Genomic DNA, 57,671 nt, shown 5'->3' with positions numbered 1-57,671 from the left:
TCTTCGTGCGGTAGATAGCAAATGGATGGATCACATCGATGCGATGGATCAGCTGCGCCAAGGTATTCATCTTCGAGCTTACGGCGGGACGGATCCGCTGCGTGAGTATCAATTCGAAGGCTTCGAGATGTTCCAAGAGATGATCGACAATATCCGCGAAGAAGTCGCGATGTACATCATGAAGGCTCACGTACAAAGCAACCTGGAGCGTCAAGCGGTAGCCGAAGGTCAAGCGGTGGATACGAAGAATGAAGCAGGCGGGAAGAAACCGCTCGTGCGCGGCGATGAGCAGCGCATTGGACGCAATGACCCATGCCCATGCGGCAGCGGGAAGAAATTCAAGCAGTGCCACGGACAAGGCAGCTAAAGCTGCTAGCTTGCTACCATGATCTGTATAAACTAGGCACGAGAGAATAAATGAGGTGTAAGACATGCTGGAACCAGAAGTAAAACAGGATTTAAGAGAGACAGCAAAGCGACTAACCGAATTACGGGGGTCTCTTTGACTTAGATCATAAGCTCGAAGCGATCGGGGATTTTGAGGAAAAAATGGGGGCGCCGGACTTCTGGGACGATAACGATCGTGCCCAGAAGACCATCGCGGATCTCAACGCCATCAAAAGTGTCGTCGATCAATTCCAAGGCTTCTCGAACGAGTTCGACGACCTGCAGGTCATGGTCGAGCTCGAGGAAGAGGAGAGCGATGCCGGCCTAGCGAAAGACATTGAAGCAGGCATCGATGCTTTGAAGAAGAAGCTCGAATCTTTCGAGCTAGGCTTGCTTCTCAATCAGCCGTATGACCGGCTGAATGCGATCCTGGAGCTGCATCCCGGTGCGGGCGGCACTGAGTCGCAGGACTGGGCGGAGATGCTGCTGCGCATGTACCGCCGCTGGGCGGAGAAGCGGGGCTACAAAGTCGAGGTGCTCGACTATTTGCCCGGCGACGAAGCTGGCGTGAAGAGTGTCACGCTGCAGATCACAGGCTTCAACGCCTACGGCTATTTGAAGGCGGAGAAAGGCGTGCATCGGCTCGTCCGGATCTCGCCGTTCGACGCCTCCGGTCGTCGTCACACCTCGTTTGCGTCGTGTGACGTCATGCCGGAGATCGAAGACGACACAGACGTAGGAGAGATCCGCTCCGAGGATCTCAAAATCGACACGTACCGCGCAAGCGGCGCCGGCGGTCAACACATTAACACCACGGATTCGGCTGTGCGAATTACGCACATACCGACAGGTGTCGTGGTGAGCTGTCAGCAAGAACGCTCGCAGATTAAGAACCGCGAGAAAGCGATGAAGATGCTTAGGTCTAAGCTCTACGAGCGGAAGATCGAAGAGCAGCTGAAGCATCTCGCAGAGATTCGCGGCGAGCAGTCTGACATTGCCTGGGGCAGTCAGATTCGTTCTTATGTGTTTCATCCCTATAGCATGGTCAAAGATCACAGGACTTCAGCGGAAACTGGTAATATTGGCGCAGTCATGGACGGAGATCTCAATATGTTCATCGATGCATACCTTCGTCATCAGATTCGGAAGCCTGAGTAGAACGTGCACAGGAGCTGTGTATTGGAAGAGCTTGGTGCACTGAACACTAAATACAAAACGCATACATGGAGCAATAGACGTTTATCCTACATCTGAAAGGTGTAGGATTTTTTCAAGTTTAATGTCAATCAGAGTTTGGGTAAAGAATTAGTAGGGATGGAACAACAAGGAGGAAGAAACATGACACTTACTACGGAGCAGCGCATTACACTGCACGGCTTTAACAACCTTACGAAATCATTGAGCTTCAATATGTACGATATCTGTTACACCAGAACCAAAGATGAGCGCGAAGCCTACATAGAATATATTGACGAACAGTACAATGCTGCCCGGCTAACCAAAATTCTCAAAGCGGTAGCGGATATCATCGGTGCTCATGTGCTCAATGTGGCTAAGCAGGATTATGATCCGCAAGGGGCAAGCGTAACGATGTTGGTTTCAGAAGGCCCTGTGGAGGGTGCTCCTGAAACTTCATTTGAGGAATCCCCTGGGCCCCTGCCGGAGACGGTACTTATGCACCTGAATACCAGCCATATCACGGTTCATACCTATCCGGAATACCACCCAGATGAAGGGATCAGCACGTTTAGGGCGGACATTGATGTATCCACATGCGGGGAAATTTCGCCGCTAAAGGCACTGAATTACTTAATCCATTCCTTCGATACGGATATTATGACGATGGATTATCGGGTTCGAGGCTTCACACGGGATATAAACGGGCATAAGCTGTTTATTGATCATGATATTAGTTCGATTCAGAACTACATTCCTGAGGAAATCAAAAACATGTACGACATGATCGATGTGAACGTGTATCAGGAGAATATTTTTCATACAAAATGTAAGCTGAAGAAATTTGATTTAAACAATTATTTGTTCGGTTATACGAAAGACAAGTTGAGCGAAGCGGAGCAGAAGGACATAACAGAAAGTGTAAAGTGGGAAATGGACGAAATATTTTACGGTAAAAATATGAGTGCACCCCTGTTGTAGTTGTGGGCCTGATTAGATGGTACCGAGAGGAGGGCCGTTCGTGCCCAGAAATGAACCGCGAATACGGATAGGAAGTCCAGCACATACCGTATTTGAGTATATATTGATGTTGATCGGCTCGCTGATTATGGCGGCTAGTTTTAACTGTTTTTTGAACCCCAATCAAATTGCGACAGGTGGGGTTTCAGGTATTTCTACGATTGTTCAGCATTTGACGGGCTTAAACCCAGCGATTACGCAGTGGGCACTGAACATACCGATTTTCTTGTTAGCCCTATGGTTACTAGGCGGGCAATTCGGGGTTAAGGCGGCAGTCGGGTCGGTCATATTTCCACTATGCGTACTTGTAACAAGCCATTTAGGGGTGCCTACGCATAATCCCTTGCTAGCATCTGTCTATGGGGGCATTGGTGTTGGACTTGGACTCGGTATTGTCTTTCGAGGGCGAGGATCCACAGGCGGACTTGGGTTGGCCGCGCAAATGCTGCATAAATACACGGGCTTAAGTTTAGGCTTTTCGGTAGCGATTTTTGATGGTTTGGTCATTCTAAGCTCTGCGCTTGTTTTCACACCGGAGAATGCCCTGTACGGGTTAATTGGGTTATTTGTCACTACGAAAACGATCGATATCGTTCAACTCGGCTTCAACTATGCCAAAGTGGCCTTCATTATTTCTGATCATACAGAAGCCATACGTAAGGCGATTTTATACGATTTGGACCGCGGACTTACGGAACTTAATGGGTCCGGGGGATTTACAGGCGAATCGCGAACGGTCTTAATGGTCGTTGTGAAACAAAATGAAGTAAGTCGATTGAAAACATTAGTCCAGTCGGTGGATCCGCAGGCTTTTGTCATTTTGAGCGAAACGAATGAGGTACTAGGGGAAGGTTTCAAACGACATGCATAGCGAGAAGCTTTGTGATAGATTGGCGCACTTATAGTGCGTCTTTTTGTGTATAACTTTGTTGAGGAATGAGTGGCTTGTGGATAAAGTGTGTATAATTTGTGGATAACCATACTACTTACCCACACTTCTTGAATAATTTGAATTAATCACATACAGGATTTGCCTGTATGCCGTATAATTTGGGATAATTGATTTGTTAAATAAATAGGAATCGATAAGAAAAAAATGTTTTTATGCACATGTTGCGTTTAAACGATGCATATTATGTATACTTCTTGTCGGAAGGCAGGAACCCAAAGAATAAAAGGTTTGTCGATTTTAATGTAAAAAATCCTTGAAATGCCTTGCGTATGCACAATTCTATTGTCAAAATCCGCATAAAAAAATTCATTGAATTATTATGTATACGACTGTATAATAATACATATATTTTCGGAACATCGGGAGGGAAATTCGAATGAGTCAAGGAGTTAGAGCGGCTATTATTGGAGCCACAGGTTATGGTGGTGCGGAGTTGATTCGTCTGTTGCAGGCGCATCCTTTGGTACAGATCACTTCGGTCATCTCGACTTCTAATGCAGGAGCGCCGCTTGCGGAGCATTTTCCACACTTGCAGGAAGTGGTTGTGGATATTCTAGATGTGCTTGATGTTGATTTGATTGCGGGCAAAGCGGACATTGTGTTCTTGGCGACACCAGCTGGTGTGAGTGCAGAACTTTCACCAAAGCTTCTGGCAGCTGGCCTGAAGGTCATTGATATTTCTGGGGATTTAAGATTGAAATCTAGTGCCGACTATGAAAAATGGTATAAAAAGCCGGCAGCTTCCGAGGAAACATTGGAGCAATCGATTTATGGTTTGTCTGAGGTGTTCGGGGATGAAGTGAAGGGCAGTGATTTAATCGCTAACCCAGGCTGCTATCCGACAGCGACGCTGCTTGGTCTCATTCCTGCAGTCAAAGCGGGTTGGATCGATCCATCTACGATTATTATTGATGCCAAATCCGGCGTGTCCGGCGCGGGGCGCGGAGTTAATCTGGGCGTGCACTACGCGGAAGTGAATGAGAATTTAACAGCTTATAAAGTGAATAAGCATCAGCATATTCCGGAAATCGAGCAAGCGCTCAGCCGTGTTGCAGGTAAACCGGTTGTTACGACGTTTACGACACATCTTGTGCCTATGACTCGCGGAATTATGTCTACCATGTATGCAACTATACAAGGTGAACACACCGCCGAGGATTTTATCGAATTGTACCGCCAGTATTATGAAGGCCGGAGGTTTGTGCGGATTCGTCAAAATGGTAAGCTCCCTTCTACGAAGGAAGTGTTCGGATCGAACTACTGCGATATCGGTTTTGCGGTGGATGAGCGCACGGGGCGTGTGACTATCGTTTCTGTCATCGACAATGTGGTTAAAGGCGCTGCAGGTCAGGCTATTCAGAATTTGAATTTGATGCAAGGCTGGGACGAAACGACAGGGCTGTTGTTCGCACCGGTGTATCCATAACGAGAAGATGAGGACAGGTGAAGGACGAACATGCTAGATCTAGTAAGCTTTACTGTCGTGCCAGAGGGCACAGTAACGACGCCGAAAGGCTTTCGTGCAGGTGGTCTGCACTGTGGATTAAAGAAGACGGAGCGCTATGATCTAGGCGCAATCGTCTGTGATGTACCGGCGACAGCGGCAGGCGTTTACACGCTGAATGCATTCCAAGCGGCACCGCTGCGCGTGACGCAGGAGAGCATCGCCCAAGGCGGCAAGCTGCAGGCGATGATCGTCAACAGCGGTAACGCGAATGCGTGTACCGGCCAGCAAGGCGAGGACGACGCATACGCGATGCGCGCTGCTAGTGCGAAAGCGCTAGGCGTGGCGGAGCACCACGTCGGCGTGACGAGCACGGGCGTCATCGGCGAGTTACTGCCGATGGGGAAAGTACTCAGCGGCATCGAGCAGCTGCCTGCTAAAGTGAAGGCAGAAGGTGGAAACGACTTCTGCCAAGCGATCCTGACCACGGATCTCACGCAGAAGATGACGTGCGTCCGTGTTGTCGTTGGCGGCAAGGAGGTTCACATTGCCGGGGCAGCGAAGGGTTCGGGGATGATTCACCCGAACATGGCAACGATGCTCGGTTTCATGACAACCGACGCGCCGATTGATAGCGAATACCTGCAGCTGCTGCTGAGCAGGATCACGGATACCACGTTCAACATGATTACTGTTGACGGGGATACTAGCACCAACGACATGGTCGTGGCGATGGCAAGCGGGCTGGCCGGCGGCGAAGCTTTGAATCCGGAGCATCCGGATTGGGAAGCATTCGCGGCAGGGTTCCAGTACGTTGGCGAGTACCTCGCCAAGGCGATTGCGCGCGACGGCGAGGGCGCAACGAAGCTGATCGAGACGACAGTAGTCGGTGCGGAGAGCGACGATGCGGCACGTAAGATCGTGAAGTCGATCATTGGCTCTAGCTTGGTCAAATCCGCTGTTTATGGCGCGGATGCGAACTGGGGTCGGATCATTGCAGCTGTAGGTTACTCAGGACAGCCGGTGAACGTGAACACCGTCGATATTCGCTTGGGCGATATCGCAGTTCTTGAGCAGTCGCGTCCGGTGAAGTTCGACGAGGAAGCGGCGCTTGCTTATTTGAAAACAGACACGATTCAAATTCATGTGAATTTACATATGGGCGCTGGCAAAGCAACGGGCTGGGGCTGCGATTTAACATATGATTATGTGCGGATCAATGCGGCTTATCGAACTTAGGTATTAGTTAAGTTTTTGCACTTAGGATCGCACATAAGGAAGCAAAGGGGAACGAAAGCTCGTGAAGAACAATTGCTTTGTGATGAAATGCGGCGGCAGCACGCTGGCGGCATTACCGTTTAGTTTCTTTGAAGATATGCGTCAGCTTCAGGATGAGGGCATTGTAACGGTCATCGTTCACGGCGGCGGTCCTGCCATTTCGGAAACGCTCGGGAAGCTCGGGATTGAGTCCGGTTTCGTGAACGGTCTGCGGGTAACGAATGAAGCAGTATTGGACGTCGTTGAGATGGTGCTTTCCGGTCAGATTAACAAAGAGATCGTCCGCCGAATTCAGTTAACAGGCGCAATGGCGCTTGGATTGTCTGGTGTGGATGGACATTTAATTGAAGCGAAGCCAGTGGCGAATAGCCACGAGGTTGGCCTTGTTGGTGATGTCACGAAAGTGAACGCTGAGCTGATTCAAGGTATCGTAAACATGGGTTACATCCCGGTGATCGCTCCCGTTGGGCTTGGCGCCGATGGCGGCCAGCGTTATAACATTAATGCCGATACAGCAGCAGGGGCTGTTGCTTCTCACCTTGGTGTAGAGCAGATGGTTGTGGTGACAGACGTTCCCGGCATTATGAAAACAGTCGATGGCAAGAAGCAGGTGCTTCCCGTTGTCAGCGTGGCAGAGATTGAAGAAATGATCGCGAACGGTGATATCTACGGGGGCATGATTCCGAAGGTTCGAGCAGCGATTGCTTGCATTCAAGGCAGGGTCCAAGAAGTTGTCATCGTGAACGGCTCTGAGCCGAATGTGCTGAGCAAAGTGCTGAAGGGCACGGGGATTGGCACGAGGATTGTGCGTTAACAAGCACACTAAGTAACCGAAAAGAAATGATATGAGGAATACATCCACCAAGTTGGGTTGTAGATAACAATGTTTTTCATTGCATTGGCTAAAATATTGCAAATACCGCAATAACGATGTTTTTCATCCTAATGGTGCAACTACAAGACTCCGGAGCGAGTTTAACGATGTATTTCATTCTTAAATAAGGCCGTAATGTAGGTTTACCTGTAAATTGACTCACTTAACGATGATTTTCATCGCTGTAACTAAGGATTAATGTCAGGCTGCCTCCATAGCGATGAAAAACATCGTTACCACTCAATAATCAAAGGTTTTTGAACGGAGGTATCTGTGATGCAGCGGATTACTTTTATGTTTAAACAATTCCGAAGAGAGCCCTTATGGTTTAAAATACTTATTTCGACAACCTTGCTTATTGCACTTATTTTTAGCAATTCCTACTTTTCGAGTGATCCAGCTTACCAAGGCTTCTCCAAATTAGCGGCAGCCATCTTTTTCATCGCATACGGGATGAAGATGGGAAGGAATCGAGTAACGGCTATCATTTTATTTGCAGCTGCAGCAATATGTCTTTATCTAGCTTGGCATAAGTTCGAGCTCATGGGTTGAACCACAAACTTTAAGGAGGGAATGTACATGACTGAAACAGGAAAAAGCTCGCTATTTCCAACCTACGCAAGATATCCAATCACACTAGTAAAGGGTGAGGGCAGCCGTCTGTGGGATGATACAGGCAAGGAATACATCGACTTGATGAGCGGGATCGCGGTGACGAACCTCGGGCACGCGCCTCAAGCGGTGAAGGAAAAGTTGATTGAACAGCTCGATCAAGTATGGCATGTGAGCAATCTTTTCCATATTCCGAATCAGGAGAAACTGGCTACACTACTTACAGATAACAGCTGTGCAGACGCGGTATTCTTCTGTTCAACTGGTGCGGAAGCGAATGAGGCTGCAATTAAGCTGGCACGTCGCTATAACCAGAAGGTTTTGAACAATGGTCGGTACGAGATTATCACGTTCAACATGTCGTTCCACGGACGCACGCTGGCGACATTGACGGCTACAGGGCAGGATAAAGTGAAGGAAGGCTTCCATCCGCTTCCTGGAGGCTTCGTCTATGCGCCTTATAACGATTTTGAGGCTGTTCGCAATCTCGTAAATGAGCACACATGTGCCATCATGCTGGAGATGGTGCAAGGGGAAGGCGGCGTACTGCCGGCTGATCCAGAGTTTGTGAAACAAATTGCAGAGCTTTGCAAGCAAGAAAATCTGCTTCTGATCGTGGATGAAATCCAGACGGGTGTGGGACGTACGGGTAAGCTTTTTGCCTATGAGCATTATGGGGTGGAGCCGGATATTTTCACGTTGGCCAAAGGCCTTGGTGGAGGGTTTCCGATCGGCGCTATGTTAGGCAAAGCGTTCTTGGCTGAAGCATTCAGCGCTGGAAGCCACGGGTCAACTTTTGGTGGAACGCCGATAGCTACGGCTGCAGGATATGCGGCTGTTGACACGATTATCTCAAATAAATTGCCTGAACGTGCTGCGGAATTAGGCGCATATACGGTGAAGAAGCTGGAGAGCAAGCTTGCAGGCAATCCGCTTATCAGCAATATTCGCGGCATTGGTCTCTTAATTGGGATTGAATGCACACAGCCAGCAGGTGAAATCATTAGCGAAATTCATAAGCAAGGTGTACTCGTGATTCCGGCAGGGCCAAACGTTATTCGTCTGGTGCCCGCTTTGACCATACCGCAAGAAGATTTAGATCAAGCCCTAGATGTGGTGTGCAGTGTCCTCTCCCAGAAGGCATCAACCATCAGCAGCGTCTAGTAAAAGTTCCGTTTAGAGAGGTTGGATAACATGAATATGGCTGTTAAGGAAGAACTGGCTGCCCAGTTAAAGGGCAAGGATTTTCTTGCTTTAGTTGATTATACATCAGAAGAAATTGAATACTTGATTCACTATGCGATTGAGCTTAAACGTAAACAAAAAGCAAGAGAGCCGCATGCTGTGTTGGCTGGTAAGACGCTGGGAATGATTTTTGAGAAATCCTCGACGCGCACGCGTGTTTCCTTTGAAGTAGGAATGTACCAACTTGGAGGTCAGGCTCTTTTCCTTAGCAAAAATGATCTGCAGCTTGGACGCGGCGAAACCGTTTGGGATACTGCACAAACACTGTCCCGTTATCTGGATGGCATCATGATTCGTACGTATGAACACCGCAAAGTGATTGACCTTGCTCGTGGATCAACGGTACCAGTTATCAATGGATTGACGGACTATGCTCATCCTTGTCAGGTTATGGCTGATTATCAGACGGTTTTGGAGAAAAAAGGCCGTTTGAAAGGTCTCAAAGTCGCCTACATCGGAGACGGCAACAATATGGTGCATTCCCTCATGATGGGTGCAAGTAAATTAGGGATGAACTTCGCGATTGCCTCGCCGGAAGGCTACGATCCCGACAAGGAAGTCATTCAGATTTCTAAAGAGAACGCAGCGCAAACTGGAGGCAGTGTCCTCCTAACTCGCGATCCACGCGAAGCGATTGAAAATGCGGACATCGTCTACACGGACGTTTGGGCAAGCATGGGCTTTGAGGCGGAGCAGCAGGAGCGGGAGATTGCTTTCAAAAACTTCCAAATCAATGAGGCGCTTGTAAAGCATGCTAAGCAAGATTACTTGTTCATGCACTGCTTGCCTGCACATCGCGGGGAAGAAGTGAGCGAGGGTGTTATTGACGGCCCGAATTCCATTATTTTTGACCAAGCAGAGAATCGTCTTCATGCGCAAAAGGCTATTATGGCCGCGACAATGATATAATAATTCGTAGCAGACATAGAAACGGAGAGATTAGTAGACATGGCTAAGGAAAAAATCGTTCTCGCCTATTCCGGCGGATTGGATACATCAGTTATTTTGAAATGGCTCAAGGAGACTTACGACGCCGAAATTATTGCTTTTACAGCGGATATCGGGCAAAAGGATGAGCTGGACGGTCTGGAGGAAAAAGCGCTCCAAACCGGCGCATCCAAGATCTACATCGACGACCTGCGCGAAGAGTTCGCGAAGGATTTCATCAACCCGATGTTCCAAGCGGGTGCTCTTTATGAAGGGCAATACCTGTTAGGCACTTCGATTGCTCGTCCTTTGATCGCGAAGCGCATGGTCGAAATCGCTCGCGCTGAAGGCGCAACAGCGATTGCTCACGGCGCTACCGGTAAAGGGAATGACCAAGTGCGCTTCGAGCTGACAGCAGCGGCGTTGGCGCCTGAGCTGTCCGTTATCGCGCCTTGGCGTCTTGAGCAGTTCCGCGAGGAGTTCCCGGGTCGCGCAGAGATGATCGCTTATGCCGAGAAACACGGCATTCCGGTTACTGCATCGGCGGCGAAGCCGTATTCGACGGATCGCAACCTGCTGCATATCTCTTTCGAGAGCGGCATGCTGGAAGATCCTTGGTTTGATGCTGCATCCGACGAGAACAAAGGCATGTACGTCTTGAGCGTAGCTCCAGAAGATGCGCCTGATCAAGCGGAGTACATCGAGCTTGAGTTCGACAAAGGTGACTGTGTAGCCATCAATGGCAACAAGTTGTCTCCTCTTCAAGTTATGGAAACCTTGAATGAAATCGGCGGCAAGCACGGTATTGGCCGTGTGGACATGGTAGAGAACCGCTTCGTCGGCATGAAGAGCCGCGGCGTGTACGAGACTCCGGGCGGTACGATCCTTTTCACCGCTCACCGCAAAATGGAATCCCTCACGATGGACCGCGATGTTATGCACCTTCGTGATTCCCTTATTACCAAATATGCGACACTTGTTTACAACGGCTTCTGGTTTGCACCTGAGCGTTTGGCGATTCAAGCGCTTGTGGGAGAAAGTCAAAAGAACGTAACAGGTACTGTACGCTTGAGATTGTACAAAGGCAACGTAATTGGCGCTGGTGTGAAAAGTCCAGTATCCTTGTACAATCCGGAAATTGCTACAATGGAAGCAGATCCGACGAAAGCATATGACCAAGGCGATGCAACTGGATTCATCCGCTTGAACGCGCTTCGTCTGAAAGTATCCTCCGGCGTAGAACAAAAAGCAAAGAAGTAATTATATAGCAGCACGGTCCGCTGGCTTTCCCTTGTGGAAAGCCTTTGGGTTGTCCATAAGCTTGTCTATTGTAAGGACTGTTCAGCAGAGAGACTTTGAGCGCTGCTCAAAGATCCCTATATTAGGTGTTAATACGAAAGGAGCCATGCACGGTGTCTAAGCTTTGGGGTGGACGATTTACGAAGAAAACCGACCAATTGGTCGAAGAATATACCGCGTCAATTACATTTGATAAAGAGTTGGCCGAGGAAGATATTGAAGGCAGCTTGGCGCATGTGACGATGCTTGGCAAGTGCGGCATTCTTCCTGCGGATGATGTCGAGAAAATCAAGGATGGCTTGCTGGCTGTGCAAGGCATGATTCGCCGCGGCGAGCTGGAGTACACGATTCAGAATGAAGATATTCATATGAATATCGAGAAAACCTTAATCGACTTGATCGGTCCTGTCGGGGGCAAGCTTCATACGGGCCGCAGCCGTAACGATCAAGTGGCTACGGACATGCATCTCTACCTGCGCAAGCGGGTGGTTGAGTTCGTAGGCCTGCTGATCAAGCTGCAAGAGGCTTTGCTTGAGAAAGCGAAGGATAATCTCGATACGATTATCCCAGGGTATACGCATCTGCAGCGTGCGCAGCCGATTCTGTTCGCGCATCACATGATGGCCTACGTCAGCATGTTCCAGCGTGACCTTGAGCGCTTGCAGGACAGCTACAAGCGCGTAGACATGCTGCCGCTCGGCGCTGGCGCGCTCGCCGGCACGACGTTCCCGATCGACCGCCATTTCGTGGCGGAGCAGCTCGGGTTCGGACGCGTGTACGAGAACTCCCTGGATGCGGTCAGCGACCGCGATTTCATCCTGGAGTTCCTCTCTAACGCGTCTATGATCATGATGCACCTTTCTCGCTTCAGCGAGGAAATGGTGCTTTGGTCCTCGACCGAGTTCGCGTTCATTGAACTCGATGATGCTTTCTGCACCGGCAGCTCCATTATGCCGCAGAAGAAGAACCCGGACGTAGCTGAGCTTGTCCGCGGCAAAACAGGCCGCGTCTACGGCAACTTGTTCGGTCTAATGACCGTGCTCAAGTCACTGCCGCTGGCTTATAACAAGGACATGCAGGAAGACAAAGAAGGCATGTTCGATACGGTTCGTACCCTGCAGGGCGCTCTTCAATTATTCGCTCCTATGGTCGCTACGATGAAAGTAAACTCGGATCGCATGAGACAAGCTGTGAACCAAGATTTCTCGAACGCAACGGATATCGCCGATTACCTTGTGAACAAAGGGCTGCCTTTCCGTCAGGCGCACGAAGTGATTGGCAAAACAGTGCTATACTGCATCCAAAACAAAAAATACCTACTCGATATGAGCATCGAAGAGTTCAAAACGTTCTCTTCCCTTTTCGAGTCCGATATTTATCAGGTCCTACAGCCAGAGCAAGTAGTTAACGCGCGTAATGTCTACGGCGGAACAGCCAGTAACCAAGTGACTGAGGCGATCGCTCGTGCCGAGCAAGTGCTTGTGCAGTCGAACGAGTGGTTGCAAGAATTTTTAGAAAAAAGCAAGTAAACGAATAGATAAAAAGCCTTCAAAACCATCGAATCTGATGGTCTTGAAGGCTTTTTGTCATCTACCGTTAACCGAGATATACCCCGTATCTGTTCGCACACTTATTTTTTTGCTGCCATCGCCGATGGTGCCTTTTGCCGAATGATGATCGGACCTTTGTACAATCAAGCCAGGAACTTCTAAATTGACACTGCCTACGTCGGAATTGAGATCGAAGCTTGCGCCTTTTGGAGTAGGATCGAGCTGAAGACGAATCGAGCCTGTATCGGCTTGAAGCGATACGGAATCTCCGATATCATGCAGCTTAGCTGTAATACTGCCTGTATCTGTTTTCATCTTTACATCGCCTTGCCCATCCTCTACATTGATACGACCCGTATCTGTTTGAAGGTTTAGCTGCTTCCCTTCGTAACGATCAATGGAAATGCCGCCTGTGTCGGTGGTGACTGTAAGCTTATCGGCTTTTACCTCTTTGAAGTTGATGCCCCCAGTATCCGAGGAAACCGTGATAGCTTTGTACATTTTTTCTGGAAGTGTGACTTCTGTTCGTAATCGGAAACCGTGATTATTGATCAGTGCTTTCAGATCTGACAAATTGAAGCCGAAATTAATTTGCGGTTTCTTCTGCGTACATACGTCTACTCGCCATACATTGCTTCCTTCTGTCGCCGCCTCAATGGTGCAGCTTTTAGCAGTAAGCTCTCCAACCGTTCCTACGAGATGTACTTTAATTTCATCTGAATTACTTGGGATAAAAGTTACTCCGGAGATGTCATTTTGAATGACTAATGTATCAATATTGGCTGCCGGAATCTTTTTTTCGATATCAATATTCGTGACACCTGCGCTCCAATCCACCTCTTTGAAAGAAACAGCTGCTCCAATAAGGCCAACCCCAAGGCAGGCAAAGCCGAGCAGTAAGAAAAATTTGACTCCACGTTTCATGGCTTAAGCCCCCTTAATTAGTTTGGCATTGAATCGGATGTACAACCAGCTTAGTTTGAAGAATTGTTTGAACAACCATGAGCTGAGCGTCGTTAAAATGATACCCAATCCGAAGCAAGCAAGCATGGCGAAACCTATGAAACGCATATCGCTGCCGACGGTTCCCATATAACTTCCGAGAATACCAACAATTGGTGAGATGATAAGCGCAAAGCCCGCTGCAAATAGGGCAATTAACGCGGCGAGAACACCGAACCATGGACCAACAACGAAAAGGAGATTAAAAAATCCGAGCATAATACTTACGATTATAGCCTTAATACTCGACTCCTGTTTAACCGGATAAGGGTATGGATTGGGGTTCACATAAGGATTCGTGCCCTGTGGAGGCGTATATGGTGGAAAGCCCTTCGTCTCAGGAGCTTGCTTAGGCGCCGCAGTCGGTTCAGGTCTAGGATAAGATTTCTCTGCCCGTTCGCCAGACGTGCTTTTGGAAGGCTCCTGCTCCGTACTAGGTGTCTCCTTCTGAGCATCCCAGTTAGGAACTCGCGGATAGCCGAGAGATTGGGCTACATCATCCTCTTGTTTGCCGTTTTCAATTGCTTTCTGAAACAATTCTTCATAAACAGACAATATATTTTGGCGCTCCTTCTCGGGAAGTCCGCGCAGTCGATAGTTTAATTCTTTGAAATAATCGATTTTGCTCATCGCCTAGCCTCCTTGTGTGCTATTTCATATTCCTATCATAATAGAAAAAAGTCATAATGACCTAGTAACTACAGTCACATGACCTTTCCTATTCGCAAAAGAGGCAGAAGCCTCTCTATATTACCGGTTAACCGGTCCTTTCACGCCGTCTTCAAGGATGGGCTGCTCTGGCGTTGAGGGATTCATTTCTTCCGACTGGATGTCACTCCGGTTGGCGGCGATGATAGTAGGCACTGGAGAATACTGATCCTTCGAGATTAATTCTTTACTGACGACCGTACCATTTTCTCTTTTGGTTCGATACGTTTCTACCTTGTAGCCGACCTTGCCGGTGCTGATAGGGCGTGTAATGCCAGGTTTCAGGCTGGAATTTTGCAAGTATTTAACCGGTGGTTGAATTGTTTCTACAATGTTGGAATCGATGTCATAGGTAATGGAAGGCGACATGTGACCGAAAAGCTTCACGGTGACGGCTTGTTCTGTTGTTATGGTTCGTATCAATAAATAGGCATCTGTGTTGTTGCGGAATTTGAAGTTAATATAACCGCTGGCGAAAGTTGCATCTTGGCCGAGTGTAACATAACTAACAGGGAGTGAATGATTGCGCCGCTCAACAATGTCTAGACCACCCCGCAAGACAGCGTTGTATAGCGTTGTAGAGACTTGGCAAATGCCGCCTCCAATGCCTGGCACGAGCTGGCCGTTTAGGATGACTGGTGCCTCCTTATAGCCGAATTTGGCCTCGGTTTGTTCAATTATCTTGCTATAGTCGAAGGTCTCTCCGGGAGCCATTAGATAATCCTGAATAGAGGCGGCTGTTGAGCGTATATTGTGAATTCTCCCTTCACCCGATGGGGGGAATGAGGTCGTAAATTCCGAAATTTTGCGATCGATACCCTGACGCTTCAATGTTTCCGTCGTTACTGCGGGGCCCTGCTCGTATAAAGGCAAGGAGAGTGTGATTGGGGCGGCATTGTGAATATAGGCAATGGAGGGAGCAATTTCTTTCAAGTGTTCAAGCAAATGGGCTGTATCGATTCTTAACACTTTACGTTCGGGCTCGAAAACGAGTAAATCTTCATTGGTTACGATTCGTTTTGCGGCAACCGGCTGAAGGCTATAGAGGTCTTTCCAAGTTTCTTTGAGTACGGTGTTTAGCTGCGCTTGGTTGACAGTGACCTCAAGCGGTATATCTGCATGACGGAGAGTCCAGCGAGCTTTTATACGTTCTATCGGAGAGCCTCCGAATAGCTGGCCAAGTGAACGAACTAGTTTTTCCGTTTGATATTGAACACCCAATTGTCCAAGTGCCAGTTTTTTATTGGGAATGTTCGTACGGGAGGATTGCAATTGAACGGGATAGGATGAGAGCAGCTGTAGGCGCTTTTCGTATTCTTGTTGAAATTTATCATAGGGCATTCCTCCAACCCGCCACCCAGCAACTGTAAAATCTGCAGGAAATGTAGGTCGAGATCCATAGTAATACAGAGCAATGCTAAACGCACTTAGTATGCCTATAAAGATAGACGCATAGAAGATAACTTTTCTAATTTGGCTTGGCATGCACAGCGGCTCCTTTGCGCTCAGATACAAGCGGTTCAGGCACAAGGATGCCTGTACTACTATATGTATCGTTAGCTAGGGGGTTTTAGTACTTGCTAGAGGATTAATCAGCAGCCCAGAAGAACAAACCATCGGACACTGAAATCGGTTATCAATCCGCCCTTATTGACATGCTAGAGGTCGTCAGGTAACCAAACAATTGGTGCTTCCAACGGAATTGCTCATTCGGTCTAGTGTAGCCGACACCTAAAATTAAACAAAATTAATGCATGACCGTCCTATGTGGGGCGGTTTTTGCGTATATTATAGTTTTCCTGTTCGACATTACTAGCGTTGGATTTCTCATATTCTCTAAGAAAATGATATAATGACGGTATTCAACAGGATTCTCAAAGCTATTTTAGAAGGAATTTCAGCTTTTGTGTCGAATGGTTAAAAGCTATCTTTACAAGCAGAGAGACTTTGAGCTGGGCTCAAAGATCACCAAAACGGAGAGACTTTGAGCTGGGCTCAAAGATCCCAAAGCAGAGAGACTTTGAGCAAGCTCAAAGATCCCAAAGCAGAGAGACTTTGAGCAAGCTCAAAGATCCCAAAGCAGAGAGACTTTGAGCAAGCTCAAAGATCCCTATATTAGGATGTGATATTGTGATCGAAATGCAGGACGTATGGAAAACATACTCCAACGGCACTCATGCATTGCGAGGGATTAATGTGAAAGTGGACAGCAACGAGTTTGTCTATGTTGTTGGACCTTCCGGCGCAGGTAAATCTACATTTATGAAGTTGATGTATAGAGAAGAGAGGCCGACCAAGGGTCAAATCTTCGTGAACGGTTTTAATTTGGAAAAGCTCAAACAGCGTAAGATTCCTTATGTTCGCCGTAATATTGGTGTTATTTTCCAAGATTATCGACTGCTTCCTAAGCTTAATATTTTTGAAAATGTGGCTTTCGCTATGGAAGTTATCGAGGCACCTAAGAAGCAGATTAAGAAACGCACAATGGAAGTGCTCGAACTTGTTAAGTTGAAGGATAAAGCGAATTCGCTGCCCTCACAGCTTTCTGGAGGCGAGCAGCAGCGGGTAGCGATTGCCCGGGCAATAATTAACAACCCAGCTGTCATTATCGCCGACGAACCGACAGGAAATCTCGACCCTGAGACATCCTGGGGAATCATGAAATTGATGGAGGAAATTAACTTCCGGGGAACCACCATAGTCATGGCTACGCATAACAAGGAAATCGTCAATACGATGCGTAAACGAGTCATTGCGATTGAGCACGGACTCATTGCTCGTGACCAGGTACGGGGGGAATACGGTTATGAAGATTAGTACAATTTCTCGTCATTTGCGAGAAGGTACGAAGAATGTCGTTCGGAATGGTTGGATGACGTTCGCGTCGATCAGTTCGATTGCCATTTCGTTATTTATTTTAGGTGTTTTCGTCCTTATTACACTTAATGTGAATGATATTGCAGGTCAGATTGAGAAACAGGTTGAGATTAATGTGTATCTGGAGGTTAACACTTCGCAGGATCAGATTAAGGCACTCGAATCTCAAATCCAAGCTATTCATGAGGTAAAAACCATTAAGTTTGTTTCGAAAGAAGAGGGCCTTGTTTATTTAAGGCAAAAGCTTGGTGAGAGCGGTAAAGCTTTGTTAGATGGATTCGAAGGGGAAAATAACCCGCTAAATGATGCATTCACAATCGAAGTCGATGACCCGCGAAATGTGGCAGTCGTTGCTGATCAAATCAGCGCGCTTAACATCGGCAAAGATCCAAAGCCTATTTATAAAGTTAATTATGGCAAAGGTACGGTCGAAGCCCTATTTAAGGTGACACAAATTGTTCGTTGGATCGGTATTGGTATTGTTATTCTACTTTCATTTACCGCCGTATTCCTGATCGCGAATACGATCAAAATTACGATTTTGGCCAGACGCAAGGAAATATCAATTATGAAACTGGTGGGTGCGACGAATTCCTTTATTCGTTGGCCGTTCTTTATAGAAGGTGCTCTACTCGGATTCATTGGCTCTGTGATCCCTACAGCTATTATTCTAGGCGGGTACTGGAAGCTGCTTAACACAAGTTCACTGAACTTGAATTTGCTTATGGTGGAATTAACACCTTTCGGGAAGATTGCTCCTACGATGACGGCTTTATTGTTAGGCATTGGTATGGTAATAGGGATCTGGGGGTCCCTAATCTCGGTCCGCAAATTCCTCAGGGTTTAAAAGGTGGCTAAATAAGCCCACTTTGATAACGAAGTTGATCTTGAAGCTTAATCGGCGTCGAATCTTGAATGAAAAAGGGGCAGTGCGGTACTCATGTAGCTTGCTACATCCTCCTGCCCTCATTTTCATCCAACCTTATCGGTTCTGAAAGCCGACTTTAAAAGCTTTTATTTTTATTTTTTCATTTTCAAAGATTCATAGATTAATAAGATAAGAGACTAAGAGATTCGAAAGAATAAATGATTTATGCAGTGCCAGGTTTTGATGATAGGGAGGCTACGTGCTTGAAGAAGAAGATTCTACCTGTGGTGTTGACTCTTGGGATTGCGGCTTCATTGGCGGTTCCATATGCGGGATATGCCGCTTCAACAACGGAAAAGATCGATCAGCAGTTGACTCAGCTCAAGAAGATGAAGGCGCAAGCGCAGCAGAAGGCGAATGACGCGCAGAATCAAATAACGAAGGTCCAGACGGAGAAGGACCAGGCGACCAAGGATATGAAAACGCTTGTTAATCAGGTGAATGAGGCTAGTATGAAGCTCACGAAGCTGAATGAGGAGATCGATCAGGTATCGGACACATTAGCAGATAATGCTAAACAATTGGATGAAGCGGAAGCGCGTGTGGAGAGCCGTGATCTCATGCTGAAATCCCGAGTGCGTTTGATGTATATGAACGGCTTTGTTTCGTACATGGATGTGGTACTTAGCGCGACTAGTTTTTCTGATTTCTTGAACCGTATTGAAGCTTTGAAATCTATTGTCAATCAAGATAAAGAGATACTAGAGTCGAATAAGAAAGATAAAGAGACGGTTGCCCAGAAGAAAGTAGATACGGAGCAGCAGCTTGAGAAGGTTAAGGCACTTTACGCTGACGCAGATGACCTTAGGGATGATCTGAAAGCGAAGGAGAAGGCCAAGGAAGTTAAGATTGCTTCCCTTACGAAGCAAGAGAAGGTACTTGAGGATATTTCAGAAGAAAGTGATAAACAGATTACGCAATTAGCGAAGCAAGAAGCTGACCTACAGGCGAAGAAGCGGGCTGCTAGTAATGCGAAGTCGCCTTTCACTTATTCCGGTGGGAAACTGGGTTACCCATTGGCCGTTCAAGCGCCACTTACATCTGATTTTACGAATAGAATCAACCCAGTTACAGGCAGAGCAGAGAGCCATAAAGGGATTGATTTGGGAGCTCCCAAAGGAACGGACATCCTCGCGGCAGAGAACGGCTCTGTCATCTATGCATCTTGGATGAACGGCTACGGGAATTGCGTCATCGTGGATCATGGGAATGGGTTATGGACGGTATATGGACATATTATGAATGACGGGATCTACGTCAAAGTTGGCGATTTAGTTAAACGCGGACAGAAAATTGCCGGTGTTGGCTCGACAGGTCAATCCACAGGGAACCATTTGCACTTTGAGGTTAGGAAGAATGAAGTTCCAACCGATCCTAAACCGTTCTTACGATAAGGGGACTTGGTTATAAAACGGGAATAGCTTGTCATATACTACAAACAGGCGAACCCAGATGGGTTTTAGGAAAAAGGTGGTGAAACGCGCTTTGCAATTCAAAGGACGCACGGTCATAGTATTTGTTTTGTTAGCCATGTTTGCAAGCAGTATCGTGACACTGACGATTGTGGATTCATCCTTTTCTTGGGGGCGGAAAGAGCAGCCAGCGGGCAGTACAGCCGCATCCACTGCCACTTCATCCGGGCTATCGAGTAAGGATTTGAGCAAAATCTCTACAACGTTTCAATTGATCGAGAGCAAGTATTTGAAGCAGCCGGATCATGATAAGTTGGTCAATGGTGCAATCAATGGCATGCTGGAATCTCTGGAAGATCCGTTTACTGTGTATATGGATCAGAAGGAAGCGAAGCAGTTCGATGAGAGTATTACGTCTTCTTTTCAAGGCATTGGGGCAGAGGTTTCGATTGAGGAAGGTAAATTCGTTATCGTGTCTCCAATCAAGGGATCTCCTGCTGAGAAAGCGGGTATTCAATCCAAAGACGTGATTGTCTCTGTTAACGGAGAGAAATTGGACGGGCTTACACTCAACCAAGCGGTCATGAAAATCCGCGGCCCTAAAGGGACGCAAGCGAAGCTGGATTTACTTCGTCAAGGTGCCGGTGATCCAGTGCAGGTTATCGTGGTCAGGGATAATATTGACGTTGAAACGGTTTATGGCGAAATGCTGCAGGACCAAATTGGGAAGATTGAGATTCGCCAATTCTCCTCGAATACAGCCGTCCGTTTCGCTGAAGAGCTGAAAAGCCTTGAAGCCAAAGGGATGAAAGGGCTTGTTATCGACGTACGTAATGATCCAGGCGGTCTGTTGAACGTAGTTGTGGACATCGTGAATCCTTTTGTCAAAAGCGGCAAGCCGATCGTCCAGGTCGAGAATCGGGATGGGAAGCGGGAGCCGACACCATCAACGGGTTCAGGCAAGAACTATCCGGTCACTGTACTTGTGAACAAGGGCAGTGCGAGTGCTTCAGAGATATTGGCAGGAGCGTTCCAAGAAGCGGTTGGCAGTAAGATTATTGGCGAAACTTCCTACGGGAAAGGAACCGTTCAGGTTACTTTTGAGAAGGAAATGGGCGACGGCAGCAATATTAAAATGACCGTATACAAATGGTTAACGCCTAATGGCAACTGGATTCACAAAACGGGGATCCAACCGGATATCCCAGTTGAGCAGCCAGGTTATTTCAAAGCAGCTCCGCTGTCTAAGAAAAGCGTGCTTAAACAGGATACGACAAGCGATGATGTGAAGAATCTACAGCTCATGTTATCAGGTCTGGGTTTTAACCCGGAGCGCACGGACGGTTATTTCAATGATAAGACAGTTACAGCTGTTAAAGCATTCCAACGGACAAATGGTTTACCGATGACAGGCGAGGTAGACACGGAAACAGCGACTAAAATCGAAAAATCAATTTTGGCGCAAATCCGTGAGCCGAAGAATGATTTGCAGCTGAAAGCAGCAATTGGGCAAATCCAAAAGCAAATCGGGAAATAATAAGGATCAGATATTGGAAATTCGTCGGGATGGGCAGGAAATAAGCGCTCGTAGTCGAATTAGTGTAGGAAGGTTGCTACGGCAGCCTTCCTATTTCTTTTTCATCAAGGAGCCCAGATTCGTATGGATGTGTTGATTCAACTCTTGGACAGACTGCTGCATGCTGTGGGGCAGTTGTTTGCGAATCCTTTTTACTATATAGGAATTCTATTTATTGTGCTGCACTATCGGAAGCAGATTCAGATGGAACGTAAGCTTTTTCACACGCGCTTGCATTCTTTATTGAGTGAGACGTGGCGCACTGTACTATGGGGATGGCTAGGCGGTCTCAGTGCCTCCATACTTATGCTCTTCGTAGGTGTTAATATTGAAGCGAATACGGTAATTCTCTTATGGGTCCTTTCGATTATTCTAGTGATGATGCGCGTTAGATTCTTGTGTCTGGCTTATGCGGTAGGTATTTTGGGAATCGCGCAAGTGATTCTTTCGTGGATACCGAATGCAGCCAGTCTTCAGGAGGCGGTACCGATTCTGGACATTGTAGTTGGCGCGGATATTCCTTCCTTGCTGGTCATTGTCGCCGTACTTCATCTTCTAGAAGGGACGCTCGTCGGCTTTCAAGGGGCACGTATGGCAACACCGTTGTTCCTCGAAGGAAGACGAGGGCAGATTATCGGCGGGCAACAACTGCAAGGCTTCTGGCCTGTCCCTTTGTTCTTGCTCGTTCCTATGTCAGGGGGAAGTATACAAGCTCTTCCATGGGAAACACTGTTTGGTTCGAACCTCGCGTCAGGATGGACACTTCTTGCCTTTCCGGCAATGATCGGCTTTACGGAGCTAACGATATCGAAGCTCCCTCGTAAGCAAGCTCGTTTCAGCGCAAGCTTACTCTACTTATATGGCATCACCCTGTTAGTTATAGCTATAGCCGCCCATTTCTGGTCGCCGATTCTGCTTGTAGGAGCCGTATTAAGCATTACTTTACATGAAGGATTGATTCGGTATAACCACTGGGTTGAAGATAAGCTGGTGCCGTTCTACGTGCACTCACAGCGAGGTCTTATGGTGTTGTCGGTAGTGCCAAACAGTCCTGCCCACGAGTTAGGTATTCAAACTGGCGAACTCATTCATAAGGTGAACGGTCACAAAATCAAGACTAAAACCGATCTGCACGTTGCCATGGGGCTGAATTCCGCCTTTTGCAGGCTGGAAGTGCTGAATGAGCAAGATGAGGTACGCTTCTTACAGCGAGCGATTTACTCTGGCGATCATCATCAATTAGGTATTATTTTAGCTCCGGATCAGGATGCATTGTACTTCCTAGAGCAAAAACCTCTGCACCTGTTTTCCTATTTGCGAAGTAAACTAACCGGCTTGTTATCCAATGATTCGACGAAATCCATGTGATTAAAAAAAGACCCTATCCTCTCGTTTGAAAGAGGAAGGGTCTTTGCTTATTTAACCGTTGTTGTTGGAGAAAGCCCATCACGCAGTACGATAATTTCAACGCGGCGATTTTTGCTGCGGTTCTCATCGCTGGTGTTGGCTACTTTTGGCATCGTATCGGCATATGCGGTAGCAATAAATTTGTTGTTATCCAGCTTGGCTGTATCGCTAAAATAGCGAAGAACCGAAAGGGAACGGGCGAAGGATAAGCCCCAGTTATCTTTGAAAGGAGAACCTGTAGCCAGCGGTAAGTTGTCGGTATGACCTTCAATGCTAATCTTGCTGTTCAACGTAGGGATAAGTGAAGCAAGCTTCTGCAGAATAGGAAAGGAGGCCGCTTTCAGATCCGCTTTTCCTAGGTCGAATAGGAATAAGTCGTTAAGGGTGATAGCCACACCGCGTTCTGTATCACTGGCAGACACTTGTGCCTCCAGATTCTGATCCTTAATATAAGCTTGGACTTGTTTTAAAAGATCCTGAAGTTCCTTTTCGCGCTTCTCTTTTTCATTCTCTTCAGGCTTTGTTTTATCTTTCTCTTCCTTCTGATCGTCCTGGCTCTGATTCTGGTTCTGCGGTGTCTGGGCATCGCCTTGCTTAGGGGTCATTTGACCGCTTACGCCAAAGCCTTTATCCAAAACCGAGTCAGCTTTCTGGAATTGCATGTTTAAGGCTTGGGCCAGAACGGAATACTTTTGAACATCGACTTTACTCATTGCATACATAATAATGAAGAAAACGAGCAGAAGGGTGATTAAATCAGCGTAAGTAATGAGCCATCTCTCATGATTGACGTGTTCCTCGTGCTTCTTACCTCTCCGCGCCATTGTCGACATCCTCCTCTACGACTTTCTTCGTTGATTTATCGTGGAGGAAGGAATTCAGTTTTTTCTTAATTAACTGTGGATTCTCACCAGCTTGAAGGGCAAGAATTCCTTCTAACATCAGTTCCATTTCGGAAACCATTTCTTTACCGCGAACCTTAATTTTATTAGCAATCGGAAGATAGACCAAGTTGGCGCTCATAACACCGTATAAAGTGGCTGTGAAAGCAACGGCAATGGCGGGACCGAGACTGGAGGGGTCGTCGAGATTACCGAGAACGTGAATGAGCCCCATAACGGTACCGATAATTCCCATGGTTGGAGCATATCCGCCTCCGGCTTCAAACACCTTTGACATATTGTTAACCTGGTGTTCAATAGCATCCATCTCTAGTTCTAGAATTTGTCTGGTCAACTCAGGATCAGTTCCATCCACCACCATAAGTAAGCCATCTTTAAGGAACGGATTTGTATGCTCCTGTGCACGCTGCTCAAGGGCTAGTACTCCTTCTCGACGAGCGATAGAGGCCATATCCACAAGTTCATCAATCGTTGCCCCCGGATCTCTTTTAACTTCTTTGAAGGCAATGTCTAGAGCTTTAGGTATTTTGGCTAAAATAGAGAGCGGAAAGCTGATGGCTACTGCGCCAAAGGTTCCGCCGAAAACGATCAGCATGGCACTCGGGATGATCAATGAACTAATATGACCGCCATCCCACATGTACCCGCCGACTAAACCTACAAGACCCAATACTAATCCTAAAACTGTTGTCAAATCCATGACTGTACCACTCCTAATTAGCATAAAAAGAATAGGAACCATAAAGCAACCAGATAAGTTCGTTGGAGTCGTTCTCCACAAAATTTATACAGGCCGTAACAGATATTGCCGTTTGCATCCATGATTCAAAAAGAGTATAATGGAAAAACCAGAACAAACATTCTTATGATGGATGAATTTAGAGAATCCTTCATATTTGTGGCGAATAAGTTCCATAAACTTCTATATCGGAAATAGCATAAGGAAAGTTAATAGGATAAAAGTTCGATTTATTTCGATAAAATGTAGGTTTAAAAAGTTCGCTTTCAGAACCGAGAAGGTTGGAGGAAGTACGGAGAAGGAGGAACGAAGTGTAGAGATTTGCTACATGGGTACCGGACTTCCCGGTTTCGTTCAAGATTCGATGCCGAGTTGCTTCCTGAATGACTTTGTTATGAGAGTCAACTTTTTAAACAACCACTATAAGTGTAGGTGATTATTGATGAGTGAACTTGTAATTAGTTCTAAGAAGTTTGAACTTGTATCCGATTTTTCTCCGCAAGGTGATCAGCCTCAAGCGATTGAGGAAATTGTTCAAAGTATACAAGCGGGAAATAAGCATCAGACGCTCTTGGGTGCGACGGGAACGGGAAAAACGTTCACAGCGGCGCAAGTCATTGCCAAATTGAACCGTCCAACCCTAATTATTGCGCATAACAAAACGTTAGCCGCACAGTTGTGCAGTGAATTTAAAGAATTCTTCCCTCATAATGCCGTCTCCTACTTCGTTAGTTACTATGATTACTACCAACCAGAAGCCTACATTGCCTCCTCTGACACCTACATCGAGAAAGATTCCAGCATCAATGAAGAGATTGATAAGCTTCGTCACTCAGCGACAAGCTCGTTATTTGAACGCCGTGACGTTATTGTCGTGGCGAGCGTGTCGTGTATTTACGGCTTGGGTTCGCCAATTGAATATGGCAATATGCTGCTTTCTTTACGTGTAGGGATGGAGAAATCACGCAATGAGATTTTACACAAGCTCGTGGATATTCAATATCAGCGGAATGATTTGAATTTTGTGCGCGGCACGTTTCGCGTGCGCGGAGATGTTGTTGAGATTTTCCCAGCGTCGCATGGCGAGCAAGCGGTGAGAGTTGAGTTGTTTGGTGACGAAATCGAACGGATTACGGAAATTAATGTGCTCACCGGCGAGATTATCGGCGAACGCGAGCATATCGCGATTTTCCCAGCGTCTCACTTTGTGACGCATGAAGATACGATGAAACGCGCTCTCGTGAATATTGAACGTGAGCTTGAGGAGCGTCTTGCTGAGCTGAAAGAGCAAGGGAAGCTGCTCGAAGCACAAAGGCTTGAACAGCGGACTCGTTACGATATGGAAATGATGCAAGAGATGGGCTTCTGCAATGGGATTGAGAATTACTCAGGACCGCTGACTTTCCGTGAGCGAGGGGCTACGCCTTATACACTTTTGGATTATTTCCCGGACGACATGCTCTTTATGGTCGATGAATCTCATGTGACTTTGCCGCAAATTCGCGCGATGTACAATGGAGATAGAGCGAGAAAAGAAGTATTGGTTGATCATGGTTTCCGTTTGCCATCTGCACTGGATAACCGACCTTTACGCTTTGAGGAGTTTGAGGAGAAAGTCAGCCAAATTTTATATATATCAGCTACGCCTGGACCTTATGAGCTGGAACATTGTCCACAAATGACACAACAAATTATTCGTCCTACAGGGTTACTGGATCCTATTATTGAGGTAAGACCAACCAAAGGACAAATTGATGATTTAATAGCGGAAATTCATGATCGAATTCGTAAAGATGAGCGGGTGCTCGTTACTACCTTAACGAAAAAGATGTCGGAAGATTTAACCGATTACTTTAAGGAAATAGGGATTAAGGTTCGATACTTGCACTCGGATATCAAGACATTTGAACGTATGCAGATTTTACGTGATTTGCGGTTGGGGACTTTCCATGTTCTTGTGGGGATTAACCTCCTCAGGGAAGGGCTTGATTTACCTGAGGTTTCGTTGGTCGCTATTCTAGATGCGGACAAAGAAGGGTTCCTACGTTCGGAACGATCGCTGATTCAAACCATCGGCCGTGCCGCGAGGAATTCAGACGGACGTGTCATTATGTATGGAGATAAAATAACAGACTCCATGCAGAAAGCGATCTATGAGACGAGTCGCCGTCGAAGTTTGCAAGAAGCGCATAATGAGAAGCTGGGGATCACACCGCAAACGATTGCCAAGAAAATTCGCGATGTCATTGAGGCTACGAAAGTGGCTGAACAGAAAGCGGATTATCTGGCTGATGTGAAGGGTGCGAAGATGTCGAAGAAGGATCGCGCGTCGCTGATCGAGCGTTTGGAAGGCGAGATGAAAGAGGCTGCGAAGAACCTGCAGTTCGAACGTGCCGCGCAGCTGCGTGATGCTATTATGGAAATGAAAGCTGACGCCTAGAAGGGGCTTCAGCTTCACATAGGAGAGGAAGGGTACTGTGTCTAGAGATCAAATCGTCATTAAAGGAGCGAGAGCTCATAATCTGAAAAATATCGATGTCACGATTCCGCGTGATAAGTTTGTTGTTCTCACAGGCTTAAGTGGATCAGGGAAATCTTCGCTTGCCTTTGATACGATTTATGCGGAGGGGCAGCGCAGATACGTTGAATCTCTATCTGCCTATGCCAGACAATTTCTAGGGCAAATGGATAAGCCGGATGTAGATTCGATTGAAGGTCTATCCCCGGCTATTTCCATTGATCAGAAAACAACAAGCCGTAATCCGCGTTCCACGGTTGGGACAGTAACGGAGATTTACGACTATTTGCGCTTACTATATGCTCGAATTGGACGTCCGCACTGTCCGACCCATGGTATTGAGATTACATCGCAAACCGTGGAACAAATGGTGGATCGCATTATGGAGTATCCGGAACGAACGAAGCTCCAGATTCTAGCTCCCCTTATTTCAGGACGCAAAGGCGAACATACGAAGCTGCTTGCTGATATTCAAAAGCAGGGATTCGTCAGGGTGCGTGTCAACGGTGAAACGGTCGATCTCGCTGAGAAGATTGAGCTCGACAAAAATAAAAAGCATACGATTGAGGTCGTTGTTGACCGTATCGTGATCAAAGAGGATGTTCAAACTCGTCTTGCGGATTCACTGGAGACAGCGCTCAAGCTGGCGAATGGCCGGGTAATCGTTGATATCATTGACAAAGAAGAGCTTCTTTTTAGCCAGAACTTAGCCTGTCCGGAGTGCGGCTTCAGTGTTGAAGAATTAGCACCGAGAATGTTTTCGTTTAACAGTCCCTTTGGCGCTTGTCCCGATTGTGATGGACTAGGCAGTCAAATGATTGTTGATCCTGATTTACTTGTTCCTGATATGAAGCTAACGATTGAAGAGGGAGCGTTCGAAGCTTGGGCCGGCAGCACTTCCAACTATTACCCGCAGTTTCTTGCTGCGGTTTGTGAACATTATTCCATTCCGCGCAATGTGCCTGTTTCTGAGATCAGCAGTGATCAAATAAAGGTTATCCTTTATGGAACAGGCGGGGAGAAGATTCGCTTCCGCTACGAGAATGATATGGGAGCGAGCAAGGAAGCGTTGGTTCCTTTCGAGGGTATCATTCGCAACTTAGAGCGCAGATTCAAAGATACGTTCTCTGAGGGGATCAGGGAGCATATCCAGACGTATATGAGCACGAAGCCTTGTCCGAAGTGTAAAGGACAGCGTCTGAAGCCCGAAACGTTAGCTGTGACGATCAATGGCAAAAACATTGCGCATGCAACTTCCCTTTCAATTGGTGACGCTGAGGAATGGTTCAAAGGGCTGGACTTGAATGAACGTGAGCTGACGATTTCCAATTTGATTCTCAAAGAAATCAGATCTCGCCTGGGGTTCCTTGTCAACGTGGGTCTTGATTACTTAACGATGCATCGTGCTGCAGGTACGTTATCGGGTGGAGAAGCGCAGCGGATTCGCTTGGCTACACAGATCGGTTCTAGTTTGATGGGTGTCCTTTATATTTTGGATGAGCCTAGCATTGGGCTTCATCAAAGAGATAATACGCGTCTGATTCAGACGCTCGAACATATGCGTGATCTCGGCAACACATTAATCGTCGTGGAACATGATGAAGACACGATGATGGCTGCGGATTACATTATCGATATCGGTCCTGGTGCCGGTATTCATGGCGGACAAGTTATTGCGGAAGGTACGCCTACAGAGTTGATGAAAGACGAAAACTCTCTAACAGGACAATACCTTAGCGGCAAACGTTTCATTCCTATTCCAGCAGCGCGACGCAAGCCGAATGGGAAATGGATCGAGGTCAAAGGCGCCAAAGAAAATAATTTGCGCAACGTCTCGGCTAAAGTGCCACTCGGAGTATTCACCTGTGTAACAGGGGTATCCGGTTCAGGCAAAAGTACGTTGATTAACGAGATTTTGTTCAAAACCTTGTCGCGTGATTTAAACGGAGCTAAGGTGCGTCCTGGTGAGCACAAGGAAATTGTGGGACTTGAACACATTGATAAAGTCATCGACATTGACCAATCACCGATTGGCCGCACGCCACGCTCGAATCCAGCGACGTATACCGGTGTGTTTGACGATATTCGTGATGTTTATGCGAATACGAACGAAGCCAAGGTTCGCGGTTACAAGAAAGGCCGCTTCAGCTTTAACGTGAAGGGCGGCCGCTGTGAGGCTTGTCGTGGAGACGGCATCATCAAGATCGAGATGCACTTCTTACCAGACGTGTATGTGCCTTGTGAAGTCTGTAAAGGCAAGCGGTACAACCGCGAGACGATGGAAGTGAAGTACAAAGGCAAGAGCATTTCCGAAGTGTTAGAAATGACGATTGAGGACGGCTGCGAGTTCTTCAAGAACTTGCCGCGTATTCATCGTAAGCTGACGACACTTCTAGATGTGGGCCTGGGCTACATGACCCTCGGCCAGCCAGCTACTACGCTGTCCGGCGGCGAAGCCCAGCGTGTGAAGCTTGCGGCGGAGCTGTACCGCCGCAGCACAGGCAAGACGATCTACATCCTGGATGAGCCCACTACGGGGCTCCACATCCACGATATCGATCGTCTGCTGAAGGTGCTTCACCGTCTCGTTGAGAACGGTGAAACCGTACTTGTCATCGAGCATAACCTCGATGTGATCAAGACGGCGGACCACGTCATCGATTTAGGCCCCGAGGGTGGTACCCGCGGAGGACTGATCGTGGCAGCCGGTACGCCGGAGGATGTCGTGAAGGTGGCCGGGTCCTACACCGGCCAGTATTTGAAACCGATCCTTGAACGGGATCGGGAGCGCTCTGAGAACTATGCGAAGCGCCTTGAGGTGCTAGAAGAATCAGTAGGTTAGTCAGTTACCCGAATAAGCTTGGCTCACGATACAAGAGATCGTGACGCCAAGCTTATTTTGTTCTTTTTGTCACAATTCCGACTAACATACCTTTAATTTTGTTAAGACTTAATAGAATGATACAAGCTTCGACAATTTAACCCTCTATCACAATGAGGGAGAATAGACCTATAATTAGGTTATAAGTTGCATACGAAAATATCCCTATTACTAACTATCCATGATTGAGGATATAAGCAGTATAATCTATCTACTTTATGGAGGCTTGTTATGAAACCGACGTTAGAGTTACAAGAGATTGTTTCTGCTTTAGGTATTGATCCTTTTCGATTCTTAGCTTGGCAGGAGAAAGAATTAGCAGAAAAACTACAAAACGTATACTTAGAGGAGCATAAAGAATTCGACCCCGTGTACGGACTAGTCGTTTAAGAAATGTTACTCTAAGAAAACATAGAACCCGAAACGTCCCTTGATAGGGATGTCGGGTTTATTTTTTATTTTGGCCGCTGATGTATAAGTCATGAGTTGAATCTCAATATGCTCGGAGTTATAAATACTCGAAGAGATGGACATTTTATACTTACGAGGCAGGTATGAGAAAACACGATTTATCAAAAAGAAATCATTGATTTGATGTATGAGCTTCGTTGAATCCATCCATTCATGGCCTTATCATATGGGTCAAGGCCTGCAAAAGGTGACAAACTTGTTACACATCAGTGTAATCACTTGCATCTATTGCCCAATCAAGCTAACATAGAATTAAAATAGCAGGACGTGTGCCTTGCACCGAGTTACTATAAGGAGGTTTCACCATGTTATTAGCGGAAGCAGCAGCAACAACAAGTACGTATACAAGCTTTGATATTTACGTTTTGATCTTCACGGTTGTCATCGCCATTGCGGTTATTAGACAGTTGATCAACCCTCGAAGAAATTTGTTTGCCCTTGGGTTTGCGGGAATTTCCTTGATCGTATTCGGCATCATGGATTACGTTATGATCAGCGGCTGGTAAATCAGAGCAAAACAAGATAAAAGCCCGCAGGACCAAGATCGTAAGATCAACGGCGCCTGCGGGCTTTTTTGATTTATTTAAGTAGCTGAGAAAGTATAAGTTTTATTACACTTCGCGTCATCAGTCTTGACAAACTCGCTCGTCCCAGAAGGACGACGGAGTCGTTTATCCTTGAGCGAATGCTTATACCCACCACATTTCACCAAGAGGTTCCTTGATGAGCACTTGTTGCAGATTTTGCACCGCTTTGGAGAATCCTTCTTCTACGGACATCAAACCGTCTTCGTGCTCGATGCTCACGACATAGTCGTAACCAACAAGGCGCAGAGCGCTAATGATGTCAGCCCAAACTTTCATATCATGACCATAACCAACAGAGCGGAACTGCCAAGCGCGGTCAAGCATGTTAGCGTAGGATTGCATGTCTGTTACACCATAGCGGTTCACATTGTTAACATCAAGAGATGTATCTTTGGCGTGGAAATGGTGAATCGCTCCGGCACGGCCAAGAATTTGAACAGCTTGAACAGGATCGATTCCTTGCCACCACATATGACTCGGGTCAAGATTCGCGCCGATCGCATCACCTGCTGCTTCGCGCAGACGAAGGAGAGTTGCTGGCGTATGTACGGAGAAACCGCCGTGCAACTCCAGACCAATTTTAATATTACGGTCGGAAGCGTACTTGCCTGTCTCTGTCCAGTAAGGAATAATTTTGTTCCCCCACTGCCAGTCCAGAATCTCTTGGAAATCGTTCGGCCAAGGCGCTACCGGCCAGTTCGGATACTTCGCATCCTCATGGTCACCAGGACAGCCTGAGAACGTATTAACCACAGGTACCTCTAAGCGCTCAGCAAGATCAATCGTTTGTATGATAGCATCATGAAACTCTTTAGCAATGTGTTTTTGCGGGTGCAGCGGGTTACCGTGTGCGCTAAGCGCGCTGATTGTCAAACCGCGGGATTCCACCGCATGTTTAAATGCTTTTAATTTCCCTGCGTCTGCGAGAAGTTCGCTTGGGTTGCAATGAGCTGTACCGGGATAGCCCCCTGTACCAATTTCAACAGCATCTAAGCCTTTCGCAGCAATGTAATCCAACGCTTCCTCGAAAGGTTTTCCACCGAACAGAACCATAAAAACGCCTAACTTCATTAGGTACACCTCCATAAATGGTAAACAACCACACAAATTATACCACTATCATCCAGTAAAATGAAGCAAGCCTTTATAGATCCGAAGTACCGTCTCATAATTGGAGCTGTAGATAATAACCGAGAACGTAACTAATGCTTGTGTAACGAAACAACGAAAGTAGAAATAGGTTTTGGATACTTTCTTTTTATTAACGGTAGTGATTTTAAAGATATTTTCGATGGCCAGAATAATCCCATGATAGAGCCCGTAGAAGAAATAAAGCCATGTAAAGCCATGCCACAGACCAATCAAGACCATAATCAGAACAGACAAGCTGGAGGCTACCCAGCGGGATGGAGCAGTACGGGAGAAGAACATGAAAATATGATCTCGGAAAAAATCACCTAACGTCGCGTGCCAATTTCGCCAAAACTGTGTCATGGAAGGTGAGAAGAGAGGACGCTTGAAGTTCTCAGGCATCGTATAGCCCATCAATCGCCCAAAGCCGATCGCCATATCGGAATAACCGGAGAAATCAAAGTAAATGAGTGCATAGAACCAGATCAATAGAAATAACGACTGATGAGTGTGCAAATCCTGCTTTAGCACTTGATCGAAAACGCTGGTCATCCAGGTGACCACAACAATTTTCTTAAACAAACCTAAAATGATCCGTTTCACACTATCTTCAAAAAGAGCGGCGTCTACGTTGTAAGGCTTTTTGCTATCGGCCATGAAATCACGGAATTTTAAAATCGGTCCCGATGTAAAAGTTGGAATGAAGAGCAGGTAATTCGCGTAATCAATGGCTGGAACTTGACCTTCTTTACCGAAGAAATAAGCAAAATAATAAGCATCGATCACTTTAAGAACGTTATAAATGAGGCCTAAATAGATGATAGCATCGAACAATGGATTGTGAAAAATGTCCATGACGAAAAGCCGGACACCGAGAAACACACCGACAACATTAGCGGCAATCGCGAAAATAAAGGTCGCTTTACGCCAGAACGTTGTTCGGCATAGATAAACAAAGCCAGCATAATTAATGATCGTGAAAGCAGCATAGAAAATAAGCAGCTTCTGGCTAAACAGCAGCAGAAAGCAGAGGCTGAAAATAATCATCAGAATGCGTTTGTTATTAGCCCACTTACGGGTGAGCATCAGAACGGCAACCATGCCAATCATAGCGATAATTGCGTTCATGTGCATATAAAACATAGCTATAGAACTCCTCGCTTCGAAAGCTTGATCAGTCTCATCTTAGACTTCTAGAAGATTTAGAAATACTAGAATTTCTCGTAGATAAACAAGCCCTTGCCAGTAAAATAGATGAAAACCAAATACAGCATCACGAGATAGATTAGGACTTCGATGGTTTTCCTAAGGATTTTAACCATGTGTCTACCTCCTTTGTAAATAGCGGCGCGCCCTCTTCGCGGTTCAAGTGGACAAGGTCATGGAAATAGCGTGGATCGTATTTGTGCAGCAAATCCAGCGTAGGCACATTCGCAGCTTGCAGCTGGCGATTTGCCTCTTGCATCAAGGAGGCGACGTAAGGCGGATCCGCATAGCCTTTGTTCCACGGCATCCAAATCACACGCAGAGGAAGTTGATGCTTATTCGCATACTGGATAACCCATTGCAGAGCATCCAAATTTGCCTGAAAATCTTTCAGTGTCATGGAACCAAAGCGCTTGTCGTATTCGGTCCATTTCGTCTTTAGGAAAGCATCGTCTTTGCGACCGGGGTACAGCTCTTTATCAATCCAGCGAGGCTCATAGGTTAGGCTGCCTTTACTCAAATTACGAGCAAACTCTTCACCGGAATCCCGGAAATAGTCGCGGTACGTGTAAACATAAGGCTGATACCAGGGTTTGAACCATTGATAGGTTGGATCGGTTTCAAGTGAGTCCAGCATGGTGTGAACATCAATGCCAATCACAAGCTCATCCTTCACCTGGTAAAGGTTACTCGATAGGATGGCTTTCAGGTCGGTTAGCTTTCCATAGGAAAGTCCCATCTCAACCAAATGGGCTTCGGATTTCTCTTCGATATACGCACCCGTGACGGAGGAATTACCGAAGAAAACTGGACCCGATTGGGACCAGCCGTGGTGGTAGAGCGTTTTGGTAAAGTCGTTTTTGTAAAAACGGCGCGAGCTAACCATCGGGTTCCACCAAGAAATGAGCAGGTCGGAGACGACGATTGCCAGCAGCAGGCCGAGTACGAAACTATTTTTTTTGAGAAATGCAGCTACTTTCAACGGTATCACTCATTATCTTTGTATAGGATGGACGCTTCATAACGTCTGGCTTGCCATGGAGAACGCATGAAGCATTAGTTGGCCCACAGTTGACAAGGAACTGTATATCGTACAGCTAATGTCGGTGTGTGGGCCATGTGATGTTACTTGGGGTGTAAACGTGCAACAAGCTAGCAAGACCGTCGTCCCAACTCGTGGTGAAGTTGCATTTTGTGCAACAATTCTTTTAAATCCTTAAGCATATTGGCTATATGTTGTAAAAAATACAACAATTCAAAGAGATTTTCATCAATCAGGCGTTTTGGAACAGAATTGTTGTAAGAAATGCAACTTTGCTGCTGGTAAAGGCCGCTTTATCGAGATATTGTTGTACAAAATGCAACTTAGACGGTCGAGGAATCAATCGTCAAGGTTCACTTGGCGAGGATCATTCATCGGGATTCATTATCGATGGTTATACATCAATGATCCATCAGGGGATCTGCTTATGGTCGACATAGCAAAGTAGTTACGGATAGAACAGAAAAGGCACTTACAGCGCCTTCTCCTGCCAAGCATGGTACTGCTCACGGAATGTAGCAGGCCACTGCTGTTCATCGAGACCGTACTGTGCCAAGAACGCGAACGCCCAGCGCTCGATACCAAAGCCTACACAGCCTGTAACGGCGTTGCGCTTGCCCATTTTAATATTAAAAGCATTTCCGAACGTGTTGCTATGGAAATTTACAGAGGAGCAGGCGATTGATTTCTTCACATGAGGAATGCTCAAGCGCAGCTCATATTTCATCTCTTGATTGCGTTGGAAGGACGCTTTCACTTGGAAATCGTTCGTGAAGAACGGGTCGTTGGCGATCTCCATCATGCTGTCCACGTTCCACTCAACGGCAAGCTCTTTCAGATATTCAATCGATTTTAGGCGATTTTCTTTGACGAAGTCTGGTTTACCGACGAAAATAATTTCGCGCATCGAGAAGTCGAGCAGACGACCGAAATCGGTGTGGTTTTTGGACTCGAATCGGTGACATTTCGCAATGGCTGTAACGACGATGCCGTCACCCTCAAGCGTTTCATTCTCTAGGCCTTCATAGCAGTGGTAACAAGTAGAAGGATTCATCATGAAGTTCGGCTTCACCATATTGTTATCAAGCGCCAATGGCTGTTCTTGGTTCCAACCGCCAGCTTCGCGGATCGATTGGGAGAAGGATTCGATGACATCCAAATCCTCACGCAAATGAGTCACGAAATGAATGTGCTCCGGGAAAGAAGTGAAGTGATTTGTTTTATTCAAAGTGTGACTATGAATGACAGCTGGATAAGACTCTTCCTGCATGCCTTCGAAACGCTTGGCGATCTTTGTAACGAAAGAATAATCCAAGAAACGCATTAAGCTGGAGAAAGGCTCACGGAAAATAAAAAGGCCGGGCTCCAACACTTTAATTGCTTTACGCTCTACAAGCTCAGCGATAATATCGCCTTCATAGGGAGTATCGACTTTGTTCTCGAATAGAATGTTTTCCTTGAAGCCGAAATCACCGTGCGAGAAGCGTTCAATAAGACGCTGAACCCGTTCTGTAATACCTTCGTTTCCATTCGGAGAGTTATGGGTAATGATAATGTGACCATCCACAAGGGCAATATCCTGAATATGCTCATCGGCAAAGGCGGACGCGTATTTGACTTGTCCATGCTGACTTTCAGCCAGGCCTTCTAAAGAAATTTTACATGTCAACATGAGTGGGTTACCTCGCAGTCTTCTTGGAAATAAAATCGGCAATTTCGCTTACCGTGTTCATAGAGTACAGCATTAAATCTTGATTCGTCACTTGGATGCTGTACGTTTTCTCAATATGGGCGATGAGCGCTGTGGCTCCGATGGAGTCAATGAACCCATAATCAAACAGATGAACATCAACGTCAAAATCATCGTCATCCTCAGCAATTTCATAACGCTCGCGAATATGCTGTTCAAGCTGCGCTAATAATTCTTCATTAGACATGTTGGAAAGCCTCCTGGTTAATTTAAAAGTGGTCATTAGATAAAGGAATGTTAGTTCACTTTGCTGTAAAAGTAAGTGTCGTTAAATCACCGTATCGGGTGATGTTGTACATATGTGTTTGGGAGTCATGCTCGATCTTGGCATCGGATCCGTCGAAAAGTAGCTCCGTAGGACTGAATACCTTCACTTGCTGCAGACCTGCTGATTTCAGGACCAATTGATGAGTGTTTCCTTGCTGTGTCAGCTCAAAAGGGACATTAGAACGTACGACGTGGAACTTTTCCTTGGTCACTCCAATACCGATGGAGGATGGCTTAGCCAAACCTACATAGGATTGGTTGTCAATTGTCGTGTAAATATCCGAATCACTTTGTAGGGAGTATAGGGCAAGTTTTTCACCCTTTTCGATGACAACACCAAGTGTTGCAGCATACTCACCAGCCAAGCTTGGCACCTTGTTGGTATTCGGTGTCAAAGTGGCGTGAAAGTGCGGACTGCTGCCTGATAAACGATCTTTCAGCTTGTCCCATAAGTAAGAAGCCCATGACTGACTAATACGAACTTCGCTTTTCATAGCGGTTAAGAATGACTTCGCCATCTGTGTTTCGGTCATAAAATTATAATCATGCTTCATACGAAGTTTATTAAAGTAATCAGCAAAATTGGTTAAGTCGGCAACCAAAGACGGTACGGGAAAATGGTACTCGATGTGCTCGAAATAATCAATCGGCATATCCAATTTAGCCATTGATTCGAAAACGTCCGTCGTTGCATAATCTCCTGTCCGCAGTACCGGCGTCGGTGTATGAATCAGCATCGTATGATCTGTATTCCCTTGTTTATCCTGTAATAGGAAGGGAAGCGACCAAATCTCTTCGGGACGTGAAATAACGGGCGAATCGGGTGATAAGAATCCGAAATTGTACCATAATCCTTGCTGATGTTCAGTTTCCAGTGTTTGCTGTTGATCTATGTTATTGATGCGCCACGTGTGTTGGTTCGTTCCAGGGTGCAGCCAAGGGATACCGAGCTTATCGAAAGCTTTCTTGTGAAGGAAAAGCTCGGTACGTTCCTGTTCAGCACTTTTGAAATTATGCACGAACATGTGCGGATCGATTTGTAAATGATTGTCACGCGCGTATTGGATGAACTCCTGGAGCTCCGCTTGATAAGGAAACTGCGGGTCGTCGATCGAAACGGGGGACCCGAATTCGATACCGCCGACGACCAGGTCGTCTTTGCCGTCGTGATTAAGATCTATCCAAAGCGGGACGGAGTAGTGGCCGGCAACCAAGGCGTGATCGCCGACTTGGTTCAGGGTTGTGCCCTGTAGGGGACCCTCATCTGCCCAAGCGCCAGCGCCTTCTTGGGTGAAAACCTGTAGGTCCCCGTCACTGCTGCCGACTACGAGATCAAGTCGGCCGTCGCCGTTGATGTCACGCACGGATGGTGCGGCGTGCGTGGCTTTGTTCGGCAGCGTGATGATGGCGCTGCCTTGGTTTAGGGTGAGGCCCGCTGCGCTGCGGCCCTTGTAGAGCCATACTTGTCCATCGGCTCCGCCTAGGACAAGGTCGAGCTTGCCGTCGCCATCGACGTCGGCGACGAACGGCGCTGCAGGCCCTCCGGGCAGCTGCAGCGGCTTCCCACCCGCGAGCAGCACCGCGGGCTTCGAGAACCTGCCGCTAGCGAGCTGCGGCAGAAGCCGTACCGCCCCGGACTCGTCGGAGACGACGAGGTCCGTGCGGCCATCCCCGTTCACGTCTGCGGCGTGAACGGCACTGTAAGGGCCAAGCTGGAGCGGCTCGCCGGACTCCAGCAACAGCTTCACCGGCGCGCCGAACGTGTCCGGCAGCGCCAAGCCCTCTGGCGGCGGCTCACTCGTGTAGGCCGCCGCGTCAACACCTTGATTCGTGTACACATACACGAATCCATCCGAGCTGCCGACCACGAGGTCCGTGCGGCCGTCGCCGTTCATATCCGCGGCCGTCGGGTACGCGCGGTAAGGCAGCTCAATCGCGCTCGACAGATCGCGATACTGTGGAAACAAAGCCTGCCGCAGGGGCTTGCCAGCAGCCATCACGTGCAGCCCGCTCGCGTAACCCGAGCCAGGCAGCTCTCCGACGAACTTCGGCTGCGCGTTCGTTCCCGTATTGAGCTGCACCGTCACGCTCTCGCGCCATTGCCCCCAGTAGAAGGCGTTGCGTACGAGTGTAAACGAGGGGATCTCGTTATATTCCTTCAGCTTCTCCGCCCAAGCAATGCCGTCTTTCTGCTGAATTGCCGGCATCGCCTCAAAATGGTTCTGAAAGGCCATCGCAGGCCTTCCGTATGGGCCAAGAATTTTTTTAACACTGTAACCAAGTGTTTCTTTCGATACATAAGCCAGCAGCTCACTGCGATACTGCATGTTCGCTGCAGCAAAAGCAAAGTTAAAATAAGGCTCAATCGGTAACGTTTTTCTATTGAAATAAGTCGTTCCCGGAACCCGTTTCATTTCTGCTTGGAACTTTGCAGCCAGCTGTGAGAAGCCTAGCTTCGGATCCATACCGCTCATCATGTCGTAGCCTGTTAGGAAGTACCGGTTCGGCAGAAAGTTACTGCTGATCAGCACGGTGCCTTTTCCAACGCGGTTCTGCATAACAAGCGATACAGGCATCTTCGACTCCACAGGTTTATTCATTGCCACAATCGTTTGACCTGTGGAGGGATCGAAACCGTATCCGAGGTTAAAACCAGGTAGATCGTAAATTGTATTATGCTTAAGATAGCTTTGCGTAAATAATTGAAAGGTTTGTTGAATGCCCTGAAGATTAACTGGCACCTGCGGGTAGCTGAGAGATAGTGAATCCCCTGATAAGAAAGGTGAGCCAAATTTGTTCAGAGGTACCTTTTTTAAATCAACAATTCTGGCAGCTCCAAGAAAATCCAGCGGAAACCGGTCAGCAAACTCATTTTCCACTAATAAATGTCCGCCCTGCTTCACGAATGTGACAAGCTTCGTAACTTGCTCCGCCCACCCGGCATCTTGCGCAAGGGCAGGATCCAGATAAATCGCATTATACTTTCGAAGCTGGCTCGTTGTTAAGGAAGGCAGGTTTTGCTTGTCAATGTGAACGCCTGCTTGCAAGGTTTGCTGAAAATTTCCATAGGCTGCCGCATCATAAAGATCCCCGCTCGTCGCATAGAGGAGCTTGGTTTCATCTACTTTTGGCAAAAATAAAAGTAGGACAATGGTAAATAGGCTGACAAGGCCTAGTCCGATCAGTAGTTTAAGAACACGAATTTTCGACAAAACCAAAGGTATCCCTCAATTACTAAAAAGGTCACTATCCTTGCCATTATAGCATTCATAGGAAGCTTTGTTAACTTCTAAAGGGTTTGGTGTTGCGAGAGGAAACGTTTGGCAATCAGCTGTGGCTGTCGGATATTGGCTAAGTTTGTAATTACCCCCCGCCCTAGATTCCTACCTATCCTTTCTGTTACACTAAAGAGAAGACTTTGAGGTTTACCCGAGGATCTATTATTGAAAGGATTTGCTGCCATGCGTACGATACGCAGAGAAGATATAGAATTGTTGGCCCCTGCGGGGGATTGGGATTGTTTGAGAGCGGCTGTTGCCAATGGTGCGGATGCCGTGTTTTTTGGTGTGGAGAAATTTAATGCTAGGGCACGCGCGCATAACTTTACGATGGCTGAACTGCCGGATATTATGTCGTTCCTTCATTTATATGGAGTAAAGGGCTTTCTTACCTTCAACATCCTTGTGTTTGAGGAAGAACTGAATGATGCGAAGCAATTGATAGATGCATGTGTGGACGCCGGTGTGGATGCGGTCATTGTACAGGATCTTGGTTTGGTTAAAATGATTCGCCAAATCTCCCCCGATTTTCCGATTCACGGATCGACACAGATGACGATTACATCGCCTGAGGCGGTTGAATTTACGAAGCCGTTCGATATTGAGCGCGTTGTTTTAGGGCGCGAAAATAACTTGAAGCAGATTAAACAAATCGGCGATCAAGCGAAGCTTCCGATGGAAGTTTTCGTGCACGGTGCGCTTTGTGTATCTTATTCCGGTCAGTGTTTGACTTCTGAAATGTGGGGCGGGCGTTCCGCTAACCGTGGAGAATGTGCACAGGCATGCCGCTTGCCGTATGATCTGATGGTCGACGGCGTGCAAAAGCCGATGGGCGATGTCACGTATTTGCTGTCGCCAAAGGATTTGGCAGCGATAGAGATCGTTCCGGAGCTTATTGAAGCCGGCGTACGCTCATTCAAAATTGAAGGACGTCTAAAGACCCCTGAATACGTGGCCAATGTCGTGAGCAAGTACCGCCGTGCGATTGACCGCTATTTCGATGGGGAGGATGCTCGTCCGACCAAAGAAGAGGTTCGTGAGCTTCAGCAAAGCTTCTCGCGTGGATTTACGGTTGGCTTCTTGAATGGAACCAACAATAAGCAGCTTGTCGACGGCACGTTTCCGAAGAGCCGCGGGGTTTTCGTGGGCCGCATCAAGCAAATTTTGCGCGATGGCGTGATCTGTGAGCTGGAGGCGCCGCTCAAGCGCGGTGACGGTCTTGTTTTCGACGCGGGGGATCCGACGAAGAAGGAAGAAGGCGGGCGCATCTACGATTTGCGCCGCAAGGGAGAGAAGCTCGAAGGCGAAGCCGAGGGCGGACTCATCGAGATCATTATGGGACGCAATGATGTGGAGCTGGGCCGTCTGCATGTCGGGGACCGCATCTGGAAGACGAATGATCCGCAGCTTGACAAGCGCCTGCGCCAGACGTTCGAGACCGACAAGCCTTACCGGACATTCCCGGTCAGCGTGAAGGTAAGCGGCGTAGAAGGCGAGCCGCTCAAGAGCTGGTGGACGGATATTCAAGGCGGACATACCGTCTTCGTACAGTCCGAGCTTCCGCTCGTTCGCGCGGAGAAAAGACCGATGGACGAACAGCTCTTTACGGAGCAGTTTGGACGCCTTGGCGGCACGGTTTTTGAGCTCAGCCAGCTGGATCTACAGCTGACCGGTGAGCTGATTGTGCCAATGCGTGAGCTTAACAGCATGCGCCGCATGGCTGTGGAGCTGATGGAAGACGAGCGGCAGAAACCGCCTGCTTACATGAAGCGTGAAATCGGCGTGTATGACGACGTGATTCAGTCAGCTGCTGAGGCAGCTATCACCAACGCTGCCGCGAATGCTCCTGCGCTTTCCCTAGCGGAACGCAAGGCTGTGGAGCTTACTGCACTTTGCCGTAACCTGGATCAGGTGAAGGCTGTGCTTGAAACAACGGAAATCGAGTTTATTTATGCGGATTTCGAATTTATTAAGCAGTTCCCAGCGGCCGTGGAAGCCGTTCGTGCAGCCGGGCGCCGAATCGCCTTGGTGACACCGCGTATTCACATGCCAGGGGAAACGGGCTATTTTAACCATATATTAAAGCTTAATCCGGATGCGGTATTGATCCGTAATACGGGCGCAGCCTACTTCTTCTTGAAGCATCGGTTGGAAAATCCAGACGCGCCGAAACCGCAGTTAATCGGGGATTTCTCGCTCAATGTGGCCAACCACAAAACGGCTGCCTTGTTCCTAGAAGCGGGCCTTTCGAAGATTACGCCTTCGTACGATTTGAACATTCAGCAAATGGTCGATTTGCTTCGTCGTGCTGAGACCTCGAAGCTTGAGGTTGTTATTCATCAGCACATGCCGATGTTCCATACGGAGCACTGCGTGTACTGTACGTTCCTGAGCGAGGGCACTAACTTTACAAACTGCGGTCGTCCTTGTGAGGATCACAGCGTTTCTTTACAAGACCGTGTCGGAATGTCTCACCCGGTGCGTGTCGATGAAGGCTGTCGTAATACGGTGTATAACGCGGTGGACCAATCTGGTGCCGAGTACTTGAGTCATTTCATGGATTTAGGCATCCGCTCCTTCCGTGTTGAGTTCCTTGAAGAGACGCCAGACAAGGTGCGCGAAATTCTCGACTTGTACCGTCGCGCGATTGATGGTGAGATTAGCGGTACGCAAGTATGGCGTTCGTTGAAAGCGACGAACCAATTAGGTGTTACTCGCGGTCAGCTGGTGAAGTAGAGGATCAATAGTGTATTAAAACAGACTCAGTGCCGCATAGGTACTGGGTTTTTTGTTGTTCTCTCGAAGGTAAGGAAAAGCGGACTCTTAAATGTTTCCTTCATTTGTTGTCACTTGTTTGATGTCCTGAATAATATGTTACAACTGATGCCTAAGCCTAATGGACATAAGAAGAAAGGATGACGATAGATAACAATGAAAAGGACATATAAGTTCACCGAGATCGCTGGTAAAATCGGAAAAACACGAGAAGTTGTAAGGGGATGGACAAATTATTATCGCGAATTTCTTCCGACTAAAGCTTTTGGCGGATCCCAAAGGTACACAGAAGAAGCCATCGAAATTTTTGAGATCATATCCAAGTTGAGCGATGCCAATAAATCGCCTAAATTTATAAAAGAACATTTACAGGAAATGCGTCAGAAGGCTATTATTGCACTCAATGATGAAGAATCATTACCTCCTACAGCTGCTATTGTTCCTGACTCCAATGCCAATGTACCTCCTTCCGTAGACGAATCAATCCTACTTCCAGTTATGAACAACTCCAACTTGCAATTAAGTAAAGAAACAATGGAATTAAGTAACAGGGTAAAGCTCCTTACGCAAAAAATAGAAGCGAATAAATCCCCAAGGAATTTAAAGGAACATATAGACGACTTGAATCAAAAGGCAGGTATATCATCTATAGCAGTTGGCGGGCTTTTGTCACCTATGATGGGTCACCCAAACTCTCATTTCGTTCAATTAAGTAATGAAGTCGCGGAACTTAGTAACATCATCCATACGCTCAGGCAAAAGGTTGACGAAGTTTCAAACGTTTCTGAAGAAATGTCGGAACTGCGAAACGTGATCCAGATTCTAACTCAATATGTAGCTGATTTATTCGAGCAGGACATTAGAAGTGAGGTTACTACTACGCTAGAATTACTACACAGACAAATTGAGGGTGTATCTGTAGAAGTAATAGGGCAAAAGAATGTGATCCAAACCGTTCAGCAAAAGGTAACTGAAGTCTCGGAGCAAGATCTCAAAGGTGAAATACTTACTGCCACAACGGAGTTATTGAACCAACGATATGAAGGCGTTTCGGAGGATGTAAAGAACCTGCGAAATGAGATTCATCTCAAAACGCAAAAGGTAAGTGAAAAGTTGGAACAAGAAATCCGAAGTGAAGTAAATGCTTCTGCAGAATCGCTATACAAACGCTATGACACTATATCTGAAGAAGTTTTAGGGCTGAAGAATGTCATCCAAAACGTTCAGCAAAAGGTAACTAAAGTTTCGGAGCAAGATCTCAAAGGTGAAATACTTACTGCTACAACGGAGTTACTGAACCAACGTTACGAAGGTGTTTCGCGGGATGTAAAGAACCTGCGAAATGAGATTCATCTCAAAACGCAAAAGGCAAGTGAAATGTTGGAACAAGAAATCCGAAGTGAAGTAAATGCTTCTACAGAATCGCTATACAAACGCTATGACACCATATCTGAAGAAGTTATAGGGCTGAAGAATGTGATCCAAAACGTTAATCAAAAGGTAACTGAAGTTTCGGAGCAAGATCTCAAAGGTGAAATACTTACTGCCACAACGGAGTTGCTGAACCAACGATATGAAGGCGTTTCAAAGGATGTAAAGAACTTACGTAATGAGATTCAATTCCATACGCAAAAGGCAAGTGAAATGTTGGAACATGAAATCAGAAGTGAAGTCTTTTCAACAATTGAATTACTGAACAGACAAATTGAGGGTGTTTCTACAGAAGTAAAAGGGTTGCAGAATGCGATCCAAAGCGTTCAACAAACGGTAACTGAAACTTCAGAGCGTGATCTCAAAGGTGAAATACTTACTGCCACAGCGGAGTTACTGGACCAACGCTATGATAACGTAACTGAAGAAATAACGGAACTGCGACACGTGATCGAAACTGTTCAACAAAAGGTAACTGAAGCTCCAGAGCAAGATCCCAAAGGTGAAATACTTACTGCCACAACGGAGTTACTGAATCAAAAATATGAAGGCGTTTCGGAGGATGTAAAGGACCTTCGCAATTTGATTCATCTTCACACGCAAAAGGTAAGTGAAAGGTTGGAACAAGAAATCCGAAGTGAAATGCTTGCTGCTGCGGAATCACTAAACAAACGATATGATGACATATCTCAACAATTGACATCACAGCAACGACTGCTTGAAAAGATCTCTAAAATGTTAGGTTTTTAGGCTACCATTTAATCCTTATCATGATGCCACAAGTAATAGAACTCCCTTGCAGCTAGGGAGTTCTATTACTTATACAAACATTTCAGCTTGCTTTAGCATTCTACGATATAGCCCCCAGCATCTCCCTCATCTCGTTTGTTCACAATTCAGACACAAATTTTTAATCTATTTTTCAGATTTGCTTAAGGTTGGTTTATTGTTCCACGGGTATAGTGATGATGGTTATATGAACGAGTAGAAATGGGGGATCTTGGATGCTTGAGGTCAAACAAGTCAGCAAGCTGTACGAAAATGATCGCGGCGTACACAACATCGATTTCTCGATGCAGCGCGGCGAGATCGTCGGCTTCTTAGGGCCGAATGGTGCTGGCAAAACAACGACGATGCGCATGATTACGGGTTATTTGAACCCTACGCATGGTCAAATATGGGTGGATGGTCACTCCATGGCTGATAACCCGAAGAAAGCACGCCGCAAAATCGGCTACTTACCCGAAACGCCGCCTCTCTATCCCGAGATGACGGTGCAGGCTTATTTACGATTTATCGCAAATCTTCGCGATGTGCCTGCACGGGAGCAGAAGCTGCGTGTCGGCGAAGCGATCGACAAGCTAGGTCTGCAAGGCCGCGAGAAGCAAATCATCCGCTCCTTGTCTAAGGGCTACAAGCAGCGTTTGGGCCTCGCGCAAGCGATTTTGCACCAACCGGATCTGCTGATTCTGGACGAGCCCACGTCCGGCCTCGATCCGAAGCAGATCATCGAGATTCGCCAGCTGATTCATGAGCTGGGAGAGAACCATACGGTGCTGCTGAGCACGCACATTCTTCCTGAAATTAACGCGATTTGCAACCGCGTTCTCATCATTAACCAAGGCCGCGTCGTTCTCGACGAGCGCCCTGAGCACCTCGGCCGCACGATGGGCGAGACGTTCGAGGTGTCGCTCGAGGTCAAGGGACCTCGCGAGCGGATCTTGACCGAGCTGCGCAGCCTAGAGGCGGTCGCAGAAGTGAAAGAAGTCGACGCGCTTAGCGACGCTGCAACTATCGCTGCGCCTGCTGCGCAGGATGTGTTCATTACCGATGAAGCTTCAACAGAAGCAGCGCTCACAGAACTGCCAGCAGCAGCCGAAACCGTGAAGCTGCTCGTCACCTCCGCGGATCGCTCCGATATCCGCGAGGCGCTGTTCTTCCGCCTGGCAGGCGCAGGCTACCCGATTCTAGAGATGAAGCGGGAAAGCCTCAGCTTAGAGGATATCTTCCTCAAGTTGACGACGGATGAGCCTACCGAAGTCGACAGCACTCCGAAGGAGGAGGTAGACACCGATGCGTAGAGTCTGGGCTATTTGCTCGAAAGAGCTGCAAATGTATTTCTTTTCTCCTGTTGCTTACGTGGCATTCGCTTTCTATGTGCTGCTATCGAGCTTCTTCTTCTACATCAACTTCGTTAACGGCCAGCCGCCGATTGTAGATGCGCGTTCCGTTGTTGGAAATACCACATTCGTTTACCTATTTATCATCCCGCTTTTAACGATGCGTCTCATCGCAGATGAGTTCCGTCAAGGGACTGATGAGCTGCTTCTGACTTCACCTGCAGGTATTGGTGAAATCGTGCTGGGTAAATATTTATCTGCTTTTATTGTACAAGTGGGGCTAGTGGGGATCAGCTTGATCTATCCACTTATTATGTCTGCCTTCGGAACGTTAGATAAGCCTGTTATGTGGCTGTCTTATCTAAGTATGTTCCTGTTAGGATGCGCGATGATGGCCATTGGCTTGTTCGCTTCCAGTTTGTCTAACAACCAGATGGTTGCCGGTATTTCAGGCTTCGTTATTTTGCTTATGTTATGGCTGCTTGATTGGGTAAGCGGCAGTATGACAGGCAAGCTGAAGGATTATGTCGCTCAATTCTCATTGACGAGCCATCTGACAAACTTACAAAAAGGCGTCCTGCACGGCGGAGACATCCTCTTTTATATCACATTGACAGCTGTGTTCCTGGTTCTTTGCATACAAGTCCTTGAAAGAAAGCGTTGGAGGTGAGCGGGATGAATAAGTGGATACGGGGAACTAATGCGACTGTTTTATCGATCGCCGTTATCGGCATTTTCATCATTTTGACCATCTTCCTTCACTCGCTGAAAGGCTTTCAGGTCGATTTGACGAAAAATAAAAGCTTTACGCTCTCCGAGCAAACAGTTGCCACACTCAAAAACTTAAACCAAGATATTCACATCGTTGCCTTTACGAATAGTGGGGACAACAACGGTTTTGTAACGCGACAAGTCACCGATATGGTGACTGAATACAAGAAGCAAAGCGGCAAGATTACGTATGATGAATACGATATGCTGAAACAGCCTTCGATGGCCAAGCAGTATGGTGTCGATCAAGGCGGAACGATTATTTTTGAGATGGGTTCTAAAAAGCAGAATATCAATTTCTATGAATTATTTGTCGGCCAACAGGACGGTTCCTACACGTTCTCAGGGGAAGAGAAATTTACCCAGGCCATTAAGAGCCTCACGTCCACAGAGAAGCACACGGTTTATCTGCTTTCCGGTCATCAGGAATATCCACTGAATGCCATGACCATTTTGAAAAGCAGTCTGGAAGCCGCTAATTATGTCGTGAAGGACCTTAATCTGTTCGTTGAGGGCAAAATACCGGACGATGCGCAGATGCTCATGCTGCTTGGCCCGCAAAATGACCTGAATGATAAAGAAGCGGCGCTGATAGAGGCTTATTTGAAGGATAAAGGCAAGATTTATATGGCGTTAGGCTTCAATAAAGATATGGCGACCAAGTGGAAAAACATCGATGCGATCATGAAAACATACGGCATTCAGGATCAACATGCGATTGCAATTGAACCGAAGCAAACGTCGCTCTATGATCCGCTGACGATTATTCCGGAGTATGGACCCCATGACATTACCAATAAGCTGTCCAGCAATAATTTAATTACGATGTTGTCGCTGGCTGTAAGTTTGAATGCGGATGAAAGTGCGCCAGACTACACGCAGTCTCTGCTTTTGAAAACAACAGACAAAGCTTACGGAGAAACAGATATTAACCTTCTTGCGCAATCCAAGACCAAGCAGGATGCGACAGATGTCAAAGGACCGCTCAATCTGGGTTACGCGATTGCGGGCAAGGATAACAAGCCTAAAGCTGTTATTCTAGGGGGATCGACATTCGTACTGGATGAAGATATTCAGAATCAAGGTAATAAGGATTTTGCTCTGAACAGTATCGGCTGGCTGCAGGAACAGAAGGATCAGATCACGATCCGTCCGCGTCAAGGGGATGCGTTCCAACAAGCGATGATAACGCCTAGCCAAGCGAATACCATTTTCCTCGTAACGATCGTGTTCTTACCGCTCTTGTTCCTAGTCATTGGCGGCTTGATTTGGTGGAGGAGGAGACGAGGATGAAACGGTTTATTCCTACGATTCTGTTAGTCGTTATTTGTATCGGCGGTTTTTGGTACGCTTCGAGCAAAGACTTCTTTCAAGAGAAAAAAGATGAACCGAAATCGCTCATCACACTCAAACAAGAAGAAGTGCAGTCCATCCATGTAAAAACAGAGGCACAGCAGATTGAATTAGCCCGGAGTGGCAGCGGCTGGGAAATGAAAAATCCGGCAGCAGCGCCGATTAATACGAATCAAGTAGGTTCGTGGTTGGATGCCCTAGGTTTGGTGACATCAACGAAACTAGTTGAAGATCAGGTAAGTAATCTATCCAACTATGGGTTAGATAAGCCGCTTGGAACTTATGAAGTTACGTTAAAAGACGGCTCAAAGAAAGGACTGCTGGTGGGTACAGCTCTTCCTATTGAAGGCTTCTCCTATGTTCAGGTGGAGGGAACTCCTGCTGTGTATCAGGTGAGCGATCAGACGCTCTCTGGCATCAGCAAAGCACCGGTAGACTTTGCTGATGCCAGCCCAGTCCAATTCGAAAGCGATAAGGTGCAAAGCGTAAAGCTAACGTGGAAAGGTCAGACTTGGACGCTTACCAAAACAGACAAAGACAAGGTGGCTGCCGAGGCGAACTGGAAGCTTGGTGATAAAGAGTTGAAAGGCACTGAGGCGAATCCGCTGTTGGATGAACTGATCTTCCTTCGCAGCGCTGAACTTCCGCAGCCAGCAGCTCAGAAGCCAACTGCGGGCGGTGAGCTTAAAGTAGAGCTAGGCTTGTCTGTTGATGGCAAAGAAGTCACGGAGATCTATGAAGGCAAGCTAAGCCAAGATCAAGTTTGGATGGCTAAGCAAGGCGGACAGTGGGCGTACCTGCTTACAGCCGCAGATATACAGAAATTGGCGGATACCTATGCCGGCAAACCGGCTCAGCCTGCCTCTTAACAGGAAAACTGCTCTCTACAGCTATCGTGCTGTGGGGGCAGTTTTTTCATTTTCTACTACTTTCTACTTTCTACTTTCTATTTACTACTACTTCTTCATTCTTACTTCTTTCCTTTTATTTTCTTTTTTGTTGTTCTCCTTCCGCACCTACCTTCTTCTTTTCTTCCCAGTGAGAAGTCCAAAGTTGTACGGAGTGCAACAATTTCCTTAGTTTCGCCCCATCAATCTGAATAGGTTGTATTTTGTACAAGAATTTAGCCCTATTTCGTTCAAAACGTCCACTTTGGGCCGGAAATGTTGTATTTCTTACAACAATCGGTAAAATTTTACGAATTTGCATAAATAATGTTGTACGATGTACAACTTTGCAACAGCTGCAGCAGTTGGGGACCATAGTTTCTCAAAATTTTGTTTAACTTTTTTTTCCAATGACACATAAAACGGAATAATTTGGGAAACCTACAAAAAAGGAATGGAAAGGAGGTAACATTCACATGTATAGCAATCAAGGGAACCATCCTATTTCAGGTAAAGAGCTTTTGTATGTAGCCGATACGCTGAAAAATGAAGAGCTGTTAACAAAGCTTTGTGTTCAAGGTGCGGTGAACAGCCAGAGTCAATCCTTGAAACAAACCTTGTCTCAACTTTCGCAGGAGCGTCTGCAAAACATTAGTGTCCTCATCAACACCCTACAGCAGCAATCAGGCATTACCCATTAATTCGTACATAATAGGAGGTGCAAGAAGCCATGTATCAGCAAAACCCTTATCAACAACAGCAGCAGTCTCACCAGCAACAAGTACAATTAAAAGACGAGGACTTCGCGAACTTTGTCCTTTCCGAATTGAAACGCAGTGCCCGTGAATATACGACTGCCGCTTTGGAAGCCGCGAATCCACAGATCAGGCAGGCCTTCCAGTCGTTATTGCAAAAGACATTGCAGGATCAAGCTGCCGTATTTCAGGAAATCCAGAAGCTTGGCGAATATGAGATTCAAGCTGCTCCTCAGCAGCAAATTGTACAGGAGCTGCAGAAACAAAGTCAGACCGCAGCTCAGCTGCAGTCCTTTGTACAACAAAATTTGAGTCAAACCAATACGGCGAGCTATCAGCAGCAAGACCAGATGCCTATCGCCCAGCAACAGCAACATCAGCAGCAGAGTCAAGTACAGAACCAGATTGCTGCTTTATATCAAACACAGACACCTATCCAACCCATGATTAGTGCCTCCCAATATCCGAATGCGGTGTACAGTAATCAAGGGCAAGGCTATTCAACCCACACACAGTCTTCACCAAATCAGACAACTCAACAGCAAGCCTATATTAGCAACCAGCAAGGACAAAATTTTCAAGATCAGAATTATGGACAAACCGGCTACGGTCAATCTCAGGGTTATGCTGCATCATCTGGATACAGCGCATCTGAAAATGCTGGCATTACTAGCAAATCAGCAAGTTCCGCCAACGCTTCCCGCAGTCAAACAGGTTCCCATACTTCAACCGCAGGGGAAAGCTCTTTCCTTAGTAAACAACAACATGAGGGAAGTAAATATAGCTTCTAAATCTCATCGTTCCCTCAAGACCAAGACGTCCTAGCTTCTAGCTAAAGGGCGTCTTTTTTTATCAAACATTCCATCGCTCCAAATATGTTTATTTTTTATTTTGTCCCACTTTTCTCATAATCATGGTATGGAACCAGCTTGTCACTCATATATAAGGAACATAGGATGTCCAAACTTATGGGAGAAGGGTGCTAATGCTGATGAGAAAAACGTGGATTTACGGAGCAGCTACTTTAATTGTACTAGGAGCATTAACAACAGCATGTGGTTCCAAAGAGGAAGTTGCCAGTAGCGGTGCAGCAGGCTTGAAGGACACCAAGGCAGCGACTACAGTGGCTCAAGGGAAGACGGAAAGCAGTGTGAAGACGGTAGCCTCGGGCGCCAAGCCAGCCATTGATGCCGATTATAAAGTAGATGGCAGAAACGTTACGATCACGTATCAGACTAGTAATTTCCAGATAGCGGATCATATGGATCAGAAAGCCGTACAGGGTGAGGGACATTTACATTTGTACGTGGACGGTAAGCAGAAAGCGATGATTGGTAAAACGGGTCCGTTAACCCTAACGAATCTAGCGGCAGGTAAACATGAGATCAGACTCGAGCTTCAGCAAAATGATCATAAGGATATCAATGTAGAGAAAATTCTTAATATTGAAGTAAAATAATTGGGAACATTTGTGCGTATTTAGCCAGAAATCAAGCTTGGGCGTAGATCAGATAACATTATGTACATATTCCTTGAAAAGGCGGGCGCTTAGCCCGTCTTTTGTCATTTGACACACCCGAATACGTAGCATAGACTGTTGATAGTATGGCAGTATTGCCGCCTAATCGGAGGGAAACAATTGATCGTCGATATACGTAAGTGGAAGCATGTTTTTAAGCTTGACCCAGATCGGTACATCTCAGATGAAGCGCTCGATCGGCTTTGCCAGTCTGGGACGGATGCGATCATGGTGGGTGGCTCAACTGGGGTGACTTTCGATAACACGGTAGATCTTCTATCTCGCATTCGCCAATATGAGGTGCCCTGTGTGCTTGAGATATCCAATCATGAGGCTATCGTTCCAGGGTTCGATTTATTCTTAATTCCGGTTGTGGTGAATGCGGATGATCCGAAATGGATCGTTGGGCAGCATCATGAGGCCTTGAAGGAATATGGCTCTATGCTTAACTGGGACGAGATCATAGCCGAAGGCTATATTATTCTGAATAGCGAAGCTACAGCGGCGAAGTTAACCTCGGCTCGTACGAACTTGGACGTCAAGGATGTTGCGGCGTACGCTCGCATGGCGGACAAGCTATTTCACATGTCTATTGTTTACTTGGAATATAGCGGTGTGTTTGGTGATATGGAGCTGGTAAGGCGGACGCGACAAGTGCTGGAGAATGCCCGTTTATTCTATGGCGGAGGCATTGACAGCCTAGATAAAGCGCAACAAGCAGCGGAGGTCGCAGATACCATCGTCGTCGGTAACATTATTTATAGTGATCTGGAGCAGGCTCTTCAGACCGTGAACTTTGATAGAACAGGAAGGTAACTTATGAACGAGACAGTCAATATTTTAGATGCGATAAAAAGGTTGAACCCCGAGCAGCGCAAAGCAGTTGAAGCTGTTGACGGCCCACTTCTGATTATGGCTGGAGCGGGAAGCGGGAAGACACGAGTGCTGACGCATCGTATTGCTTACTTGATTGGCACGCGCAAAGCGGCTCCATGGAGCATTTTGGCCCTTACATTTACGAATAAAGCGGCACGTGAGATGCAGGACCGCGTTGGCAAGCTGGTTGGCGGCAGTGGGAATGATATTTGGGTTTCCACGTTTCACTCCATGTGTGTGCGCATGCTGCGCAGAGATATTTCACGCATCGGCTTCACCTCTAATTTTACCATTCTAGATTCCGGTGATCAGTTATCCGTCATCAAAACGTGCTGCAAAGAACTGAACATTGATACCAAGAAATACGAACCTAAGACCTTTCAAGCAGCCATTTCTACAGCCAAAAATGAACTCATCTCTCCTAAACAATTTGAAGATAAAATCGGTGACTACTTCGACGGATTGACCTCGAAAATCTATACGCTTTATCAGAAGAAGCTTAGAAGCAACAATTCCCTGGATTTTGATGATTTAATTATGGCAACCATTCATTTGTTTAATGAAGTTCCAGAGGTTCTGGAGTTTTACCAAAATAAATTTCAATATATTCATGTTGATGAGTATCAGGATACGAACAGAGCGCAGTACATGCTGTGTCAAATGATTGCGGCCAAACATAAGCGCATTTGCGTTGTGGGTGACAGTGACCAATCCATTTACCGTTGGCGTGGGGCTGACATTTCGAATATCCTTAATTTTGAAAAAGATTATCCGAATGCTACCGCTATTTTATTGGAGCAAAATTATCGCTCCACTTCTAATATTTTGCAGGCTGCCAATAAAGTCATTGCCAATAATACGGGCCGTAAGCCCAAAAACTTATGGACGGATAAAGAAGGCGGCGTAAGGATTAAGCTGTTTCAAGCTGATTCCGAGCACGAAGAAGGCTATTTTGTTACGAGTGAAATTAATAAAAATAAGTCCAATGGTAAAAAGTTCGGTCATCACGCCATTTTGTACCGGACGAACGCACAATCTCGGGTGATTGAGGAAATTCTCATTAAATCCGATATCCAATACACCATTGTTGGCGGCGTAAAGTTCTACGATCGGAAAGAGATCAAGGATATTTTGGCGTATCTGCGCCTCATCTCCAATCCGGACGATGATATCAGCTTGAGCCGGATCGTGAACGTGCCGAAGCGGGGCATTGGTGACACCTCGATGGACCGAGTGGCCGAAATGGCGGGACGAAGAGGTATTTCCTTATATGCCATGCTGGAGGAAGTCGATTCATTGGAGATCACGTCCAAGGCTAAGCACGCTTTAGCCGATTTCCGCGAAATGATTGATAACTTGAACCGAATGGTTGAATACTTATCTGTAACTGAACTTACGGAGAAAATACTGGAGATGTCGCAGTACCGTCTGGAAATGCAGCGCGAGAACACGATTGAATCCAAGGCTCGTCTCGAAAATATTGAGGAGTTCCTGTCCGTGACGATGGACTTCGAGAAACGTAACGAGGACAAGTCGCTCATTTCGTTCCTAACCGATTTGGCGCTTATCGCCGATATCGATACGCTGGATAAAGAAAAAAGCGAGGAAGAGCAGGACGCCGTTGTGCTCATGACGATGCACAGTGCCAAAGGTCTAGAATTCCCGGTTGTATTCATCATCGGGATGGAAGAAGGCGTCTTCCCGCACAGCCGTGCCTTCGCCGATAACGAAGAACTCGAAGAGGAGCGCCGTTTGGCCTATGTCGGCATCACGCGCGCCGAGCAAGAGCTTTTCCTCACGTGCGCCCGTATGCGCACGCTCTTCGGCCGCACCGCCGCGAACGCGCCATCGAGATTCCTTCAGGAGATTCCGAAGGAGCTCCTGGAGAATGTCTCGATGGGCGGCTCCATCGGCGGAGGCTTCTCGCGAGCTGGCCGCACCAGCTCCAGCTCGTGGGGCAGCAGTGGCAGCAGCGCCACTGCCTCACAAGCGGGCCGCGGCTCCGCCGGCTCGTCCGCTTGGGGCACGCCGTCCTCGTTCGGACGGCCTAGTACCGGCGCGGCTGCGCCAAGCCCAGCAGCCGGGGCGAAGCCGGCTGCGTTCCGGGCTCCGCAGCCTGCCGCAGGCGGCGCGGTGCCGGACTACAAAGCCAGCGACAAAGTGTCGCATGGCAAGTGGGGCATCGGCACCGTTGTGTCAGTGAAAGGCTCGGGTGATGATACCGAGCTGCAAATTGCTTTCCCGGCGCCTGTTGGCTTGAAGCGCCTGCTTGCGAAGTTCGCTCCTATTACGAAAGAATAGGAGCCGCTTGCGCCTTTATTTGCCGCACCAACCCCCTATTACCCATTAGAGAGGAAGAGCCCGTAATGACAGATGCCATCGCGGCAATGAAAACCCTCATCCAAGAAATCAACAAACATAACCATAACTACTACACGCTCGATGAACCGGCGATTTCCGATGCCGAGTGGGATGCTTTATACAATAAATTGACCGCGTTGGAGAAGGAGACAGGGATTACCCTGCCTTCTTCTCCTACTCAGCGCGTGGGCGGCGACATTCTCAAAGGTTTTGATCCACACAAGCATCTGGCCCGACTCTGGAGCTTGGACAAAGCACAAAATGCCGAAGACCTGCAGACTTGGCATACACGTGTACTTAAGTTAATTGCAGATTACAACAGCAAGAATCCTGAGAACCCGTTGCCAGACCCGACGTATGTGGTGGAATTGAAGTTCGACGGACTCACGTTGAACCTTACCTATAAGCAAGGAGAGCTAGTTCAAGCCTCCACGCGAGGAAACGGTACGGTTGGTGAGGGCATTTTAGCCCAGATCAAGACGATCAAATCCATCCCGCTGGAGATCCCGTACAAGGACGGAACCATTGAAGTGCAGGGTGAGGGCATGATGTTCCTCTCCGTTCTCCAGGCGTACAATCAGACTGCTACGGATCCGCTCAAAAATGCCCGTAACGCTGCAGCTGGAGCACTGCGCAATCTCAATCCCAAAGTGACGGCAGAGCGTAAGTTGAACGCTTTCTTCTATAATGTGGGTTACTCAGACGGCATCCAGTTCGATAATCATTTCGATATGGTTCAGTTTCTTCGTGACAACCACTTTAAAGTAAGCAACCGCACACGTTATTTCAGCACAATTGAAGAAGTAAGTGCAGAGCTAGAGCAAATTGCCGAAGAGCGCCTTGGCTTTGATTTTCTGATTGACGGAAGTGTCATTAAGATTACGGACATGCGAACAAGAGAAGTGCTCGGCTACACTGAGAAATTCCCTCGTTGGGCGATTGCCTATAAGTTTGAAGCCGAAGAAGCGACAACGATCCTGCAAAGTGTATCTTGGGAAGTTGGCCGCACAGGCAAAATCACACCGTTAGCCCGCGTTGAAGCCGTGGATCTCGCTGGCGTAACTGTACAGAACTGCACCCTCAACAATGTCGGTGACATCGAACGCAAAAACCTCAAGCACGCTTTAGGCAGCCTCGTCTACATCCGTCGCTCCAATGATGTCATTCCTGAGATTCTCGGTAAAGTAACCGAGGAGAATGACGGCGAGGAGATTGTAGCTCCGACGCATTGTCCTTCCTGCGGCAGTGAACTTGAGATGCGTGGTGCGCATCTATTCTGTTTGAACCGTCTCGGCTGCAGTCCGCAGCTGGTTGGGCGTATGGCGCATTTTGCTTCGCGCGATGCGATGGATATTGAGTTTTTCAGCGAAATGACTGCCTCACAGCTGCATCAAGAGCTGGATGTCCGTGATCCTGCGGATTTGTACACCCTACAATTCGAGGATCTCGTCAAGCTCGATCGCTTTGGCGAGAAGAAGGCCCGCAACCTGCTTGATGCCCTTGAAAAAAGTAAATCGCGCGATCTAGCTTCGTTCCTTTATGCCCTGGGCATTCCTAACTCGGGTAAAACCACGACCAAGGTGCTGGCAGACTACTATCGCAGCCTAACGAAGATTATGGCGGCTACGCCTGAGGAGCTAATCGGGCTTCCAGATGTAGGCGGAATAGTAGCTGAGAGTATTTACTCATTCTTCCGTGACCCTGTAATGGTGTCCAGTATTGAGCGTATGCTCGCTGCTGGCGTCAATCCAATAGCTGAAGAGCCTGCGGTTGTATTGGCTAGCCCTGACAATCCGTTCTTTGGTAAAACCATTGTCCTCACAGGTACGCTATCGACCATGGGACGTGACGAATGTGCCAAGAAGCTGGAAGCGCTAGGAGCTAAGATTACTGGCAGCGTTTCTAAGAAAACGGACATCGTGATCGCAGGGGAAAGCGCCGGAAGCAAGCTGACGAAAGCGCAAGAACTTGGAATTCGGATCATTGAGGATGAACAGGAGCTTTTACAGCTTTTAGGTGAAGCTTAAATTCATAAATAAGGGGACAGTGCCATGCCGAATAAACTTCATATTGTGAATGGAGACGCATTTGGAGATAAGCTGCGTGCTTCAGATATCGATGGAGACATATTGGTATGGCGCGAGTCACTATATGAAGGACCTATCGGCATGCAGATGTCTGATAGTGTCCTTTTATCTATGAGGGCAGCCTATATGAATCGCCAGCACGGCATTCCTGAGGGAATGTTCAAGTCCATTACCCTACAGCAGGAAAAAGCGCTGGACAAGCTCGCGGAGGATGTAGACGAAGTTGTCCTGTGGTTTGAGCATGATTTATATGACCAATTGATACTTTGTTATTTGCTATCGAGATTATTCGCTCTCCCTAATCGATCCTTTAAACTATCTTTATTAAGTATCAATCAATTTCCTGGCGTTGAGTTCTTTCATGGATTAGGACAACTAAATGAAGATCAAATTACTCAACTGAACCATAAGTGGTTGCCTGTTAATGAAGACCAGCTTCTTTTGGCCTGCAAGGTTTGGACAGCTTACTCAGCTTCTGAGCCCCTTCTTATGGAGACATTATTGGAAGAGGATTTATCTGCACTGCCTTTTCTAAAAAAAGCCCTTGAGGCCAATTCAGAACGCTACCCATCCTCTCAAAATGGCTTGTCAGCCAACCAGCAGCTTATTCTGGAGCTGATAGGGGAGGAGGAAATGCCGATTCTGTCATTGTTTAAAAGTGTAGGCCAAACGGCCAGTCATTACGGCCTCGGTGATTTGCAGTTCTGGGCTATTGTGGATAGTATCCGCAAATGTGAGGTTCCGCTGGTCCATCTTATTGGAGGGGACAAGCTGCCTAGTTACAGCGAAGCACTGCCGCCTCAATTTGAAAAATGGCGATTACATAGGACGGACATGGGCAAACTAGTTCATACATGTGAGTTGGATCATCTGTATCTAAATGGAATTGACGATTGGATTGGCGGCGTTCACCTGCTTGGAAAAAAGGATATATGGCGCCGAAAAGGCATTTCTACGGGGTTTGAGAAGATGTAAGATAATGGATGAATAAAACTGCTTGCAATTCGTTTTGAAACCTGATAATATTACTTCTTGTCACCGCAAGAGCGATACATTAACGCTTTAAACGGTAACGCAATAAAGCTCCTTGAAAACTGAACAAATGAATGAAGCAAATCAGCAAATTCAGTCACGCAAGTGACTACAATTGAGATTGCAAAATCTCGCTAGCAAGTCAATGAGCAATTAATCTTTCTATTATGGAGAGTTTGATCCTGGCTCAGGACGAACGCTGGCGGCGTGCCTAATACATGCAAGTCGAGCGGATTTATCCTTCGGGATAAGTTAGCG

The 57,671-nt window shown here is 47.0% G+C and carries 46 protein-coding genes and 1 rRNA gene (1 of these 47 running past the window's edge); 35 read left to right on the top strand and 12 right to left on the bottom strand.

Annotated features, from left to right (window positions below; translation table 11 throughout):
- The 12 genes from secA to argH all read left to right on the top strand — a co-directional run.
- Positions 1 to 367, top strand: the 3' portion of a protein-coding gene (secA, locus tag ASD40_RS10685; RefSeq protein ID WP_057303284.1) for a preprotein translocase subunit SecA. Its footprint begins 2,153 nt before the window's first position; the window shows 367 of its 2,520 coding nt (coding positions 2,154-2,520); its start codon lies off the left edge, out of view; it ends in the stop codon at positions 365 to 367.
- A 64-nt stretch (positions 368 to 431) separates the two neighbouring features.
- A protein-coding gene (gene prfB, locus ASD40_RS10680) for a peptide chain release factor 2 (RefSeq protein WP_127527829.1) occupies positions 432 to 1,545 on the top strand; the annotation gives its coding sequence in 2 pieces (ribosomal slippage) (positions 432 to 503 and positions 505 to 1,545; 1,113 coding nt in all).
- Positions 1,546 to 1,725: 180 nt separating this feature from the next.
- Positions 1,726 to 2,544, top strand: coding sequence for an adenosylmethionine decarboxylase (gene speD, locus ASD40_RS10675; protein WP_057303283.1), 819 nt, complete (start codon positions 1,726 to 1,728; stop codon positions 2,542 to 2,544).
- A 16-nt stretch (positions 2,545 to 2,560) separates the two neighbouring features.
- Positions 2,561 to 3,454: a YitT family protein gene (locus ASD40_RS10670; protein WP_057303282.1), complete on the top strand. Its 894-nt coding sequence runs from the start codon at positions 2,561 to 2,563 to the stop codon at positions 3,452 to 3,454.
- Between the two features lie 457 nt (positions 3,455 to 3,911).
- Entirely contained in the window at positions 3,912 to 4,961 is a 1,050-nt protein-coding gene (argC, locus tag ASD40_RS10665; RefSeq protein WP_057303281.1) for an N-acetyl-gamma-glutamyl-phosphate reductase, read from the top strand.
- A 30-nt stretch (positions 4,962 to 4,991) separates the two neighbouring features.
- A complete protein-coding gene (argJ, locus tag ASD40_RS10660) occupies positions 4,992 to 6,218 on the top strand; it encodes a bifunctional glutamate N-acetyltransferase/amino-acid acetyltransferase ArgJ (protein WP_057303280.1) in 1,227 nt (408 codons plus the stop codon).
- Between the two features lie 82 nt (positions 6,219 to 6,300).
- Complete coding sequence (argB, locus tag ASD40_RS10655) at positions 6,301 to 7,071, top strand: acetylglutamate kinase (protein ID WP_057303310.1); 771 nt, start codon at positions 6,301 to 6,303, stop codon at positions 7,069 to 7,071.
- 336 nt (positions 7,072 to 7,407) lie between these two features.
- Complete coding sequence (locus ASD40_RS10650; RefSeq protein WP_057303279.1) at positions 7,408 to 7,683, top strand: hypothetical protein; 276 nt, start codon at positions 7,408 to 7,410, stop codon at positions 7,681 to 7,683.
- 27 nt (positions 7,684 to 7,710) lie between these two features.
- On the top strand, positions 7,711 to 8,907 hold the full coding sequence (locus ASD40_RS10645; protein ID WP_057303278.1) for an acetylornithine transaminase: 1,197 nt from the start codon (positions 7,711 to 7,713) through the stop codon (positions 8,905 to 8,907).
- Positions 8,908 to 8,937: 30 nt separating this feature from the next.
- On the top strand, positions 8,938 to 9,897 hold the full coding sequence (gene argF / locus ASD40_RS10640; RefSeq protein WP_047682143.1) for an ornithine carbamoyltransferase: 960 nt from the start codon (positions 8,938 to 8,940) through the stop codon (positions 9,895 to 9,897).
- A gap of 39 nt (positions 9,898 to 9,936) precedes the next feature.
- Complete coding sequence (locus ASD40_RS10635; protein WP_057303277.1) at positions 9,937 to 11,175, top strand: argininosuccinate synthase; 1,239 nt, start codon at positions 9,937 to 9,939, stop codon at positions 11,173 to 11,175.
- Positions 11,176 to 11,327: 152 nt separating this feature from the next.
- On the top strand, positions 11,328 to 12,743 hold the full coding sequence (gene argH / locus ASD40_RS10630; RefSeq protein WP_057303276.1) for an argininosuccinate lyase: 1,416 nt from the start codon (positions 11,328 to 11,330) through the stop codon (positions 12,741 to 12,743).
- Positions 12,744 to 12,800: 57 nt separating this feature from the next.
- Here the strand turns inward: argH and ASD40_RS10625 are convergent, their stop codons facing one another.
- From ASD40_RS10625 to ASD40_RS10615, 3 genes are all read right to left on the bottom strand, one after another.
- The gene (locus ASD40_RS10625; RefSeq protein WP_057303275.1) at positions 12,801 to 13,688 is read right to left on the bottom strand and encodes a DUF4097 family beta strand repeat-containing protein; all 888 of its coding nucleotides are present in this window, start codon (positions 13,686 to 13,688) and stop codon (positions 12,801 to 12,803) included.
- 3 nt (positions 13,689 to 13,691) lie between these two features.
- Positions 13,692 to 14,396, bottom strand: coding sequence for an HAAS signaling domain-containing protein (locus ASD40_RS10620; RefSeq protein ID WP_057303274.1), 705 nt, complete (start codon positions 14,394 to 14,396; stop codon positions 13,692 to 13,694).
- Positions 14,397 to 14,516: 120 nt separating this feature from the next.
- A complete protein-coding gene (locus ASD40_RS10615; RefSeq protein ID WP_057303273.1) occupies positions 14,517 to 15,959 on the bottom strand; it encodes a VanW family protein in 1,443 nt (480 codons plus the stop codon).
- 645 nt (positions 15,960 to 16,604) lie between these two features.
- On the opposite strand from ASD40_RS10615, the gene ftsE reads away from it, so the two are divergent.
- From ftsE to ASD40_RS10590, 5 genes are all read left to right on the top strand, one after another.
- Positions 16,605 to 17,291, top strand: coding sequence for a cell division ATP-binding protein FtsE (ftsE, locus tag ASD40_RS10610; RefSeq protein WP_047682153.1), 687 nt, complete (start codon positions 16,605 to 16,607; stop codon positions 17,289 to 17,291).
- The gene (ftsX, locus tag ASD40_RS10605; protein ID WP_057303272.1) at positions 17,281 to 18,198 is read left to right on the top strand and encodes a permease-like cell division protein FtsX; all 918 of its coding nucleotides are present in this window, start codon (positions 17,281 to 17,283) and stop codon (positions 18,196 to 18,198) included. The genes ftsE and ftsX overlap by 11 nt, the downstream gene beginning before the upstream one ends.
- A gap of 284 nt (positions 18,199 to 18,482) precedes the next feature.
- Positions 18,483 to 19,673: a murein hydrolase activator EnvC family protein gene (locus ASD40_RS10600; RefSeq protein ID WP_057303271.1), complete on the top strand. Its 1,191-nt coding sequence runs from the start codon at positions 18,483 to 18,485 to the stop codon at positions 19,671 to 19,673.
- Positions 19,674 to 19,764: 91 nt separating this feature from the next.
- Positions 19,765 to 21,228, top strand: coding sequence for a S41 family peptidase (locus ASD40_RS10595; protein WP_057303309.1), 1,464 nt, complete (start codon positions 19,765 to 19,767; stop codon positions 21,226 to 21,228).
- Positions 21,229 to 21,351: 123 nt separating this feature from the next.
- Positions 21,352 to 22,635 carry a PDZ domain-containing protein gene (locus ASD40_RS10590; RefSeq protein WP_057303270.1) on the top strand — a complete coding sequence of 428 codons (1,284 nt, stop codon included), beginning with the start codon at positions 21,352 to 21,354 and terminating at the stop codon, positions 22,633 to 22,635.
- A 47-nt stretch (positions 22,636 to 22,682) separates the two neighbouring features.
- Here the strand turns inward: ASD40_RS10590 and ASD40_RS10585 are convergent, their stop codons facing one another.
- Together ASD40_RS10585 and ASD40_RS10580 are read right to left on the bottom strand one after the other, a co-directional pair.
- Positions 22,683 to 23,498, bottom strand: a complete 816-nt coding sequence (locus ASD40_RS10585; protein WP_057303269.1) for an OmpA/MotB family protein — start codon at positions 23,496 to 23,498, stop codon at positions 22,683 to 22,685.
- Positions 23,482 to 24,276 carry a flagellar motor protein gene (locus tag ASD40_RS10580; RefSeq protein WP_057303268.1) on the bottom strand — a complete coding sequence of 265 codons (795 nt, stop codon included), beginning with the start codon at positions 24,274 to 24,276 and terminating at the stop codon, positions 23,482 to 23,484. The genes ASD40_RS10585 and ASD40_RS10580 overlap by 17 nt, the downstream gene beginning before the upstream one ends.
- Before the next feature lie 481 nt (positions 24,277 to 24,757).
- Here ASD40_RS10580 and uvrB point away from each other — a divergent pair, with 481 nt between their 5' ends.
- The 3 genes from uvrB (at position 24,758) to ASD40_RS37145 (ending at position 30,104) form a co-directional block, all read left to right on the top strand.
- A complete protein-coding gene (gene uvrB, locus ASD40_RS10575) occupies positions 24,758 to 26,755 on the top strand; it encodes an excinuclease ABC subunit UvrB (protein ID WP_057303267.1) in 1,998 nt (665 codons plus the stop codon).
- Between the two features lie 37 nt (positions 26,756 to 26,792).
- Positions 26,793 to 29,675 carry an excinuclease ABC subunit UvrA gene (gene uvrA / locus ASD40_RS10570; protein ID WP_057303266.1) on the top strand — a complete coding sequence of 961 codons (2,883 nt, stop codon included), beginning with the start codon at positions 26,793 to 26,795 and terminating at the stop codon, positions 29,673 to 29,675.
- 270 nt (positions 29,676 to 29,945) lie between these two features.
- The gene (locus ASD40_RS37145) at positions 29,946 to 30,104 is read left to right on the top strand and encodes a hypothetical protein (protein WP_156389965.1); all 159 of its coding nucleotides are present in this window, start codon (positions 29,946 to 29,948) and stop codon (positions 30,102 to 30,104) included.
- 6 nt (positions 30,105 to 30,110) lie between these two features.
- On the opposite strand, the gene ASD40_RS10565 is transcribed toward ASD40_RS37145, so the two are convergent.
- Complete coding sequence (locus tag ASD40_RS10565) at positions 30,111 to 30,332, bottom strand: hypothetical protein (RefSeq protein WP_057303265.1); 222 nt, start codon at positions 30,330 to 30,332, stop codon at positions 30,111 to 30,113.
- A 158-nt stretch (positions 30,333 to 30,490) separates the two neighbouring features.
- Here ASD40_RS10565 and ASD40_RS10560 point away from each other — a divergent pair, with 158 nt between their 5' ends.
- Positions 30,491 to 30,691, top strand: coding sequence for a DUF2759 family protein (locus ASD40_RS10560; protein WP_057303264.1), 201 nt, complete (start codon positions 30,491 to 30,493; stop codon positions 30,689 to 30,691).
- 183 nt (positions 30,692 to 30,874) lie between these two features.
- Here ASD40_RS10560 and ASD40_RS10555 read toward each other — a convergent pair whose 3' ends face one another.
- The 6 genes from ASD40_RS10555 to ASD40_RS10530 form a co-directional block, all read right to left on the bottom strand.
- On the bottom strand, positions 30,875 to 31,843 hold the full coding sequence (locus ASD40_RS10555) for a sugar phosphate isomerase/epimerase family protein (RefSeq protein WP_057303263.1): 969 nt from the start codon (positions 31,841 to 31,843) through the stop codon (positions 30,875 to 30,877).
- Positions 31,844 to 31,891: 48 nt separating this feature from the next.
- Positions 31,892 to 33,046, bottom strand: a complete 1,155-nt coding sequence (locus tag ASD40_RS10550) for an MBOAT family O-acyltransferase (protein ID WP_057303262.1) — start codon at positions 33,044 to 33,046, stop codon at positions 31,892 to 31,894.
- A gap of 142 nt (positions 33,047 to 33,188) precedes the next feature.
- On the bottom strand, positions 33,189 to 34,100 hold the full coding sequence (locus ASD40_RS10545) for a hypothetical protein (protein ID WP_327205282.1): 912 nt from the start codon (positions 34,098 to 34,100) through the stop codon (positions 33,189 to 33,191).
- A gap of 523 nt (positions 34,101 to 34,623) precedes the next feature.
- Positions 34,624 to 35,823: a hypothetical protein gene (locus ASD40_RS10540; RefSeq protein ID WP_235549215.1), complete on the bottom strand. Its 1,200-nt coding sequence runs from the start codon at positions 35,821 to 35,823 to the stop codon at positions 34,624 to 34,626.
- Positions 35,824 to 35,830: 7 nt separating this feature from the next.
- Positions 35,831 to 36,088, bottom strand: a complete 258-nt coding sequence (locus ASD40_RS10535) for an acyl carrier protein (RefSeq protein ID WP_029194863.1) — start codon at positions 36,086 to 36,088, stop codon at positions 35,831 to 35,833.
- A 55-nt stretch (positions 36,089 to 36,143) separates the two neighbouring features.
- On the bottom strand, positions 36,144 to 39,380 hold the full coding sequence (locus ASD40_RS10530; protein WP_063870755.1) for an FG-GAP repeat domain-containing protein: 3,237 nt from the start codon (positions 39,378 to 39,380) through the stop codon (positions 36,144 to 36,146).
- A 249-nt stretch (positions 39,381 to 39,629) separates the two neighbouring features.
- Here ASD40_RS10530 and ASD40_RS10525 point away from each other — a divergent pair, with 249 nt between their 5' ends.
- The 14 genes from ASD40_RS10525 to ASD40_RS10460 form a co-directional block, all read left to right on the top strand.
- The gene (locus ASD40_RS10525) at positions 39,630 to 42,182 is read left to right on the top strand and encodes a DUF3656 domain-containing U32 family peptidase (RefSeq protein ID WP_057303307.1); all 2,553 of its coding nucleotides are present in this window, start codon (positions 39,630 to 39,632) and stop codon (positions 42,180 to 42,182) included.
- Between the two features lie 363 nt (positions 42,183 to 42,545).
- The gene (locus ASD40_RS10520) at positions 42,546 to 44,402 is read left to right on the top strand and encodes a hypothetical protein (protein WP_156389964.1); all 1,857 of its coding nucleotides are present in this window, start codon (positions 42,546 to 42,548) and stop codon (positions 44,400 to 44,402) included.
- Between the two features lie 254 nt (positions 44,403 to 44,656).
- The gene (locus tag ASD40_RS10515) at positions 44,657 to 45,733 is read left to right on the top strand and encodes an ABC transporter ATP-binding protein (RefSeq protein ID WP_057303258.1); all 1,077 of its coding nucleotides are present in this window, start codon (positions 44,657 to 44,659) and stop codon (positions 45,731 to 45,733) included.
- A complete protein-coding gene (locus tag ASD40_RS10510) occupies positions 45,726 to 46,442 on the top strand; it encodes an ABC transporter permease subunit (RefSeq protein WP_047685542.1) in 717 nt (238 codons plus the stop codon). Before ASD40_RS10515 ends, ASD40_RS10510 begins: the two co-directional genes overlap by 8 nt.
- Positions 46,443 to 46,447: 5 nt before the next feature.
- Positions 46,448 to 47,836 (top strand): GldG family protein, encoded by a 1,389-nt coding sequence (locus ASD40_RS10505; protein ID WP_057303257.1) that lies wholly within the window; start codon positions 46,448 to 46,450, stop codon positions 47,834 to 47,836.
- Positions 47,833 to 48,765, top strand: coding sequence for a DUF4340 domain-containing protein (locus ASD40_RS10500; RefSeq protein WP_057303256.1), 933 nt, complete (start codon positions 47,833 to 47,835; stop codon positions 48,763 to 48,765). The genes ASD40_RS10505 and ASD40_RS10500 overlap by 4 nt, the downstream gene beginning before the upstream one ends.
- A 494-nt stretch (positions 48,766 to 49,259) precedes the next feature.
- Complete coding sequence (locus tag ASD40_RS10495; protein WP_057303255.1) at positions 49,260 to 49,484, top strand: hypothetical protein; 225 nt, start codon at positions 49,260 to 49,262, stop codon at positions 49,482 to 49,484.
- Positions 49,485 to 49,513: 29 nt separating this feature from the next.
- A complete protein-coding gene (locus ASD40_RS10490; RefSeq protein ID WP_057303254.1) occupies positions 49,514 to 50,329 on the top strand; it encodes a spore coat protein in 816 nt (271 codons plus the stop codon).
- Between the two features lie 194 nt (positions 50,330 to 50,523).
- Positions 50,524 to 50,997, top strand: a complete 474-nt coding sequence (locus ASD40_RS10485) for a DUF6130 family protein (protein WP_057303253.1) — start codon at positions 50,524 to 50,526, stop codon at positions 50,995 to 50,997.
- Positions 50,998 to 51,177: 180 nt separating this feature from the next.
- Positions 51,178 to 51,873, top strand: a complete 696-nt coding sequence (locus ASD40_RS10480; protein ID WP_057303252.1) for a heptaprenylglyceryl phosphate synthase — start codon at positions 51,178 to 51,180, stop codon at positions 51,871 to 51,873.
- Between the two features lie 3 nt (positions 51,874 to 51,876).
- Positions 51,877 to 54,234: a DNA helicase PcrA gene (gene pcrA, locus ASD40_RS10475; protein WP_057303251.1), complete on the top strand. Its 2,358-nt coding sequence runs from the start codon at positions 51,877 to 51,879 to the stop codon at positions 54,232 to 54,234.
- 65 nt (positions 54,235 to 54,299) lie between these two features.
- Positions 54,300 to 56,321 carry an NAD-dependent DNA ligase LigA gene (gene ligA / locus ASD40_RS10470; protein ID WP_057303250.1) on the top strand — a complete coding sequence of 674 codons (2,022 nt, stop codon included), beginning with the start codon at positions 54,300 to 54,302 and terminating at the stop codon, positions 56,319 to 56,321.
- A gap of 24 nt (positions 56,322 to 56,345) precedes the next feature.
- Entirely contained in the window at positions 56,346 to 57,356 is a 1,011-nt protein-coding gene (locus ASD40_RS10465) for a DUF1835 domain-containing protein (protein WP_057303249.1), read from the top strand.
- A 221-nt stretch (positions 57,357 to 57,577) separates the two neighbouring features.
- Positions 57,578 to 57,671 (top strand): 16S ribosomal RNA (locus ASD40_RS10460); the annotation flags it as partial.

This window comes from Paenibacillus sp. Root444D2 (assembly GCF_001426375.1).
GTDB lineage: Bacteria > Bacillota > Bacilli > Paenibacillales > NBRC-103111 > Paenibacillus_E.
Note: the sequence above shows the minus strand (reverse complement) of the source record. Positions and strands in the feature narration are given on the sequence as shown.

What these genes read in the sequence shown, in the direction of transcription:
- argF (WP_047682143.1), top strand. Translation starts at nt 8,938, where the DNA reads ATGAATATGGCTGTTAAGGAAGAACTGGCTGCCCAGTTAAAGGGCAAG.
- ASD40_RS10525 (WP_057303307.1), top strand. Translation starts at nt 39,630, where the DNA reads ATGCGTACGATACGCAGAGAAGATATAGAATTGTTGGCCCCTGCGGGG.
- speD (WP_057303283.1), top strand. Translation starts at nt 1,726, where the DNA reads ATGACACTTACTACGGAGCAGCGCATTACACTGCACGGCTTTAACAAC.
- ASD40_RS10670 (WP_057303282.1), top strand. Translation starts at nt 2,561, where the DNA reads ATGGTACCGAGAGGAGGGCCGTTCGTGCCCAGAAATGAACCGCGAATA.
- argB (WP_057303310.1), top strand. Translation starts at nt 6,301, where the DNA reads ATGAAATGCGGCGGCAGCACGCTGGCGGCATTACCGTTTAGTTTCTTT.
- ftsX (WP_057303272.1), top strand. Translation starts at nt 17,281, where the DNA reads ATGAAGATTAGTACAATTTCTCGTCATTTGCGAGAAGGTACGAAGAAT.
- ASD40_RS10515 (WP_057303258.1), top strand. Translation starts at nt 44,657, where the DNA reads ATGCTTGAGGTCAAACAAGTCAGCAAGCTGTACGAAAATGATCGCGGC.
- argC (WP_057303281.1), top strand. Translation starts at nt 3,912, where the DNA reads ATGAGTCAAGGAGTTAGAGCGGCTATTATTGGAGCCACAGGTTATGGT.
- ASD40_RS10535 (WP_029194863.1), bottom strand. Translation starts at nt 36,088, where the DNA reads ATGTCTAATGAAGAATTATTAGCGCAGCTTGAACAGCATATTCGCGAG.
- ASD40_RS10555 (WP_057303263.1), bottom strand. Translation starts at nt 31,843, where the DNA reads ATGAAGTTAGGCGTTTTTATGGTTCTGTTCGGTGGAAAACCTTTCGAG.
- ASD40_RS37145 (WP_156389965.1), top strand. Translation starts at nt 29,946, where the DNA reads ATGAAACCGACGTTAGAGTTACAAGAGATTGTTTCTGCTTTAGGTATT.
- ASD40_RS10560 (WP_057303264.1), top strand. Translation starts at nt 30,491, where the DNA reads ATGTTATTAGCGGAAGCAGCAGCAACAACAAGTACGTATACAAGCTTT.
- pcrA (WP_057303251.1), top strand. Translation starts at nt 51,877, where the DNA reads ATGAACGAGACAGTCAATATTTTAGATGCGATAAAAAGGTTGAACCCC.
- ASD40_RS10580 (WP_057303268.1), bottom strand. Translation starts at nt 24,276, where the DNA reads ATGGATTTGACAACAGTTTTAGGATTAGTATTGGGTCTTGTAGGTTTA.
- ASD40_RS10645 (WP_057303278.1), top strand. Translation starts at nt 7,711, where the DNA reads ATGACTGAAACAGGAAAAAGCTCGCTATTTCCAACCTACGCAAGATAT.
- ASD40_RS10500 (WP_057303256.1), top strand. Translation starts at nt 47,833, where the DNA reads ATGAAACGGTTTATTCCTACGATTCTGTTAGTCGTTATTTGTATCGGC.
- ASD40_RS10620 (WP_057303274.1), bottom strand. Translation starts at nt 14,396, where the DNA reads ATGAGCAAAATCGATTATTTCAAAGAATTAAACTATCGACTGCGCGGA.
- ligA (WP_057303250.1), top strand. Translation starts at nt 54,300, where the DNA reads ATGACAGATGCCATCGCGGCAATGAAAACCCTCATCCAAGAAATCAAC.
- ASD40_RS10615 (WP_057303273.1), bottom strand. Translation starts at nt 15,959, where the DNA reads ATGCCAAGCCAAATTAGAAAAGTTATCTTCTATGCGTCTATCTTTATA.
- ASD40_RS10510 (WP_047685542.1), top strand. Translation starts at nt 45,726, where the DNA reads ATGCGTAGAGTCTGGGCTATTTGCTCGAAAGAGCTGCAAATGTATTTC.
- ASD40_RS10565 (WP_057303265.1), bottom strand. Translation starts at nt 30,332, where the DNA reads ATGGATTCAACGAAGCTCATACATCAAATCAATGATTTCTTTTTGATA.
- ASD40_RS10585 (WP_057303269.1), bottom strand. Translation starts at nt 23,498, where the DNA reads ATGGCGCGGAGAGGTAAGAAGCACGAGGAACACGTCAATCATGAGAGA.
- ASD40_RS10465 (WP_057303249.1), top strand. Translation starts at nt 56,346, where the DNA reads ATGCCGAATAAACTTCATATTGTGAATGGAGACGCATTTGGAGATAAG.
- ASD40_RS10490 (WP_057303254.1), top strand. Translation starts at nt 49,514, where the DNA reads ATGTATCAGCAAAACCCTTATCAACAACAGCAGCAGTCTCACCAGCAA.
- ASD40_RS10635 (WP_057303277.1), top strand. Translation starts at nt 9,937, where the DNA reads ATGGCTAAGGAAAAAATCGTTCTCGCCTATTCCGGCGGATTGGATACA.
- ASD40_RS10505 (WP_057303257.1), top strand. Translation starts at nt 46,448, where the DNA reads ATGAATAAGTGGATACGGGGAACTAATGCGACTGTTTTATCGATCGCC.
- ASD40_RS10485 (WP_057303253.1), top strand. Translation starts at nt 50,524, where the DNA reads ATGCTGATGAGAAAAACGTGGATTTACGGAGCAGCTACTTTAATTGTA.
- ASD40_RS10590 (WP_057303270.1), top strand. Translation starts at nt 21,352, where the DNA reads ATGGATGTGTTGATTCAACTCTTGGACAGACTGCTGCATGCTGTGGGG.
- uvrB (WP_057303267.1), top strand. Translation starts at nt 24,758, where the DNA reads ATGAGTGAACTTGTAATTAGTTCTAAGAAGTTTGAACTTGTATCCGAT.
- argJ (WP_057303280.1), top strand. Translation starts at nt 4,992, where the DNA reads ATGCTAGATCTAGTAAGCTTTACTGTCGTGCCAGAGGGCACAGTAACG.
- ASD40_RS10550 (WP_057303262.1), bottom strand. Translation starts at nt 33,046, where the DNA reads ATGTTTTATATGCACATGAACGCAATTATCGCTATGATTGGCATGGTT.
- ASD40_RS10625 (WP_057303275.1), bottom strand. Translation starts at nt 13,688, where the DNA reads ATGAAACGTGGAGTCAAATTTTTCTTACTGCTCGGCTTTGCCTGCCTT.
- ASD40_RS10495 (WP_057303255.1), top strand. Translation starts at nt 49,260, where the DNA reads ATGTATAGCAATCAAGGGAACCATCCTATTTCAGGTAAAGAGCTTTTG.
- ASD40_RS10540 (WP_235549215.1), bottom strand. Translation starts at nt 35,823, where the DNA reads ATGTTGACATGTAAAATTTCTTTAGAAGGCCTGGCTGAAAGTCAGCAT.
- ASD40_RS10650 (WP_057303279.1), top strand. Translation starts at nt 7,408, where the DNA reads ATGCAGCGGATTACTTTTATGTTTAAACAATTCCGAAGAGAGCCCTTA.